The sequence below is a fragment of the Chloroflexota bacterium genome (genome assembly GCA_020161265.1).
GTDB lineage: Bacteria > Chloroflexota > Chloroflexia > Chloroflexales > Herpetosiphonaceae > Herpetosiphon.
The window spans coordinates 1-57,671 of record JAIUOC010000009.1; the positions used below are offsets into that span (position 1 = coordinate 1).

Annotated in this window: 24 protein-coding genes (1 of these 24 running past the window's edge); 5 read left to right on the forward strand and 19 right to left on the reverse strand. The window is 59.4% G+C overall.

Annotation, left to right across the window (positions count from 1 at the left end):
* From LCH85_19560 to LCH85_19620, 13 genes are all read right to left on the reverse strand, one after another.
* Nucleotides 1-5,509 (reverse strand): SDR family oxidoreductase (locus LCH85_19560; GenBank protein MCA0354197.1); only part of this gene is annotated, 5,509 nt, incomplete at its 3' end.
* Entirely contained in the window at nucleotides 5,506-10,254 is a 4,749-nt protein-coding gene (locus tag LCH85_19565) for an SDR family NAD(P)-dependent oxidoreductase (GenBank protein MCA0354198.1), read from the reverse strand. The genes LCH85_19565 and LCH85_19560, both read right to left, overlap by 4 nt.
* A gap of 12 nt (nucleotides 10,255-10,266) precedes the next feature.
* Nucleotides 10,267-19,650 (reverse strand): SDR family oxidoreductase, encoded by a 9,384-nt coding sequence (locus tag LCH85_19570; GenBank protein ID MCA0354199.1) that lies wholly within the window; start codon nucleotides 19,648-19,650, stop codon nucleotides 10,267-10,269.
* Nucleotides 19,643-26,446, reverse strand: coding sequence for a type I polyketide synthase (locus tag LCH85_19575; protein MCA0354200.1), 6,804 nt, complete (start codon nucleotides 26,444-26,446; stop codon nucleotides 19,643-19,645). Before LCH85_19575 ends, LCH85_19570 begins: the two co-directional genes overlap by 8 nt.
* Entirely contained in the window at nucleotides 26,397-33,089 is a 6,693-nt protein-coding gene (locus tag LCH85_19580; GenBank protein MCA0354201.1) for a type I polyketide synthase, read from the reverse strand. The genes LCH85_19575 and LCH85_19580 overlap by 50 nt, the downstream gene beginning before the upstream one ends.
* A gap of 94 nt (nucleotides 33,090-33,183) precedes the next feature.
* Entirely contained in the window at nucleotides 33,184-35,307 is a 2,124-nt protein-coding gene (locus LCH85_19585) for an AMP-binding protein (GenBank protein ID MCA0354202.1), read from the reverse strand.
* Nucleotides 35,308-35,387: 80 nt separating this feature from the next.
* Complete coding sequence (locus LCH85_19590) at nucleotides 35,388-35,924, reverse strand: chorismate pyruvate-lyase family protein (GenBank protein MCA0354203.1); 537 nt, start codon at nucleotides 35,922-35,924, stop codon at nucleotides 35,388-35,390.
* Between the two features lie 1,452 nt (nucleotides 35,925-37,376).
* Nucleotides 37,377-39,221, reverse strand: coding sequence for a glutamine--fructose-6-phosphate transaminase (isomerizing) (glmS, locus tag LCH85_19595; GenBank protein ID MCA0354204.1), 1,845 nt, complete (start codon nucleotides 39,219-39,221; stop codon nucleotides 37,377-37,379).
* Between the two features lie 564 nt (nucleotides 39,222-39,785).
* Complete coding sequence (locus LCH85_19600) at nucleotides 39,786-42,338, reverse strand: response regulator (protein ID MCA0354205.1); 2,553 nt, start codon at nucleotides 42,336-42,338, stop codon at nucleotides 39,786-39,788.
* 57 nt (nucleotides 42,339-42,395) lie between these two features.
* On the reverse strand, nucleotides 42,396-44,447 hold the full coding sequence (locus LCH85_19605) for a hypothetical protein (GenBank protein MCA0354206.1): 2,052 nt from the start codon (nucleotides 44,445-44,447) through the stop codon (nucleotides 42,396-42,398).
* 130 nt (nucleotides 44,448-44,577) lie between these two features.
* Nucleotides 44,578-44,820, reverse strand: coding sequence for a hypothetical protein (locus LCH85_19610; protein MCA0354207.1), 243 nt, complete (start codon nucleotides 44,818-44,820; stop codon nucleotides 44,578-44,580).
* Nucleotides 44,821-44,854: 34 nt separating this feature from the next.
* Nucleotides 44,855-45,721, reverse strand: coding sequence for a hypothetical protein (locus LCH85_19615; GenBank protein MCA0354208.1), 867 nt, complete (start codon nucleotides 45,719-45,721; stop codon nucleotides 44,855-44,857).
* Nucleotides 45,722-45,741: 20 nt separating this feature from the next.
* Nucleotides 45,742-46,332, reverse strand: coding sequence for a hypothetical protein (locus LCH85_19620; protein ID MCA0354209.1), 591 nt, complete (start codon nucleotides 46,330-46,332; stop codon nucleotides 45,742-45,744).
* Between the two features lie 459 nt (nucleotides 46,333-46,791).
* Between LCH85_19620 and LCH85_19625 the strand changes: the two genes are divergently transcribed.
* Genes LCH85_19625 through LCH85_19635 form a run of 3 tightly spaced genes read left to right on the forward strand, consistent with a single transcriptional unit; the run spans nucleotide 46,792 to nucleotide 49,467 of the window.
* On the forward strand, nucleotides 46,792-47,775 hold the full coding sequence (locus LCH85_19625) for a zinc-dependent alcohol dehydrogenase family protein (GenBank protein ID MCA0354210.1): 984 nt from the start codon (nucleotides 46,792-46,794) through the stop codon (nucleotides 47,773-47,775).
* 10 nt (nucleotides 47,776-47,785) lie between these two features.
* Nucleotides 47,786-48,949, forward strand: coding sequence for an aminotransferase class I/II-fold pyridoxal phosphate-dependent enzyme (locus tag LCH85_19630; protein ID MCA0354211.1), 1,164 nt, complete (start codon nucleotides 47,786-47,788; stop codon nucleotides 48,947-48,949).
* Nucleotides 48,949-49,467, forward strand: a complete 519-nt coding sequence (locus LCH85_19635) for a hypothetical protein (protein MCA0354212.1) — start codon at nucleotides 48,949-48,951, stop codon at nucleotides 49,465-49,467. Before LCH85_19630 ends, LCH85_19635 begins: the two co-directional genes overlap by 1 nt.
* A 159-nt stretch (nucleotides 49,468-49,626) precedes the next feature.
* On the opposite strand, the gene malZ is transcribed toward LCH85_19635, so the two are convergent.
* A complete protein-coding gene (malZ, locus tag LCH85_19640) occupies nucleotides 49,627-51,480 on the reverse strand; it encodes a maltodextrin glucosidase (protein MCA0354213.1) in 1,854 nt (617 codons plus the stop codon).
* A gap of 131 nt (nucleotides 51,481-51,611) precedes the next feature.
* Nucleotides 51,612-52,217 (reverse strand): MBL fold metallo-hydrolase, encoded by a 606-nt coding sequence (locus tag LCH85_19645; GenBank protein MCA0354214.1) that lies wholly within the window; start codon nucleotides 52,215-52,217, stop codon nucleotides 51,612-51,614.
* 122 nt (nucleotides 52,218-52,339) lie between these two features.
* Here LCH85_19645 and LCH85_19650 point away from each other — a divergent pair, with 122 nt between their 5' ends.
* Both LCH85_19650 and LCH85_19655 read left to right on the forward strand, forming a co-directional pair.
* Entirely contained in the window at nucleotides 52,340-52,540 is a 201-nt protein-coding gene (locus tag LCH85_19650) for a hypothetical protein (GenBank protein MCA0354215.1), read from the forward strand.
* A gap of 90 nt (nucleotides 52,541-52,630) precedes the next feature.
* The gene (locus LCH85_19655; GenBank protein MCA0354216.1) at nucleotides 52,631-53,896 is read left to right on the forward strand and encodes a hypothetical protein; all 1,266 of its coding nucleotides are present in this window, start codon (nucleotides 52,631-52,633) and stop codon (nucleotides 53,894-53,896) included.
* Between the two features lie 56 nt (nucleotides 53,897-53,952).
* Here LCH85_19655 and LCH85_19660 read toward each other — a convergent pair whose 3' ends face one another.
* The 4 genes from LCH85_19660 to LCH85_19675 form a co-directional block, all read right to left on the reverse strand.
* On the reverse strand, nucleotides 53,953-55,284 hold the full coding sequence (locus LCH85_19660) for a heme o synthase (protein MCA0354217.1): 1,332 nt from the start codon (nucleotides 55,282-55,284) through the stop codon (nucleotides 53,953-53,955).
* 381 nt (nucleotides 55,285-55,665) lie between these two features.
* Nucleotides 55,666-56,043: a zinc ribbon domain-containing protein gene (locus LCH85_19665; GenBank protein MCA0354218.1), complete on the reverse strand. Its 378-nt coding sequence runs from the start codon at nucleotides 56,041-56,043 to the stop codon at nucleotides 55,666-55,668.
* Nucleotides 56,044-56,056: 13 nt separating this feature from the next.
* Nucleotides 56,057-57,607, reverse strand: a complete 1,551-nt coding sequence (locus LCH85_19670) for a restriction endonuclease-like protein (protein MCA0354219.1) — start codon at nucleotides 57,605-57,607, stop codon at nucleotides 56,057-56,059.
* Nucleotides 57,595-57,671, reverse strand: the 3' portion of a protein-coding gene (locus LCH85_19675; protein MCA0354220.1) for a hypothetical protein. 778 nt of this gene lie beyond the right edge of the window; the window shows 77 of its 855 coding nt (coding positions 779-855); its start codon lies off the right edge, out of view — the gene reads right to left on this strand; it ends in the stop codon at nucleotides 57,595-57,597. Before LCH85_19675 ends, LCH85_19670 begins: the two co-directional genes overlap by 13 nt.

The following is a 57,671-nucleotide window of genomic DNA, read 5'->3' on the forward strand; positions in this document are numbered from 1 at the left end:
TGGTGGCGGTGCCGTGGGCCTCGACATACGAGATGGCATCGGCTGCCAGATTGGCGTCGGCCAGCGCGGCCTGCACCACCGCCGCCTGCCCGACCACGCTGGGTGCCGTGTAGCCGACCTTCAGCCCCCCGTCGTTATTGATCGCCGACCCGCGGATGACCGCGTGGATAGTGTCGCCGTCGGCCAGCGCATCCGCTAGCCGCTTCAGCACCACGATCGCCACCCCGTCGCCGAAGGTCGCGCCGCCCGCGTTGGCGTCGAACGTCCGGCAGTGGCCGTCCGGTGACACCTGATCGCCTTCCTGAAATAGATAGCCGGTGTTGACCGGAACGCGGATAGACACGCCGCCCGCCAAGGCGATATCGCAGTCGCCGTGGCGCAGGCTGCGGCAGGCCAGGTGGGTGGCGACCAGCGAGGTCGAGCAGTAGGTCTGGATGCTGAAACTCGGCCCGCGCAGGTCAAGTTTATAGGAGACATATGTCGCCAAGGCGTCCTTGTCGTTTTGCAACATGATCGCTTCGCTCATGTGTTCGCGGAGCGCATGGTCGTCCATCAAATGATGGAAGTAGTAATTCATGTTGGTGCCACCGAAGACGCCGACCAGGCCGGGGTAGCGCTGGGTATCGTAGCCAGCCTGCTCCAGGGCCTCCCAGGCGCATTCTTGGAACAAGCGCTGCTGCGGGTCGAGAAACTCCGCCTCGCGCGGCGTGTAGCCGAAAAACGCCGCATCGAACAAGCTGACATCATTCGCCAGGAGCGGTCGCGATTTGACGTAGTCGGGGTGCTGCACCAGCAGCGGATCAACACCGGCCGCCAGCAACTCTGCGTCGGTGAAGTGGGTCGTCGACTCCACGCCATTCCGTATATTCTGCCAGAGGGCATCGACGGTGGATGCGCCGGGGAAGCGCCCGACCATGCCGATGATCGCGATGCCATCCTGCTCGGCGGTCTGGCGCACGCGCTGGCGCCGCTCGGCCAACAGCGCATCGGCGGGCGCGACGGCGGAAGCGTCTGGCAACAGGTACTGAACCAGCGCGCTAATAGTGGGTGCTTCAAAGATCGCCACCGCCGGTACTTGGGTCTTGAACTCCTTCTTGAGCCGGGCGATCAGCTGAAGCGCGATCAGCGAATTGCCGCCCAGATCGAAGAAGTTGTCGTGGATGCCAATCTCATCGATACCAAGGACATGTTTCCAGATCTCTGTGATCCGCCGCTCATAGTCGCTGCTGGTTTGCCCAACCGGACTGAACGAAGCCGGAGCCGCCATGGTATCATCCGCCGCAGCATCAGCGCGCAGGGATTCGAGGCGGACCCACTGGCGAATGCGGGCATCCAGGTCGCCGGTCGAGTTGATGATCACCGGCTCATTGCGCGTTGCGACCGCCCGCTCAAAGGCGTCGGCGCCCTCCGCCGGGTTCATCTCGTACTGGGCCACGGTCGTGCCAATAGCATCGTGTCCGGCCCTGAGCTGCCAGGTGTCCCAATTAACGCAGACCCAAGGCACCGCGTGCGTGCGGTTGTGGCGCTGGGTGAAGGCGTTCATAAAGCTGTTCGCCGCCGCATAGCCGCCAAAGCTCAGCCCGCCCAGCACCGCCGAGATCGAGGAAAACAGCACGCAGAAGTCGAGCGGGCGGTCGCCCAATGCCGTTTCCAGCGCGTACAGGCCGTAGGCCTTCGGCTGGAAATGCCATTCGCATTCCTTCGGTCCGAGTGTAGGGATAGGTTGATACGATTGCGGGTCGGAGATACCGGCGGCGTGGAGCACCCCGTGGAGCGTGCCAAACCGCGCTTCAGCAGTCGCGAGCACGCGTTGAAGGTCGGCCACCTGCGCCACATCGGCGGCCATAACCTCAACCGTGCCGCCAGCGGCTTCGATCATCCGCACACGCTGGATACGCTGGCTGGTGGCGTCGTCCGCGCCGTGTTCGCTCAGCCACGCGTCCCAGGCCGCCCGCTCCGGCAAGCCCTGCCGGCCAACCAGCACCAGTTTCGCCTGTGCCGTCCGCGCCAGATGCTCGGCCAGTACCAGCCCGACCCCGCCGAACCCACCCGTGATCACATACACCCCACCCGACCGCACCACCCGCGATCCCGGCGCCTCCAGCCGAATCGGTTGGTAGGTTTCTTCCAGGCGCTGACCATCGCGGTAGGCTACGCGCAGCGCGTCACTGGTCGCCAGACACTCCGCCGCCAGCAACCCGACTGCGGCGGCATCGGCCATCGCAAGGTCGACGCTGCGCACACGGATGGTCAGGTTCTCCTGACCGATCACCGTCGCCAGCCCCAGCAGCGTGGCGTGTTCGGCCACGGGGATCGCGTGCGTACCGACCGCCTGCATCCCGGCGGTCACCACCAAGAGCTGCACCGCTTCGTCGATCACCTGCGCGCTCACCGCCTGCGCCAGTTGGAGCAGGTCGTAGTAGCCGATTGCCTGAGCCGCCTGAAAGCGGGCCGGGCCGGTCAGGGCTGAGTCGAGCGGCGCCAAGCCGCCCAGCCACAGGATGTGGCTGGGTAGGCCGCCGTCGGCGCGCAGCGCGTCAAGCAGCGAACCGTAGGCCGCAGCGTCAGCCGGCCCGGCGGCCAGGGTGACGGTGTGGCCGGCCGCACGAAGGGACGCAGCCACCGCCGTGCCCAGCCCGTGGGCATCGGGCAGGATCAGCCAGCGACCGGGGGCAGCCGGGGCGCCGAGCGCGGTGGGCGCCCAGTCGGGCCGGTAGAACCAGTCGGCCACATCCGCATGCCGGCCCAGCGACGGGGCGAGAGGCGCGGCGACCGGCCGGTTTGCGGCATCGACCCAGAAGCGTTTGCGCTCAAAGGGATACGTCGGCAAGGGCAGCCGACGCCGCTGTGTCGGCGCAAAGCCGACCCAATCGATGGTAATACCCAGCGACCAGAGCCGACCAATCGATTGGAGTACATGAGCCAGCTCAGATTGGCGTTCGTGAGCCGCCGGCAACAACGCCAGCACATGCTTCATCCGTTCGCGGCCACAGGCCGGATGCTGGCGGATAAACGACCCCAGCGCCTGCCCCGGTCCCACTTCCAGCACCACCAGCTGGGCATCGGCCAGCAAGGTGCCAACGCCATCGGCAAATTGCACCGTCTCGACCATATGCCGCGCCCAGTAGCCCGGGTCGGTCGCCTGGGCATCGGTGATCCAGGTGCCCGTCACATTCGAGATATAGGGAATCTGCGGGGCCTGGAGCCGCAGCGTGCCCACCAGTGCGGTCAGTTCAGCCGCCACCGGCACCAGCATCGGCGAGTGGAAGGCGTGGCTCGTCTCCAGCCAGCGACTAGCCACCTCGTTTGCGTCCAGCCGCACCTTGACCGCTTCCAATGCGGCGTGCGGGCCGGCCAGGACGCAGGTCATCGGGCTGTTGACCACCGCCAGCACTACCTCGGTATTCAGGTAGGGCTGGATGGCCTCGACGCCCAGCGAGACGGCCAGCATCGCGCCATGCGGCTGGGCCTGGATCCATTGCGCGCGTTTGGCGACCAGGGTCAAGGCATCCTCGAGGTTCAGCACGCCGGCGACCGTCGCCGCGACGTACTCGCCCACGCTGTAGCCGAGCAGCGCTTGCGGCTGGATACCCCAGCTCGCCAGCAGTTGGACCAGCGCATACTCCACCACAAACACCGCCGGCTGGGCCAGCGCCGTCTGATGCAGCGTCCCCGCCGCTATCCCACTGCCTTCCGGCAGGGCTGACAGGAGCGCTGAGGCTGACGCAGGAACGACCTGGTCAGCGGGATACAAGGCGGCGCGCAGATCCTGGCCAAGGCGCGAGGCCAGTAACCCAGCGCACCGGTCGACCGCCTCGCGGAACACCGTCTCAGTCGCGTACAGCGTCCCGGCCATGCCGGCGTAGTGGTCGCCCACACCGGGGAACACAAACGCCAGCGATTGATCGCGGGTAACTTGCTGAAAACTCAGTAGGCGGCGGGGATCACGGGCTTTGAGGGCAGCCGCAGCATCGCGGGAGTCGCTGGCCACGAGCACGCGCCGATAGCTGAAAGGCGCCCGGCCGACGCGCAGGGTGTGGGCCACATCGGCCATATCAACGGTCTGCGCTTCGAGGTAGGCGGCCAAGTTATCGGTCGCCGTTTCCAATGCCGTTTCAGTTTTGGCCGACAGCACCAACAGCTCGGCCGGGCGGGCAGGGCTGATGGTCGCGGGCATCGGCACCGGTGCTTCTTCCAGCACGACGTGGGCGTTGGTGCCGCCCAGGCCAAACGAACTGACGCCAGCCCGACGCGGCGCACCGCCATCCGCGGGCCAGTCACGCAGCTGGGTGTTGACGTAGAACGGACTGTTAGCCAGGTCGATATCGGGACTGGGCGTCTCGAAATCAAGATGCGGCGGCAGCTGGCGGTGGTGCAGGGCCAGGGCCGCCTTGATCAGACCGGTGACGCCCGAGGCCCGGTCGAGGTGGCCGATGTTGGGCTTGACCGACCCCAGCGCACAGAATTGTTTGCGCTCGGCGCCACGCTCGAAGACCTTGATCAACGCCGAAAGCTCCACTGAGTCGCCGAGCGGTGTGGCCGTGCCGTGGGTCTCGATGTAGCCGATCGTTTCCGGTTTGACGCCGGCGCGGCGCAGCGCGCGGGTAACCACCGCAGATTGGCCGGTGAGACCCGGGGCGGTGTAGCCGACCTTGCGAATACCGTCGTTGTTGATCGCCGACCCGCGGATGACGGCATAGATATGGTCGCCATCTTTGATGGCGTCTTTCATACGTTTGAGGGCGACGATGCCGACGCCATTGCCCACCACGCTGCCCTGGGCCTTGGCATCGAAGGTGCGGCAATGCCCGTCGGGCGACAGGATGCCGCCCTCCTGGTACAGATAGCCGGTGCCATGGGGAATGCTGATGGCCGTGCCGCCGGCCAAGGCGATGCCGCACTCATAGGTAAGCAGGCTCTGGCAGGCCATGTGGACCGCGACCAGCGAGGTGGAACAGTAGGTTTGTACCGCCACGCTCGGCCCGCGCAGATTGAATTTATATGAGACGGTCGAGGCTAGCGCGTCAACCGAGTTGCCAATGTCGATCTGCAAGCCGCCCGCCAGCTCCACTACCTCCGGATTGGTGAAGAGGTTGTGGATCATATACAGCGAGATGCTCGACCCGGCGAAGACGCCGATGGAGCCGGCGTAGGCGCCAGGATCGCAGGCGGCCTGCTCCAAGGCTTCCCAGGCGCACTCCAGAAACAGACGGTGCTGCGGGTCCATCACCTCAGCTTCGCGCGGCGTGTAGCCGAAGAAGCTGGCATCGAAGTGGTCGTAGCTATCCAGAAACGTCCCCGCCTTCACATAGTTCGGCAGTTTGAGCACTTCGGGATCGACGCCAGCCGCCAGCAGTTCCGCATCCGAGTAGCTGCGGATCGAACGCACGCCGGCAGTGATGTTCCGCCACAGCTCATCGACGTTCTGGGCGCCGGGGAAGCGCCCGGCCATGCCGATGATCGCCACCGCAGTGTCGTAATTAGCATCGTGCGACGTTGGCCCGCTCATAGATCCCCCATTTCATCCAAATCCACAAAGTAGTTCAATTGCATCCTGCGCTGCTCGTCCTCGTGCTCGTCGCCGTCGTCGTGGGCGATGGCCGGCTGTTGGAGGTTGGTGATGTGGGCCGCTTGCAACTCAACCGTGGGCGACTCATACAACACATATGCGGGGAAGTTGTCGAGCTTCAGGGCTTTGCGCATGCGCCCAAACAGGTCGAGGCCTAGCAGCGAATTGCCGCCGAGGTCGAAAAAGTTATCGTCGATCCCGATCAGGTCGATGCCCAGCACATCGCTCCATATGGCGGCGATGCGCGTTTCGAGGTCGTTGCGCGGTGCGGCATAGGCCACAGCCAGGGCTGGCCGCGGGTAGCGCGACTGCTCGCGGTCTTCGCGCATCTTGAGGAACGCGGCGAACGAGCGCTGGCTAGCCTCGACTAGAAACGTCAGGTCACGCGGGCTGACAAAGATCTGCGGTAGATCGTAAGCCAAGATGCGGCGCAATGCTTCCATGCCGTCGGCGAAGTCGATGCCGAAGGTTCGGCGCGAGGCTATGAAGAACGCCCGTACTTCTTCGGTGAAGCCTTGTAGGCCTTCGCTCCAAGCGTCCCAGTGCCATTCGCCCCATCCGATCGAGATCGTCACTCCGTGGTCGCGGTGATGCAGCTGGGCATAGCTGTCCAGGAAGATGTTCGCCGCGCAGTAGTCGGCCTGGCCCTGGCCGCCGCCGGCCGCCGCGGCAACCGACGAGAACAGCACCAAGAAGTCAAGCGGCAAGGAGCGCACGGCCTGGGCGATCGCCAGGGTTCCCTGGACCTTTGGCGCAAGCACGCTGGCCGCCGCTTCGGCGGTCTTGAGCTGCATTAGGCCCACCCCTGGCACGCCGGCGGCATGGAACACCCCGTTGATGGCACCGAAGCGGGCGACAGCCTGGTCGATGGCTGCGGCGATCTGGCCGGCGTCGGCGACATCGGCCTGGAGCACCAGCACTTCGGCACCGCCAGCCTCAAGCTGTCGGAGGCAATGGACGCGATGCCCGGTGCCGCTCTCGGTGCCTTCGGCAGCGATGATGTCATCCCAGCGTTCGCGCGACGGTAGGGCAGTCCGCCCGATCAAGACCACTTTGGCCCGCACACTCGCCACCAGGTACTCGGCCAGGGCCAGGCCAATACCGCCCAAGCCGCCAGTTATGACATACACGCCCTGATCGCGCAAACGGGCGTGGGGATGGCTGAACTCAGGCAGGTGGATTTGCTCATATGCCTGGACCCAACGGTGCTGCCCACGCAGCGCAATCACGGCGCCGGTCGGGGTGCTGGCCAGTTCCACCACCAGGCGATCCACCAACTCCTCGCAGCCCTGCCGATCGGGTGCCCAGATCACATCGATGGAGCGCGCCGTCAGGTTGGGGTGCTCCTGAGGAATGATCTTGCACGGACCGATCACTGTCGATTTCGTTGCGTTCACCGCCTCCTGGCCGACAACCGCGTGAACGCCGGTGGTGACGACGTTGACCTCGCAGCGCTCCACGCCCTGGTTGCCCAGCGCCTGGGTCAGCGCCAACAGGCTGTAAAAGCCGCGCTCCAATATGCTGTCCACCTCGGTCGGCGACTCGTCGGCCAACTCAGCGGGCGAGGCCAGCCACAGGTGTAGCACGCGGCTGGGTTCAATGCCTTCGCGGGCGAGCTTCTTAATCACGCTGATGTAGTCTTCGCGTTCGGCGGGACGTACCGTGTAGCTTGCCGGGTCGGTGGCGGCGAATGCCGCACCCGGCGCGATCGTCACCACAGTCTGGCCGTGCTGTTTCAAGCGCTCGGCGAGCACAAGGCCCAGGCCGGAGTCATCAACCAGAAGCAGCCAGGTGTGTTGGTCGGCGAAAAGTGGGGCGCCTAGGATCGGCGACGGCGGGCTGGTCCGTTTCCAGGAAGGCACAAAGAACCAGTCGCCAACGTCGGCGATGCGGTCGGCACTGTTGAGGAACTCGTCGTTGGCTAGCGAACTGCCCGACTTGCCGTGCGCATCGGCGTCCACCCAGTAGCGCTGGCGCTCAAACGGATAGGTCGGCAGCGAAAGCCGCCGCCGTTGTTCGCCCGCGGAGAACGCGGCCCAGTCAATGTTCACCCCGGCAAGCCACAGCCGGCCCAAGGTTTCCAGCACGTGGGCCAACTCGGCCTGGCGACCGTGGGACGTCGGCAGCACGCTCAGGATCTGGCCCATACGCTCGCGAGAGCAAGCTGAATGTTGCTTGACAAACGACGCCAGCGCCTGGCCGGGGCCGACTTCCAGGATCAACGCCGGCTCTCCCTCCAGCAGCGCGCCAGCTCCGGCGGCAAACCGCACGGTCTGGCACATGTGCCGCGCCCAGTAGTCCGGGTCGGTGGCCTCTTCGACGGTGATCCAAGTGCCGGTGACGTTGGAGACATACGGTATGGCCGGCGGGTTGAGGGTCAGCGAGCAGGTCAGATCGGTCAGGGCCGCGCGGGCCGGCTCCAGCATCGCCGAATGGAAGGCATGGCTGGTCTCCAGCCAGCGGCAGGCAACTTCATCGGCGGCGCATTGCCTGGCCACGGCCTCAAGAGCCGCCGCCGGTCCGGCCAAGATGGAGGCGCTCGGACTGTTAACCGCTGCCAAGGCGACATCGCCCCGGACGTAGCGCCGCGCATCGTCCTCGCCCAGGCTGACCGCCAGCATGGAGCCGGCAGGCAGATTCTGGATCAGCCTGGCGCGGAGGGCCACCAGACGCAGCGCGTCCTCCAGGCTCAGCACGCCGGCGACCGTTGCCGCGACGTATTCGCCCAGGCTGTAGCCCAGCAGCGCCTGCGGACGGATGCCCCAGCTCGCCAGCAATTGCACCAGCGCGTACTCGACTACAAACACCGCCGGCTGGGCCAGCGCCGTCTGGTGCAGCGTCCCGGCAGGCGTTCCGGCAGGCAGGCCTGCCAGCAACTGGCGGAAATCCAGGCCGGCCGCCGGTGCCCCATTGCCGCGCCCGGACTCTGGATACAGCACCGCCAGCAAATCCTGGTCCAGCAGCGGATTCAGCAGCGTGCAGCACTCGTCAACCACCACGCGAAAGCGCGCTTCGTGAGTGTACAGGTCCGCGGCCATCCCTGCATAGTGGTCGCCGACGCCCGGGAACAGGAAGGCCACCGACCGATCACGGTCGGTCTGGTTGGCGGTCAGCCCGCGGACACCAGCCGCCTCCAACTGCGCGATGGCATCGTCACGGTCGCGGGCCACGAGGGCACGCCGGTGGTTGAAGGCGGTGCGACCGACCTGGAGGGTATGGGCGACGTCGGCCAAGTCCACCTCGGGATAGGCTCGCAAGAAGCTGGCCAGGTTGGCGGCCATTGTTTGCAGGGCGGAGTCGGTTTTGGCCGACAGCAGCAGCAGCTGCTGCGGGTATGATTGACCGGACGGCGCCTCGAGCGGCGTTTCCTGGAGCACGACATGGGCATTGGTGCCGCCTAGGCCGAACGAGCTGACGCCGGCGCGGCGCGGCGTCCGACCGTCGGTCTCCCAGGGCCGCAACGCCGTATTGACAAAAAACGGGCTATTGGATAAATCAATCTCGGGGCTGGCCTGCTCGAAATTAAGACTCGGCGGAATCTCTCGGTGCTTCAGCGCCAGCACGGTTTTGATCAAGCCGGTCACGCCTGCGGCGCGGTCGAGATGACCAACGTTGGGCTTGACCGAACCGAGCGCACAGTACTGGGTCTGGTCGGTCTGCTGCTTGTAGGCCTTGATCGTCGCCGCGAGCTCGATCGAGTCGCCCAGCGCCGTGGCCGTGCCGTGGGCCTCAAGGTAGCCCACCGTCGCGGGGTCGACGCCAGCGTGGGCCAACGCTTCGGCGATCACCGACGACTGCCCTTCCAGGCCGGGGGCGGTGTAGCCGACTTTGCGGATGCCGTCGTTGTTGACCGCCGAGCCGCGGATGACGGCGTACACGTGATCTCCATCTGCGACCGCCTGATCAAGGCGCTTGAGCGCGACGACGCCGGCGCCGTTGCTCATCACGCTGCCCTGGCCGTCGGCGTCAAAGGTGCGGCACTGGCCGTCGGGCGAAACAATGCCGCCCTCCTGGTACACATAGCCAGTCCCATGGGGTACCGAGATCGCGACACCGCCAGCCAGCGCCATATCGCACTCGTAGTTGAGCAGGCTCTGGCAGGCCATGTGGACTGCCACCAGCGAGGTCGAGCAAAAAGTTTGTACGACCACGCTCGGCCCGCGGAAGTTAAGCTTGTAGGAGACCCAGGTCGAAAGCGAGTCCGACGAGTTCAGGACGCCGACCTGGAGCATGCCCGCTTTGCGGAACACCTCGGCGTTGTTGAAGATATTATTCAACATATAGGTCGAGATGGCCGATCCGGCGAACACCCCAACCAGACCTTGGTAGGTTTCCGGGCTATAAGCGGCGTCCTCGAACGCCTCCCAAGAGCATTCTAGAAACAAGCGCAGCTGCGGGTCCATCAACTCGGCCTCGCGCGGCGTAAAGCCAAAGAACGCGGAGTCAAAGGAATCGATATTGTCGATGACCGTCCCGGCTTTCACATACTCGGGTTGGCTCATCAGATCCGGGTCTACCCCGGCGGCCAGCAGTTCTTCATCGGAAAAAAACCGGATCGATTGCACGCCCTGGGTCATGTTGCGCCAGAACTGATCCAGCGTGTTGGCGCCAGGGAAACGCCCTGCCATGCCGATGATGGCAACAGCGGTATCGAATTCGAAATCCTGTGATTCGCGATCTATCATGGAAATACCTCGCTACGACCTGAGTTTGAGTTGAGCCTGCCGATCCCTTCGCTTTGCACCGCGATCGTGACGTTCTTGAATCGCTGCGTTGGTGTCCTGGCCAGGTTCAAGGAATTTCGCCATTGCTCCGACCGTCGGTGCTTCGTACAGCACATAGGCCGGGATCTGGCTGATCTGAAGGCGCTTGCGCAGCCGGTTCAGCAGATCGACGCCGATCAGCGAGTTGCCGCCAAGCTCGAAAAAGTTGTCGTTGAGGCCGATTTCGGCGATGCCAAGTCGTTCGCTCCACACCGCAGCGATCGCCTGCTCCAGCTTGCTCTGCGGCTTGACGTATGATGTGCCAAGGCTCGGTCGCGCGTGACGCGCGCCCTGGGCTTCGGGCTGCTCAAGCACATCGATCTTGGCGTTTTCCATCATGCGCACGATCGCGCGCAGGTCTTGGGTGGAGACGAAGACGTTCGGGAAGCGATGAGAAAGCACCCGGTCAAGAGCTTGGCTGCCTTCATCGAAGCGCAGGCCGAAGCGTTCGCGGTAGTCGCGGAAGAACTCCTGGGTAGCGCTGTCATAGCTGCTCATGGCTTCATCCCAAGCATTCCAGAGCCACTCGCACCAGCCAATCGAGACCACCAGACTCGGCTGCCCGGCTCGGCTGTGGGCAAAGGCGTCCAGGTAGGCGTTAGCCGCACAATAATCGACCTGCCCTGCGCCGCCGCCGGTCGCCGAAGCGACCGAGGAAAACAGCGCCAGGAAATCCAGCTGTATGTTGTCCAGCGCCTGCGCAAGGGCGCGCGTGCCCTGGACCTTGGGCGCCAGGACGCTGGCAGCCGCCTCCCTGGTCTTCAGCGAGATTAGGCCGACGCCCGGCACGCCGGCGGCGTGGAGCACCCCGTGCAGGCTGCCGAAGTGCTCGATGGTTTGAGCCACCGCCGCTTCGATCTCGCCTGTGTCGGTGACATCGGCCCTGAGCACCAGCACCTCGCCGCCCAGCGCCTCGATCGCCTGGATCTGCCGGATCTTGCCGGCGTGGGCGTGTTCCGGCTGGCGCGCCAGCAGGGCAGGCCATTCGCTGCGTTCGGGCAGCCCAGAGCGGCCTACCAGCGCCAAGCGGGCCTGCTGCGTCCGCGCCAGGTGCTCGGCCAGTGCCAGGCCGATACCGCCCAGACCGCCGGTGATCAGGTACACACCGTGTTTGCGCAGCCGTGGCGCGCTTGACTCCTGCGCTGCCAGCTTCAGCCTATCAAGCGACTGTACCCAGCGGCGGTTGCCGCGCAAGGCGACCTGCGTGTCGGCGGTCGCGGCGGTCAACTCGCCGAGCAGGTGGCTGATCAACGCTTCTTCTTCCCAGCTGCCGCGCTCGGGCAGCACAATATCGACGCTGCGGCAGCCCAGCGCTGCATATTCGAACTGCAGCAGCTTGCAGGGGCCGATAAGCGTGGCTTTCTCCGGGCACTGGCGCTCGGAGCCGATGACCGATTGCATATCGCTGGAAACCACGGTGATGGTGCAGGCTTCGAGGTCAAGGTCGCCCAGCGCCTGGCCAAGGTGGATCAGACTGTAGAAGCTGGCATCAAGCACGGGGCCGAGCAAGGGATCGGGCAGCGGATGCGGTAGCGGCGGTGTCACCGTCCAAAGGTGGACAATGTTGGTCGGCCGCCGGTTTTGCCGATACAGGTCGTTGAATAGCTCATCATAATCAGAGCGCTGCCCCGCATTGATCGTGTAGGAGTCGCCGTTTTTGGCGAAGGCTGCGCCGGCGTGGACGCTCACGACGTGCTGGCCCTGCTGGCGTAGCCAGGCGCCGATCTGCTGGCCGACCGCGCACGCGTCCTCGAAGATCACCCAGCACCGCGGGCTGTCATCCGAGGACGCGGCTAGTGCCGGCAGGTACGGCGCCGATTGCTTCCATGCAGGCAGGTAGAACCACTCGTTGGCCGGATCGCGCGGCAGGCCCATAAGGTCGAGCTTGTCGCTTTGTTCCGCCAGGCCGCCGACTTTGCGGCTGGGTTCCAGCCAATAGCGCTGCCGCTCAAACGGATAGGTTGGTAGCGGGACGCGCCGGCGCTGCTCACCCACGGCGAACGCCTGCCAATCGATCGGCACGTCAATCAGCCACAGGCGGCCCAACGCGGTCAGGAGCGCAGTCGAGTCGCTCAGGCCCTCATGCTGGGACGGCAGGGTCGACAGCACAAGATCCAGGCGGTCGCGGCCCCAGGCGGGGCTTTGCTTGACAAAGGAGCCAAGCGCCTGACCCGGCCCGATCTCCACCATGACGCGGTTAGCATCCTGCGCCAGGACTGCCACGCTGGCGGCGAACTGCACGGTCTGGCACATATGCGCCGCCCAATAGGCCGGGTCGGTGGCCTGTTCGGCGGTAATCCAGGTACCGGTGACGTTGGACAGATAAGGGATGGCCGGTAGGTGAAAGGTCAGGGTGGCGGCGAACGCAGTGAGCTCCGCCTGCACCGATGCCAGCATCGTCGAGTGGAATGCGTGGCTGGTTTCCAACCAGCGGCTGCTGATATCGAGGGCCTCAAGCTGGTCTGCGACGGCCGCGAGGGCCGGCTGGGGGCCGGCGAGCACGCAGGTGCTCGGACTGTTGACTACCGCCAGGCACACCTCGCCGCCCAGATACGGGCGGACCGCATCCGCGCCCGCCGCCACTGCCAGCATCGCGCCGCTCGGCAGCGACTGGATCAGCTGGGCACGCCGGGCGACCAGCGCCAGGGCGTCTTCCAAGCTCAACACTCCGGCCACGGCGGCCGCCACGTATTCGCCCAGGCTATAGCCGAGCAGTGCGTGCGGTCGGATGCCCCAGGTCATCAGGAGCTGGGCAAGGGCGTACTCCACCACAAACACTGCTGGCTGCGCCAGCGCCGTCTGGTGCAGCGGCCCGGCCGCCCCGCCTACCGCGCGATCACGCCCAAGCAGCGCCCGCAGATCGACGCCGGAGCCATTGCCGTTGCGCCGTGCCTGGCCCTCCGGGTACAAAGCCTGCTTGAGGTCGGCGCCCAGCAGTGGCGACAGGATGCGGAAGCACTCGTCGACCGTGGCGCGGAAAACACTCTCGGTTTCATACAGGCCCTGGGCCATGCCGGCATAGTGGTCGCCGACGCCGGCGAACACAAAGGCCAGGTTGCGGCTGGTCGGCTTCTGCTGGCGGCTGAGGGCGCGCTGGGTGTCGCCTTTGGTCAGCAGCGAACGCGCGTCGGTGGCATCCTCGCAGACCATCACGCGCCGGTGCTCGAAGACGCGGCGGCCGACTTGCAGGGTGTAGGCGACATCGGCCAGATTCACATCTTGGCCGCCAAGATGATCGGACAGCCGCGCCGTGGCCGCTTCGAGAGCCGTGGGAGTCTTGGCCGACAGCAACAGCAGCTGAGTCGGTCGCGACGGGTTGGCAGCCGGAGCCGGCGGCGCCTCCTCGACCACGACGTGGGCGTTGGTGCCGCCCACGCCCAGCGAGTTCACGACCGCGCGGCGGGGCGTGCCATTGCGCGTCCAAGGGGTCGGCTCGGTCAGCACATAAAACGGGCTGGCAGCGAAATCGATCTCGGGATTGGGCGCATGGAAGTGCAACGTCGGCGGGATCAGGCTGTGCTTGAGGGCCAGCACCGTTTTGATCAAGCCGGTGACGCCGGCCGCCCGGTCGAGGTGGCCGATGTTGGGCTTGACCGAACTAATCCCGCAGAAGCCGACTTTATCGGTGCTGGCACGAAACGCCTTGGTCAGCGAGGCGATCTCGATCGGGTCACCCAACTTGGTGGCAGTGCCGTGGGCCTCGACATACGAGATCGAGTCGGCGGTCACGCCGGCGTCGTCAAGCGCGGCGGCGATGGCCTTGGCCTGGCCGACCACGCTGGGGGCGGTGTAGCCGACCTTGAGGCCGCCGTCATTGTTGATCGCCGAGCCACGAATGACGGCGTGGATGGTGTCGCCGTCGGCCAGTGCGTCGGCCAGCCGCTTTAGCACCACGATCGCCACCCCGTCGCCAAAGTTAGCCCCGCCAGCCTCCGCGTCAAAGGTGCGGCAGCGCCCGTCGGGCGAGACCTGATCGCCGTCGCGATACAGATAGCCTGTTTTGACCGGGACGCGGACCGACACGCCGCCGGCGAGGGCAATATCGCACTCGCCGCCGCGCAGGCTGCGGCAGGCCATGTGGGTGGCCACCAGCGAGGTCGAACAATAGGTCTGCACCGCCACGCTTGGCCCGTGCAGGTTCAACTTGTAGGACACGTTGGTCGTCAGGCCATCTTTGTCATTGGAGAAATAGGCAGACGGATCGGAGCCGAAGTCATTGAAGACCGGCAGCGCCGCCAGCTGAAGCATATAGGTGCTGACGCTGGCGCCGGCGAACACGCCGACCAGCCCATCGTAGCGCTGGGAGTCGTACCCCGCTGTTTCCAGGGCCTCCCAGGCGCACTCGTGGAACAGGCGCTGTTGCGGGTCCATAAACTCGGCTTCGCGGGGCGAATAGCCAAAGAAGGCCGCATCGAACAGACCGATATCGTCGCCGAGAATCGGGCGCCGTTTGACGTAGTTGGGGTCGCGAACCAGCGCGGGAGCGACACCGGCGGCCAGCAATTCCTCGTCGCTGAAGATCGAAAACGCTTCGTGGGACTGGCTGATGTTGCTCCACAGCTCATCGACCGAACCGGCACCCGGGAAGCGTCCGGCCATACCGATGATAGCGATATCGCCTTGGGCGGCCTGGCGCTGCTGGCGTCTGGCCGGCTGCGGCTGACTGGACGCGCCAGCGACCTGCGGCAGCCGCTCCATCAGATACGTCGCCAGGGCGCTGATCGTGGGGGCTTCAAACAGCACCACGGTCGAAAGCTGCACCTTGAACTCTTTTTGCAATCGGGCGATCACCTGGATGCCTACCAGCGAGTTGCCGCCCAGGTCGAAGAAATTATCCTGAATGCCGACCTGATCGAGGCCAAGTGCCTCCTGCCAGATCGCGGCGATGCGTTGTTCGTATTCGCCGCGCGGCGGAACATAGGCGGTGTTAAGCTCGGGCCGGGCGTGGGCCATTTTCGCCGCCGGGGTTGGAGCGTTGGCGCCGACCGCAAGGGCTTCCATGCGAACCCACTGGGCGATACGCGTATCAAGGTCGCCGGTGGAGTTGACGATCTGGCTGGCATCCCGGACGGAGAGGACCCGCTCGAATGCCGCAATCCCTTCGGCAGGCGTCATACCGTATTCGGTCAGGCTAGCGCCCAGGCCGCCGGACATAGTTTTATCGACACTACCCAGCCAGAGATCCCAGTTCACGCTCAGCCAGCGCACCGGATGCGACTGGTTGTGGCGGTGGGCGAAGGCGTCCATAAAGGAGTTTGCCGCCACATACGCGCTGAAACCAAGCCCGCCCAGCACCGATGACAGCGAGGAAAAAAGCACGCAGAAGTCAAGCGACCGATCACCGAGCACGCGCTCCAGGGCATACAGGCCATGGACCTTGGGCTGGAAATGCTGCTCACAGATGGCCGGGTCGCTATCCTGGACCGAGCGGAACGCTGCGGTTGCCACAATCCCGGCCGCGTGGATCACGCCGTGGATGGCACCGAAGCGCTCAGTAGCGCGATCGATGGCCGCCCGCAAAGCGCTCTCGTCGGCGACATCGGCCGTGATCGTCAGGACTTCGGCGCCTAGCTCCTCCAAGCGCTGAACCGCGCGGATGCGCTGGCAGGTCCGGTCGTCCTCGGAGCGATCGCTCAGCCAGCGTGGCCACTCGCTGCGGTCGGGTAACTCGCTGCGGGCCAGCAAGACCAGCCTGGCCTGCACGGTTGCCGCAAGGTGCTCGGCCAGCATCAGGCCGATGTCACCCAGGCCGCCGGTGATCAAATAGGTGCCGTGCTCGCGTAGCGCAGTCCGGGCAGGGGCATCCAAGCGCACCGGCTTGTAGGCGGCGACCCAGCGCTGGTTATTGCGGTAGGCCACCAGCGGTTCGGCCGACTGGGTCAGCAACTCGCGGGCCAGCAGGTCGAGCAGTTCGCGCTCTTCCGTGCTGCCCCGCTGCGGCAGCCCGAGGTCGATGGTGCGGCAACCGATGCCTTGCAACTCCTGCGGGATAACTCGCGCCGGGCCAAGGATCGCCGCCAGATCGGGGTTGATTGTTTCGGTGCCGATAACACTGTGGACGGCGGCGCAAACCACGGCGATCTCAGGCGCGCTTGCGAGGCTCGCCGGCCCAAGGGCCTGCGCCAGGGCCAGCAGGCTGTAGAAGCTGACTCGCTGGGTCGCGGCGAACTGATCGCCGGTCGCGGAAGGCGTTGCATCAAGCGACCAGAGGTGCGCGACCATCAGGCGGGACTGCGCTTCGCTGCTCAGGGATTGCAATAGGCGCAGGTAATCCTCGGGGGCGTCCGGGCGCACGTCGAAGGTCTGGTGATCGATGCGGGCGAAGCCATCGCCGCGCCGAACGCGCACAACGCTGTCGCCGGCCTGTTCGAGCCGGACGCCAAGCTCGCGGCCGAGGCCTCGCTCGTCAACAAAAACCAGCCAGTGCTTGCCGCTGGTCGGGGCGGGTGCCAGCAAGGCGAGCGCATGCGGCTCCCAGACCGGCCGGTAAAACCAATCGGCGATATCGGCCTGCTTGCCGCGGGCCGGCCGCGCCGGAGCCAAGGTCGTCGGCACGCTGTCAAGATCGATCCAGAAGCGCTCGCGCTCAAAGGGATACGGCGGCAGCGCAACCGAGCGGCGCCGCTCGGCGCCAGCGAACGCGGCCCAATCAACCCGCGCCCCAGCGACCCAGAGGCGGCCCAGCGCCGACAGCGCCGCTGCCAGCTCGGACTGGGCCTCGTGCTTGGCCGGCAGGGTGGCTACTATATCGGCGAAGCGCTGGCGATCGCAGGCGGGATGCTGCCTAGCGAACGACCCCAGCGCCTGGCCCGGACCTATCTCCACGAGCATCATGGCCGGATCGGCGAGCAGCGAACCCAGGGCAGGGGCGAATTGGACGGTCTCGACCATGTGCCGTGCCCAGTAGGCAGGGTCGGTGGCCTGCTCAACAGTGATCCAGGTGCCGGTAACATTGGATAGGTACGGGAGGGAAGGCGAGTTGAAGGTCAAAGTGGTGGCGAACGCAGTCAGCGCTTCTTGCGCCGGCGCCAGCATCGTCGAGTGGAAGGCATGGCTGGTTTCCACCGGGCGGCAGGCGATCTCGGCCTGGCTGAGCCGCTCCGACAGGGCGTTCAGCGCGGCGTGCGGGCCGGCGAGGACGCAGGTACTTGGGCTGTTGACCGCCGCCAGGCACACCTCGCCACCCAAATACGACTGGATCGCATCCGCGCCTGCCGCTACCGCCAGCATCGCGCCTTTCGGCAGCGCCTGGATCAGCTGGGCGCGCCGGGCGACCAGCGCTAGGGCGTCCTCCAGGCTCAGCACGCCGGAGATCGTTGCGGCGACATACTCGCCCAAGCTGTAGCCCAGCAATGCCTGCGGTCGCACGCCCCAGGTCATCATCAATTGGGCCAGGGCATACTCGACCACAAACACCGCCGGCTGCGCCAGCGCCGTCTGGTGCAGCGGCCCGTCCGCAACTCCGTTGCGCCCTAGCAGTCCGTGTCCGGCCGCCGGAGCAGCCGGCAGGTTGGACGGATAGAGCGCCGCCCGCAGTTCCGCCGCATCCAGCGGCGGCAATAGGGCTAGCGCATGGTCGACCGCGGTGCGAAAAACCACTTCATTGGCGTAGAGGCCCTTGGCCATACCGGCGTAGTGGTCGCCGACGCCAGCGAACACAAAGGCCACCGGGCGTTCCTGGCCGACATGGCCGGTGTGAATGCGGCCATTCTGGCCGCTCAGGCCAGCGATCGCCTCTGCAACATCGCGGCAAATCACCGCCCGGCGATGGGCGAAGTGTTTTCTACGGCGTTGCAGCGTGTGGGCGACGTCAGCGAGATCACAGTCTGGGTTGCGGTGGAGATAGCCCAGCAGGTTTTCGGTCGCCTTTTCCAAGGCGGTCGGAGTCCTGGCAGATAAAAGCAACACATGGGTCGGGCGGGCGGCGCTCAGCGGCTCGGACGGCGGAGCCTCCTCCAAAATCACATGGGCGTTGGTTCCCGACCAGCCAAACGAGCTCACCCCGGCCAAGCGCGGCCCGTCGGCGACCGTCCAAGGGGTCAGGCTGGTTGGCACGACAAACGGCGCGCCGCCCTTGGGAATACCCGGATTCAGCGTCTTGAAATTCAGATGCGGCGGAATTTGCTTATGCTGCAAAGACAAGACGGTCTTGATCAGCCCGGCGACTCCCGAGCCGGCGGCCAGATGGCCGATATTCGTTTTAACCGCGCCGACGTAGAGCGGCTGATCAGGCGATCGGCCTTTGCCCAGCACAGCCCGCAGCGACTCCATCTCGATCGGATCGCCCAGCGAGGTGCCGGAACCGTGAGCCTCAACATAGCTAATCTGCTGGGGCTTCAGCCCGGCCACCGCCAGGGCTTTGCGGATCACCGCCTGCTGGGCCAGGCCGTTGGGGGCGGTGATGCTGCTGCTGCGGCCATCCTCGTTGACCGCCGAGCCGCGGATAATCGCCCGAACCTGATCGCCGTCCTTGATGGCGTCGGAAAGGCGCTTGAGTACCACGAAGCCGCAACCTTCGCCGATCACAAAGCCATCGGCGGCGGCGTCGAAGGTCTTACAGCGGCCATCGCTGGAGAACATGCGCATCTTGCACAGGCTGACAAACGAGTCGGGCAGGATTACCACGTTGGAGCCGCCGACCAGCGCCAGGTTGCTTTCCTTGCTTTGCAGGCTCTGCACGGCCAGGTGGGTCGCCACGAGCGTCGACGAGCAGGCGGTGTCCAAGGTCATCGTCGGCCCCTGGAGATCAAGCAGGTAGGCCAGGCGTCCGGCGGCCATGCTGGACGAACTGCCGGTGCTGAAGTATGGGTCGTTGAAACACTCGGCGCCGTCGGCGTAGAGCTGGCGCACGGGATAGTCGTTGTTGATCAGCCCGATGAACACGCCGGTCTGGCTGCCGGCCAGACTGTCAATCTGCTGGCCGGCATCTTCGAGGGCCTGCCAGGCGACCTCCAGCAGGAGGCGATGCTGCGGATCCATGCGCAGAGCTTCGCGCGGCGAAAGGCCAAAAAAACTGGCGTCAAACATCGGCGCGTCGGTCAGGAAGCTGCCCCAGCGGGTATACATTTTGCCCGGCGCATCCGGATTGGGATCGTAGTAGGCGTCGATATCCCAGCGGTCGGACGGCACCTCGATGATCGAGTCCTGGCCTTGCTTCAGGAATTCCCAGAAGGCATCCGGTGTCACCAAACCGCCGGGGAAGCGGCAGCCGATGCCAATCACGGCGACAGGCTCGGGCTTGGGCCGCAGGTACTCGGCCAGCAAGGCTTTCTTATCGGGCGTCAGGCTCTTGAGAAGTTGTTCCAAGGGATTACTCATCGATCTCACCTTGAGCCAATGGCTCGATATCGAGGGCATGCTGAAGCTCATCCATCGAAAGTTCGCCGATCGCCGACAGCAGCGCAGCCAGATCGTCGCTGTCTTCAAGCTCGGGCGCGGCAGCTAGGTCGGCGCTGGCGGGGTCGTCCGGCTCCTCCGTCGGCGCTAGCGAAATCTGCATGCGCTCGATCAGATGGGAGGACAGGGCGGCGATTGATTGATGGTTCCAGATCAGCGTGACAGGGAAGCTCAGACCCACGCTGTCTTCAAGGAGGTTCCTGAGTTCAAGCGCCATCAGTGAGTCAAGGCCCACACTGCCCAGCGGGGTCTGCGAGTCAAGTGCCGAGGTGGGAATGCGCAACACCTGCTGGACCAGCTTGGCGACATGGGTCTCCATGATCGCCAGGCGCTGCTCGGGAGGCGATTCCTCCAGCAGCGGGCGAAGCCGGGTCTGCGCTGGCTGCTCGCTGGCACTTTGGTCGAGTTCTTCGACTAGGCGCCGAAACAGTGATGAGGCGGCCGCCTTGGGATAGTATTGCAGCCACTGGCGCAGGTTGAAGGGCAGCACATTGGCCTGGACCGGGTTGGCACGGATCAGGCGCTCCAGCGCCGCCAAGCCCTCGGCGGGCGTCATGCTTTTCATGCCGCGGTAAGCGATGCGCTCGCCGCGATTGGCCTGGGCCGCCGCCAGGCCCACGTCGGCCCACGGCCCCCAGTTGATCGCTAGCGCCGGCAACCCTTGGGCGCGGCGGTAATGGGCCAGCCCGTCGAGGAAGGCATTGGCCGCAGCGTAGTTGCCCTGGCCGGGCGAGCCAAGCGTAGCCGCTGCCGACGAGAACAGGATAAAGTGGTCGAGCGCCCGATCGCGGGTCAGGATGTGAAGATTCCAAGATCCGGTGACCTTGGGGTCCATGACGGTTTTGAAACGCTCGGGGGTGAGCTGAAGCAGCACGCCGTCATCAAGCACGCCGGCGGCGTGGATGACTCCGCGCAACGGGGGCATCGTCGCATCGATATCGTCGAACAGGGCCGCTAGCGCGGCGGGCTGGGCGACATCGGCTTGGGACACTCGCACGGTCGCCCCGAGCGCTCGCAGATCCTCGACCGCCGCGCTGGCGGCCGCCCCCGGCCGGCTGCGCCCGAGAAGAACCAGATGGCGTACCCCGCGTTCGACCAGCCAGCGGGCGACAGCTATGCCCAGCCCCCCGAGGCCGCCAGTGATCAGGTAGGTGCCGGCATCCCAGGCCGCTGCGGCGGGCCGAGCCGCAACGATCGGAAGCTCTTCATCGTCGTCGATTCTGATAACGATCTTGCCGATGTGCCGGGCCTGAGCCATCATCCGGTAGGCATCGGCGACCTGTCCCATCGAAAAAACGCGGCAGTGGCGGGTGAGCAGAGAGTCGCCGGCAAACAAAGCCATCGCTTCGCGGAAGATCGCCCCGATCATCTCCGGCTCTTCGCGCAACGTATCAAGATCGACCAGCGAGAAGGTCAGGTTCTTCAAAAACGGCCGCATGCCGAGTTTGTTGTCCTCGTAGTAGTCGCGTTTGCCGATCTCAATAAAGCGGCCGCGGTGGCGCAGCAGGTTGAGGCTTTCCTTGATGTAATCGCCAGCCAGCGAATTCAGCACTACGTCGATGCCCTCACCGTTGGTGACTTCGCGCACCTCGTCGGCGAAGTCCAGCGAGCGCGAGTTCATCACGTGGGACACGCCAAGCTCGCGCAGCAAGGCCCGCTTTTCGGGCGAGCCGGCGGTGGCGAAGATTTCAGCGCCCACGTGCTGAGCGATCTGGATCGCCGCTAGGCCGACGCCGCCGGTCGCAGAGTGGATCAGGACGCGTTCGCCCTTGGAAAGCCGGCCTGTGACAACCAACGAGTAGTAAGCGGTCAGAATGGCGAAAGGCAGCGCCGCAGCTTGCTCAAGGGTCAGGTGGTCGGGTTTGGCGACGATCAGGTTCTGCGTGGAGATCGAGTGTGATACCGTCAGGCTCTTGAACCAGCCGACCACTTCCTGTCCGACCGTGAAGCCGGTTACGTTGGCGCCAAGGGCCACGATCGTGCCCGCGCATTCGCGCAATGAAGACACGCCCTCGATCTCGCTGCTATTGCCCGGAATAGCGCCGAGGGCGGTCAGCACGTCGCGGAAGTTCAAGCCCCAAGCGCGGACTTTAATCTCAATATCATCTGGGCCGATCGGTTGCCGCGCCATGGCGCGGATCGCCAGCCGATCCAGCGAGCCTGGCGGCGAGGCATCCAGGCCGAATGGCTGGTCGCCGGCCCGCGCGAGGGTCCGTGGTTGCTCCGCCGAGCCGTCGACGCCAAGCCCACGGCTGAGCCGAGCCACGAAACGCTGGTCGGGGCGGAGGGCGACCCGATCGTCCTTACCGCAGCAGATTTCATTGAAGAGTTCCGAGGCTTCGTCCAGACCCGGTGCGGCGCTCAGGTCGATTCGCACGCACTCCAACTGGGCAAACTCGTGGCTGATAACGTTGGACAGCCCGGTCAGCGGAGTTTGCGCCACGGCCACCGCCTCATTTGGGCTGGCAGCATCGGCGCCGCGGGTGATGATCCAAAGCCGGGGGTAATCGCGCCAGCCGGCATAGCCGATGGCTTGCAGGAGAAACAGCGGCGCAGTGGCGGTGAAATCCTGCGCGGACAGCAAGGCATCGAGGCTCGCCTCGGCGTCGCGGCCGGACTTGCCTCCCCACAGGTAGACAATGCCGCGGCACGGCGCATTGGCGCCTCCAAAGGCTTCCTTGAGAAGCTGCTTGTAAGCTTTGTGATCGTGCGGGTTGATCTCATAGCGCCGCCCGCCGAGCGCCTGAAAACGCTCACCCGGCGCGACCAGCACAGGATGCTGGCCATGCGCTTCCAGCGCAGCCGCCAAGTCGCGGGCGACCGGAGTTTGGTCGCTGAAGATCAGCCAGCCGCCGGCAGCGCCGTTCGACCACGGAGCGAGCGCCGCGTCAAAGGCCGGCCTGACCTGCGCTTCCCATTGCAAGGTGTACATCCAGCTATCAATGTGATCGTCCCCGGCAGCCCGCGCCTCGAGCACCTTAACTTGCAGTCCTTCGACGCGCATCACCGGCTGCCCTGACTGATCGAGAAGCAGGAGGTCGCCTTCAAATGAAACATCGGCGGTGGGAGCCGCGGTGCTCAGGCGCGTGTGGACCCAGAGCGGCTCTGCGGCCTGCGGCTTGCGCAGGGCCTGGATGCGCCGAACGCCCACCGGCAAGGTTACAGCCGGTTCGGCGCCGTTGCGGTGGGGATCAAGCGCCACAAAGGATTGGAAGCATGCGTCAAGCAAGGCCGGATGCAGCTCGTAGGCGCCGTAGTCAGCTTGAATATCCGCCGGTGCCACGATACGCGCCAGTACCTCGCCATCACCCAGCCGTAGCTCGGTGATGCCTTGGAAGGCCGGCCCGTATTCCAATCCCTGCTCGGCAAGTTGCGCATAGTAGGTCGCGGCGGACATGGTTTTGTCGCAACGCGTCGCCACGGCGTCGAACGACTCCGGGACATCTAGCACCGGCAGGCCGCCGCGCACAACCTCGCCCGTGGCGTGCTCCTGCCACGACTCGTTCTCGGCACTGCGGCTGAAGATCTGGAACATCGCCGTGTCGCCAGACTCGCGCAGTGCCACCTGGACGACCCGGATTTCGTCCGGCCGCAGGCTGAGCATCTGCTTGAAACGGACATCGCCCAGGCGGTATCGCGTATCGGCCCACACGGCGCGCGCTGCCGCCAGGCCCATCTCCACGTAGGCGGCGCCTGGAACAACCACCATGCCTTCGACGCGGTGGTCGGACAGGTAGGGCAGCAGCTCGCTGTTGATAGTTTGCTCCCAATAATGGGTCGCCGGAGCCCCAGCAGCGCGCATGTGGCGACCCAGCAGCGGATGCCCGCCATGAGCCGGGACGCGGCCACGGGGGCGAACGGCGTCGCTTTCAACCCAATAGCGCTGGCGCTGCCAAGGGTAGCTGGGGAGCCGGACCGGCCGGCCGGCCATGGCATACACCCGCCGCCAATCGACAGCGTAGCCTTTAATATACAGGCTGGCAAGCGTCGTCTTCAGCGCCTGGACCTCGGCTTCGCTGCGGCGCAACGAGGCCAGCGCGCCACCGCGCAGCCCGCGCTCCCGCAGTTCGCCCTCGATCGCCGGCTGCAAAATCGGGTGAGGACTCAACTCTAGAAAGATTGTTGGCCCGTTGGCCGCCAGCTGGCCGATCGCGGCGCTGAAATGGACCGGCTCGCGCAAATTCCGCGCCCAGTAGGCCGCATCAAGCTCGCCGCCGCCGAGGAAGCGCCGCTCGACGGTCGAGAAAAAGGGCAACGCGCCGGGGGTCGGGCGTACAAGCGCCAGCAGTTGGCGCAACTCAGGCAGAAGCGGATCCATCTGCGGGCTATGCGAAGCGACATCAACCTTAACCCGCCGGCAGAACACCCCTTCGCCTTCCAGCCCTGCCAGGATCTCATCGAGCGCGCCGGGATCGCCGGCCAGCACGGTGGAGCGGGAACTGTTACTCACCGCGACCGCCACCCGGTCGCCATAGTTGCCAATCGCCGCCTGGGCGGCCTCCAGCGAGAGTTCCACCGAGGCCATCGCGCCCTGCCCGCTGAGTCTGCGCAGCAGGCGGCTGCGCGTGCAGATGATGCGAGCGGCATCGTCGAGCGAAAGCGCCCCGGCCACGGCGGCGGCGGCGATCTCGCCCATGCTATGGCCGACGACGGCGATCGGCTCGACGCCCCAGGAGCGCCACAGCGCCGCCAGGGCTATCTGAATCGCACACAACACCGGCTGGACGCAATCAATGCGTTCAAGCCAGGCGGTATCGTCGCTGGCGAGCAGATCGAGCAGCGACCAGTCCACATATGGCCGGAAAGCCGTTTCCGCCTGTTCGAGCGATTGGCGAAACACCGGAGCCTGGTTCAACAGCTGTCGCGCCATGCCATGCCACTGTGAGCCCTGGCCCGGAAAGACAAACACGACCTCGGGCTGAACGTCGTTGGCTAGCTGGCCCTGTAATAACCAGGGATCCACGTCGCCGGCGAGAAAGGCCCGCAGGCGCTCGGCCAACTCCGCGTTTGTGGCGCCGACCGCAGCCAGACGGTGAGCATGGTGACTGCGCAACGCTCCCGCCGTATAGGTCACATCGCGGACAGCCGGCGCGTCGGCACCGGTCAGCAAAGGCAGGTAGCGTTCGGCCACCGCCTTGAGTGTGCCGGGGGCGCGTGCCGATAGCGCCAGGACATACGGTGCTTCGGCATCGGCGGGTGGATTCACGACCGCCGGTTGCAGCGCTCGCGGCGCTTCTTCCAACACGACATGGACGTTCGTCCCAGACCAGCCGAAGGAATTAATTCCGGCGAAACGGCGGTTGGCCGCAGCAGGCCACGGCTGGAGCTTCGTCGGAACGACAAAGGGCGTATTGGATAGCGTGATGTGGGGGTTGAGCCTTTCGAAATGCAGGTTTGGCGGGACGGCCTCATAGCGCAGCGACAAGATCGCCTTGATCATCCCGGCGATGCCGGCGGCGGCTTCTAAGTGGCCGATATTGGTTTTCACCGCCCCTAGGAAGCAGCGCTGGTCCTGCGGCCGCGGCTGCCCGACGACCGTGGTCAGCGAAGCAACCTCGATCGGGTCGCCCAGCTCCGTGCCGGTTCCGTGGGTTTCAACATAGCCGATCTGATGTGGCTCGACCCCCGAGTTGGCCAGGGCCGCGCGCAGCAAGGCCTCCTGAGATGAGCCGTTGGGGGCCGTGAGTCCGGCGGATTTGCCATCCTGGTTCGCCGCCGAACCGCGGATCAGCGCCAGGATCGGGTCTTTGTCGGCCAGCGCGTCGGAAAAACGCTTTAGGACAACCACGCCGCAGCCCTCGCCGCGCACATAGCCGTTGGCCCGGCTGTCGAAGGTTTTGCAGCGTCCGTCCGGCGACATAATACGCATTTTAGAGGCCATAATATTGGTCTGGGGCGCCAGGATCACATTGACGCCGCCGGCCAGGGCCATCGAGCACTCGCCAACCCGCAGGCTCTGGCAGGCCAGGTGGACTGCCAGGAGCGAGGACGAACACGCGGTGTCGACTGCCACGCTCGGGCCGTGCAGATCGAGCAGGTATGACAAGCGGCCGGCGATGATGTTGGGAGCCTTGCCCGTGCCGGTATAGGGGTTGATCAAATCGTCGTGGGTGTCGGCGACGCTGCCGTACTCGCTGCCGCAAACACCGACAAACACCCCGGTCGACGATCCGGCCAGCTGATCGACGGCCTGACCGGCGTGCTCCAGGGCTTCCCAGGCAACCTCAAGGAAAATCCGCTGCTGCGGATCCATATTGTTGGCTTCGCGCGGTGAGATGCTAAAAAACGCCGGATCGAAGTGATCGATCTGATCGATAAAGCCGCCCCATTTGCTGATCATCTTGCCGGGCACGTCGGGGTTTGGATCGTAGAGGGACTGCAAATCCCAGCGGTCGGCGGGAATCTCGCTGATGGCATCGACGCCATCGCGCAGCAGCTCCCAGTAGGCCTCCGGCGAGTTGGCGTTGCCGGGGAAGCGGCAGCCGATCCCGATCACCGCGATCGGATCCGACATCAGTAATTGGGCCGGGCCGTTGGCCGCGCGCAGCTGTTTGGCAAGCAAGGCCCGCTTCTCGGCCGATAGCTCTGTGAGACGATTAAGCTTCTCATCCATACGCAATTCAGCGGACGCCGTGCGCAACGACAGCGGAGTCCACTCCTCCTTGTATCTATGTTCCGGAAAGCATACGCCGAACGTCGTCATCGGAAAGCTGGTCAAGGACATCCAACATGGTGAAATCAATCATCAGGTCGGCCTCGACCTGCTCGGCCTGGGCTGGGCTGTCTGAAGGCGCGCCCTGCAACGGTACTGCTTCTGGTTGGGTCGCCTGCAACGGCAGCCCCATCTTTTCCGCCAGGTGGGGCACCAGCGCGTTGATCGTCGGAAAGCCCCAGATCAGCGTCCCGGCGAGGGCGACCGACAGGCTGGCCTCAAGTCGGTTACGGAACTCTAGGGCAAGCAGTGAATCGAAGCCCAGGCTACCCAGTGGCGTTCGATTGCCGATTTTCTCAGGGGCCAGATGCAGCACCTTGGCGATTTGATCGCGCAGGTGTGCTTCCAACAAACCCTTGCGAAACGCCGGCTCAGCGGCGAAAAGCTCGGCGCGGACGGTATTGGCGTCGGCGCGCCAGGTGTCCGCGTAGGAACAGTTGTCGCGCAGCTCGGCGAACAGCGCCAGATCGACCGCGCCCGGATTGGCATGCTGCCAGCGCTGGAGGCTGAAGTCGATCACGCCGATCTGGGTCGCCCTGTAACGCAGCAGGGTGCCAAACGCATCGAGCGCATCGCCGGGGCTAAAGCTCTCGATGCCTTGCTGGGCCAGCCGCTCGCCGCGGTTGCTTTGCGCCGCCGCTAGGCCGACCTCGGCCCAGGCACCCCAGTTGATGCTCAGGGCGGGCAACCCCAGCGCTCGCCGGTAGTGGGCCAGGCCATCGAGGAAAGCGTTGGCTGCGGCGTAGTTGCCCTGTGCCGGCGAACCAATCAGTGAGGCGGCCGACGAAAACAGAACAAAGAAGTCCAGCGGAAGGCTGAGCGAAATTTCGTGGAGGTGCCAGCCGCCCGCGACCTTGGGGGCCAGGACTGTCTCGAAGCGTTGGCGGTCGAGACAGTCGAGCACCGCATCCTCAAGCACCGCAGCCGCGTGGATGACGCCGCGCACTTCCGGCATGGACGCCCTGATCTCGGCGAAGACATCGCCCAGGTCGGCGCGGACCGCGACGTCGGCGCGATGCACCACGATCTGCGCTCCGCGCTCCTCAAGCCCACGGATGGTTCTGGCGGCAGCCGCACTGGGTGCGCTGCGGCCGATCAACGCCACATGCCGCGCACCCTGATCGACCAGCCACTCGACAACGGTCAGGCCGACCCCGCCCAGCCCGCCGGTCACGACATACGTGGCGTTGGGAGAGATTGGTAGGGAGGTGGCCGACTTGAAAACAATCGGGGTGTGCGCACGCTCCGCGAAGGACACCGCGAATTTGCCGATGTGCTTACCCTGGGCCATAGCGTGCAACGCGTCGGCGATGCGGCGGGGCGGCACGACTTGATGCAGCCGCGTGTGGATTTTCTTTGCTTCCAGTAGGCCGAGCACTTCCGCCAGTAATCCCTTGATCAGGCCGGGCCGCTGCTCGACGATGCCGTGCAAGTCAAGCAGGGTGAACGAGAGATTCTTAAGGAAGGGCTTAAGGCCAAACTGGCGGTTCTGGTAGTAATCGCGCTTGCCTAGCTCAATAAAACGGCCGTGGTCGCGCAACAGGCCAAGGCTGGCCGGGATGAAATCGCCGGCCAGCGAGTTAAGGATGACGTCGACGCCTTCGCCGTGGGTTATGGCCCGGATCGACTCAACGAAGGCCAGCGAGCGCGAGTCAAAGACGTGCTGGATGCCGAGCGCGCGCAGGTGGGCCCGTTTCTCCAAGCTACCTGCGGTGGCGAAGATCTCAGCGCCGCGCAGCTGCGCGAGCTGGATAGCCGCCAGGCCAACCCCACCCGCCGCCGAATGGATCAGGACCCGCTCGCCGGGCGCGAGCCTGGCCAGATGATACAGTCCGTAATAGGCGGTCAAAAAAACCACCGGTATGGTCGCCGCCTCGGCAAAGCTGAGCCAGGCCGGCTTGGGAACCACCAACTCTTGTCGGGTGATGATATGGGTGCCCAGCTGGCCATTGGCCAGGGCGATAACTTCCTGCCCGACATACAGGTCGGTCACGTCGGAACCAACGGCGACGATCCGACCGGCGTGCTCGCTGCCGAGCCGCGGGATATCTTCGTCCTCCAAGTCGCGGATGACATCAAGCGCCAGCAGCACGTCGTGGAAATTCAGGCCGGCGGCTTCTACTTCGATCTCCACCTCGCTCGGACCGGGGGCCACTCGCTCAAGTGCCCGAAACTTGATCAGATCGAACACACCGGCTTTCGCCATTTCCAGTTCAAACGGCTGCTCACCGGCCAAGCTCTCGGGTTCGCTTTGCTCGGCGGACGCGGCCCAGCGGACCAGGCGGGCGACATAGCGCCTGTGGGAGCGCAGGGCGACTTGCTCCTCAAAGGCCGCCGCGGTCAGTTCAGCCAGCAGCATGTTGGCTTCGGCGGGCAGCACCTCTAGAGCCAGGTCGATGCGGCTACAGCGCAGTTCCGGATGCTCGTGGGCGATCGTCAGGCCAAGGCCCCACAGCGGCGTCTGCGCCACGCTGATCGGATCGTCGTAGCTACCCAAGGCCTGGCCGTTTCTGGTCACCAGCCACAGGCGGGGCCGCAGCCCGGTTTGGAGCAGGGCCTGGATAAGCAACAGGGAGCTGGCCCATCCACGCTCGGCTGGCGCCGTCAGCGGATCACCGCCGGGTTCCATGTCAAGGCTCCACAGGTGGATCACACCCCGGCACGGCGGGTTGCCAGGCTTATCGGCGCGGCGAAAGAGATCAATGTAGGCCTGGGGGTCGCTCGGATCGATGCGATGGGTGTTTGGCCGCACCACCGGCGCGGCCGCATCGACGACTAGAATCGGCGACTGCCCTTGCGCGATCAAGCGGTCGTACAATCCCGCGCCCAAGCCCTGCTGGTCGGCAAAAATAATCCATGTGCCAGCTTCCGTCAGCGGCTGAGGCTGGGGCTGGGGCTGGGATTTCCACTCAACGCCGTAGAACCACTGGCTGATTTTATCCAGCGGTATGGCCGTGCCAGTCGGCTCGATCCGTTGCAAGCGTAGGTTATCCAGCCGCAGGATCGGCTGTCCTTGGAGATCAAGCAGCTCGATATAACCGTAAAGCGAGTTCAGGCCCGCATCGTCGCCATTGCCAATCTGGGTGTGTACCCAGATCGGACCCTTGGGAAGCGGCTGAAACTGCCGGATCTGGTGGACCCCAACCGGAAGGTGTGGCATAGCATCGGCCGTCTCGGCGCCTTGGTAAAGAATGGCGCTCAGCGTTTGCAAGCATGAGTCGAGCAGCCCAGGGTGGAAGCCGTAGGCGGCAGTGGAGCCAAGCACTTCGTCGGCAATCTCAACCTGGGCCAGCGCCTCGCGCGGACTGAGCCAAATTTGGCTCAGTCCGCGGAATCGCGGACCATAAACCAGGCCGTGCGCCGCCATGGCCCGATAGTGTGCCTCGCCGCTGATCGTCTCCGGAAGACGAGCTTTGATGGCGTGAAGCGCGAGCGCGGCCGTCGGGCCGGCTTCCTGCTCCTCAACTGCCCGTTTGATCAGCGCCGCCGCGTGGAGCTTCCACTCGCCGTCGCCTTCTTCGTCGGCCCTAGAATGGCTGAAGATGCGAACCGTTCCCGCCGTCGGGCCGTCAACCGTCAGCACCACCTGGGTTCTCACCGGTTCGTCTTCGCTGAGCACCAGCATATGCAGCAGCCGCATGTCACCAATCATATGGTTGCCCGCGTCGAACACGGCCCGCGCAGCCGCAAACGCAATCTCGATATACGCCGACGCCGGCAGCACCACGATATCCTGCACCTGATGCTCAGCCAGATAGGGCATCTGCTTCAGATCCAGTACGTTCTCCCATGCCCAAGTATCCGGAGTCGTCGCCACCTGAACCCGCGTGCCTAGCAGGACGTGGCTCTTGGCGCTGCTTTGGTTCCACCCAACGCGCCCCCCGCCTGGAGTCGCGCTGAGCGGCATGTCGATCCAGAAGCGCTCGCGTTGCCAGGGATACGTCGGCAGGGCCACTTCGGAGCGAGGTTCTGGCAGAAGGGCGTCCCATGCAAGCGGGAAGCCGAGCACATGCAGCTTGGCCAGGGTCTCGAAAAGCGCCTGCCGCTCCGGCGTGTCACGCTGGAGGGAAGCGAGGGCCTTGCCGATTCCACCCCGCTCCTGGAGGCCTTGGGTGATGCTTGGCAGCAGGATCGGGTGCGGGCTGATCTCCAAGAACACGCTATGGTTTGCATCAACAAGCCGCTGGATGGTGGGGCCGAACATCACCGGCTCCCGCAGGTTACGCACCCAATACGCGGCGCCAAGCTCCGGACCCGCACAGACTGTCTCGCTGACCGTTGAGTAAAAGGGCGTGTGCGCCGCCCCAGGCGCCAGCGGCGCCAACTCGGCGGCCAGGTCGTCGAGCAGCGAGTCGACCTGCGGGCTGTGCGAGGCAACGTCAACTTTCACCCAGCGGCAGAACACCTGCTGGCTGTCAAGATCGGCGCGGATATATTCCAGGGCATCGGTGTCGCCAGCCAGCACGATCGAGCGCGAGCTATTGTTGACGGCGATCGAAACTGCGCCGCCATGCGGTTCAATCGCCTCACGCGCCTGATCCAGGGTGATCTCGGCCATAAGCATCGCGCCTTTGCCACGGATGCGCCGCAGCAGCCAGCTGCGCCGGCAGATGATCCTGGCGGCGTCGGACAGGCTCAGTATACCGGCGACATAGGCCGCCGCGACCTCGCCCATACTGTGGCCCACAACCGCCTTTGGCTTGACACCCCACGACTCCCACAGGGCCGCGATGCCGATCTGGATGGCGCACAAGGTCGGCTGCAACACGTCGATTTCCTCGATCCTGGCATCGGGATTGGTCAGGACATCGATCAGCGACCAGTCGGCGTAGTCGCGGAAGGCGCTGTCGCAGGCAGCAATGGCGGTGCGAAACGCCGGTTCGTGTTCCCACAGCTCGCGGCCCATGCCGATCCATTGGGAGCCCTGCCCAGGAAACACAAACACCAGGCGATCATGGACATCAGGCTCGATCTCACCGACCGCTACCTGAACGCAGATCTGATTGGCCAGAAAGGCGGCCAGCTGGTCGGCGATTTCGCGCTTGTCCCGGCCAAAGACCGCCAGGCGGTGCGTGTGGTGGTCGCGCCGGGTTGCCGCAGTATAGGCGATTCCGGGCAAAGCCGGCCCGGCCTGGGCGTCCAGCAGGCGTCGATAGCGCTCGGCCAGTTCGCTTAGCGCGCGCTGGCTCCGACCCGAAAGCGGCAGCAGGTACAGCGCATCCTCGGCGGCCGCCGGTTTCTGCGGCGCTTGCGTCGGCCTGGGTGCTTCTTCAAGGATCAGATGGGCGTTGGTGCCGCTCAGCCCGAAGGCGCTGACTCCGGCGTAGCGGGGCTGGTCGCCGGCCGGCCATTGTGCGCCCTCGGTCGCCAGCACAAGCCGCGTCCCGGCGAGGGAGATGCGCGGGTTGAGGGCTTCGAAATGCAGGTTCGCCGGAATCCGCTCGTTGCGCAGGGCCAGGATGGTCTTGATCAGTCCGGCCATGCCCGCCGCCGTTTCTAGGTGCCCGATGTTGGTCTTGACCGCTCCGAGGATGCACGGGCTGCCGTCGGGGCGTGGCCGCCCAATCACCGAAGCCAGCGCTTCAACCTCGATCGGGTCGCCGAGGGCCGTCCCCGAGCCGTGCGTCTCGACATAGCTGATGGCATCGGGCGAGATGCCCGCGTTCTGGAGGGCCTGGCGGATCAGGGCCTTTTGTGCCTGTCCATTGGGCGCGGTCATGCCGGCCGAGTGGCCGTCCTGGTTGACCGCAGAGCCGCGAATAACCGCCAGGATTGGATCGCCCGCCGCTTGCGCATCGGAAAGGCGTTTGAGGGCAACGATACCGCAGCCTTCGCTGCGCACAAAGCCGTTGGCCCGCGAGTCAAAGGTTTTGCAGCGCCCGTCGGCGGCCATCATGCCCCAGCGTGAGGCCATCATCGTCACCAGCGGCGACAGGACAAGGTTGACCGCGCCGGCCAGGGCCAGCGTGCAATCGCCGGTGCGCAGGCTTTGGCAGGCCATGTGCACGGCCACCAGCGATGACGAGCAGACGGTGTCAATTGACAGGGCCGGGCCGCGAAAATCCAGCAGGTAGGCCAGCCGACCGGCCGCAAAGCTATTGCGGTTGCCGGTCTCAAGGTAGGCGTCCGATATCGGGGCGCCATCGAGTTGCATGTGAAAGTAATCGTTGTTGGAGATGCCCACAAAGATGCCCGACCGGCTACCGGCCAGTTTGTGCACCGGCTGGTTGGCCCGTTCGAGCGCTTCCCAGGCGACTTCAAGCAAAAGCCGCTGCTGAGGATCCATCTTCAGCGCTTCACGCGGCGAGATGCCAAAAAAGGCGGCGTCAAAGCTGTCGACCTGATCGAGGAAACCGCCCCAGCGGCTGGCGGCCTTGTTCGGCGTTTCGGGGTTGGGATCATACAGCGCATCGGCGTCCCAGCGGCTGGCTGGGATCTCGCTAATCGCATCGGTGCCGGAAACAAGCAACTCCCAGAATGCCTCGGGATCATTCGCGCCGCTCGGAAAGCGACATCCCATCCCGATGATCGCGATCGGTTCGTTTTTCGCTTCTTCCAGGGCATCGATGCGTGCCTGCATCTGGCGCAGCGCAAGCAGCGAACGTTTTTCAATCGAGAGGCTATCAAGTGGTTGCTGGTCATCGACCATCGCGTTATCCCCTTTGTTGCGTCATTAGTTACACCCCGAAACACAACGGATCCCCAGGCACGCCCACATCGTCGCTCGGGGGCGACCCCGCTGGCTATGCTTCAGGTTGGTCGGTTCGGCTTAGTCGTGCGAATTCCTTGAGCAGCAGATCGGTGACGTCCTCGTCGGAAAGTTGGGCAAGCCGGTCTATACCCGCCGAGTCGCCATCATTCAAACCGGAGATGGTATGGGCGTTTGTGGTGTCCTGCGGCTGGAGGATGCCATCGACCTGTGAACGCAAAAGCGCCTCAATGGCATCATCTGAAAGGTCGTCGATCACCTGGATCGCGTAGTGGCGAGCGGTCGGCGGCCCGGCCGCCCGATCCGGCGCAGCTGCGGGAACGGCGCCCGCCGTCTGTGCGTCAACAATGTCCAACAGATACCAGCTCAACGAGTCCAGATTGGGATATTGCCACACCATCGTGGCCGATAACCTCGCACCCAGCAGATTCTCCAGGGACATCTGCAATTCAACCGCCCGCGCCGAATCAAGTCCGAAGTCGCTGAGGGCGTTCGAAAGGCCGATCTGGACGACATCAAGGCCCAGGATGCGGGCAATCTGCTGGCGCACGCATTGTTTGACCAGCGAAAGGCGCTTTTCCCTAGACGAGGTAGAGCGCATGTGCTGGATCAGGGTTGATCCAAGGGCTTCAACCTCCGCCATGGCTGAGTCATCAACCAGGTTTTTGCGTAAAATTTTGCCGAGGGGGCTTTTTGGAATCTCGCTGAGGAATTCGATCATGCGCGGGACTTTGAAGTCGGCCAGGCGGTCCTTACAATACTGGAGGAGCTCCGTCTGGGTGCATTCGCCGTCCAGCACTGCCACAGCCTTCGCGAACTCGCCGCCATAGGGCGCCTTGATGCCGACGACGACCGCTTCCTTGACCCGGGGATGCGTCAGCAGGACATCCTCGATCTCCAGGGGATCGACCTTCCTGCCGCCGACATCGATAAAAATTTTTTTGCGACCGGTAATGGTCAAGCGCCCGGCCTCATCAAGCCTGCCGAGATCCCCGGTGAAGAAAAAACCATCGCGAAACATGTCCCGGTTGATGTCTTCCAGGCCGACATAGCCGCTGGTCAGCATGGGGCTTTTGAAAGCTATTTCGCCGATGGCCTCGGGCGCGAGCCGGTTTTTTTGCTCATCGCAGATATGGAGTTCAACATTGCGCATCGGCAGCCCCACGCTGGCGGCGAGGCTCGGATCATCCTCAAGGTTGATGGTGACCGATCCCGCCTCGGTGCAGCCGTAGAGTTGCTTGATGGCAATGCCAAAGCGGGTCAGGAAGGCGTCGAACACATCCCGGGGCAAGAAGTTGCCGGCGGAAAAACATAAACGCAGCGATCCCAGCGCAGGCTCGAAGCCCACCTGTGCACTGCTGAGCGCGCTAAACACATAGGGGACGCCGGGCAAAACGCTGACCCGCTCGGTTTCGATCAGCTCGAAGACCCTGGCGCAACGGGCGATAAAGGGCATGTCGACGACAGCATTCCCGCCCATCGGCTGCTCCAAAATCACTAGGGTTGCTCCGACCATGGTGGCAGCCAGCAAGCAATTGCCCAGCCCGTGGGCATGAAAAAGCGGAACCAGGCACAAAATCACATCGTCGTGGGTCATACCGACAGTGGCGGTAAAATTATCACCCTCGGCGCACAGATTGCCATAGGTGCGCATCACTTTTTTCGGGCGCCCAGTCGAACCAGAGGAATACTGAAACAACGCTGGCCGATGAGGGTCGGCAGCCGCGGGCGCGGCGCGTTCAGATGCGGCAGCGCGGGAGTCCTCCAGCACACCATCCAGGGCAATGATTTCGATTGAGCGGCCAGCTGCAGCGAGGATCTCGCGGCACAGGCCCATGTACGGCTCGGTAGTGAGAATAACCCTGGCCTGGGCATCGGCAAGATAGTAGTTGATCTCGTTGTGCTTCAACAGAGGATTGAGTGCCAAAACAACCGCACCGATGTGCAGGGTGGAGTAAAAGCCGATGACAAACTCCGCGCAATTTGGTAGCACCAAGGCGATGCTTTCGCCTTCAGTAACCCCGGCCGCAGTCAGTTCATTGGCGAATGACCCGATGGAAGCGGCAAGTTGCTCGTAGGTTATCCGTCTGGGTCCATCAATAACTGCGGTTTTCTGGGGATATTTCGCCGATGTCGTTTGGATAAAAGCCTCAGACATACATATTCCTTGCGCACAGACAGCGTCGTAGAACGCGTCTTCAACAACGCGAAGCGATTAAGCCGATAGAAGGCCGCTGGTTAGTCCAGGTAGTTCAGCGGGAACATCTCCGTGATAAGCATAATTTTTTTCTTCCGTGAGAAAACGCGGTATGTGCGCAACACAACGTGATGATCATTGGGGATATCAAAGATCGAGCAAAGGTTGTGAGCTTTTTCCTGGCGTTGGGAAACCATTTCTTTGAACGTTTCTAGCCGATGATCCAACCAGAGGCGGCCAAGCGGCAGATTTGAGTTCAGTAATGTATCGCGCATGCTCGCTCGCAGCTCATCGTCGAACTTTTCGATCGCAATGAGCGACTCCGCATAGATATACGTCCTGCCGCTGTCGCGTCCTTGCAACAGGATCTGGCGCTCCAAGACTTCCTCGCCAACCCGAACATCTAAAAGATCGATCTCGCGGTTCGTGGATATCTTCTCGGAAAGCTTAATCAAGTTGATGGGTTCGCGGTAGTAAGCTTGCAAAATTTCAGTAACCGTACCGTCGGTGATGAGAAGGATGCGTTCAAGAGGGTTCAGTACGGCCATGTCGATTGATTGTTGTAACCCGTTTTCCATGAAAAATCTCTACTACTAAGATTCTAAATCAGCATATCGTCGTTGATTATCTCGTAGAGGTGTTGAGTAAAAGCGTTGAATACCCAAACGAGTAAAACAAATATTCACTTAAGTTGTAGATTATCGTTATGGTATTCTGGGTTTATGACATATCAATTAAGATTTGATTAAGGATACCGTTGGAGTCAAAATAGAGGCTGCAAAATATTACTCAAAGATAAAATCACCAATTAAATCAAAATCTCACATCACTTGAGTGAAGTAGCAGGCACATCAATGCTTACTATCAATCGCAAAGGTAGAGTGGTGAGGAGATGAAATACGTACCAAATAGTGGAGTAGTGGTGATCTAGGTAATAGAACCAACTAGTTTTGACCTGCGCTATCCTACCATAGGTGATAGTACGTGTCAACATAGTATTGATTGGGGCAAAAACTCAAAAATAAGTAGGCGTTCAGACCCCTTGCCAGGGATGATACGATAGCCGCATGAACGAACCACCGCCGCTTGGAATCCCGCCCGAGGAGCACGAATCCTGCGCATGGATGCACAGTATGTCATAACCCACCTCAACGAATAGTTAGAGTTGCTAACTAGCGGAGAATACGCGACTTTCGGCAATGGTAGGGGTATGGAGGCTAGGAAGACATCCTTCATACCCCTACCGTTGTACTATCTGATGTGGTCACGATTTAATTGATAAGCTTTTTTATGGATTCCACAAGGTTATGATCATTGTAAGTATTTCATAGTTTAATGAGCAGACATTAGAGTCGCTTTTAGCTAAAGAATTGTAATAGTCAAAGAGCGGTTGCACTGTTACTTAATCTGCTGGGCCCAGCAAAAGGTGGTAATAACAAGCGCCGATCGGGATCAGACCGCCTCATCGTGAATCACGCAGAGTGTGCAAAGGGCGTTTGACCATGACACTTTTATCTAAGAATGTCACAGCTAATTAGCTCTGCTGAGTGTTTTAATGAATTATCGATTTTTATAGTATTGGTTTTGCAATAGAGTGCTTCTTCGAAGAGTTGATCGATTTTGTACGTGATTTGTATATTGACTATCAAAGACATATCAGCGAAAGATTGGCCGAGGATGAGCTGGAATTGTTTGATATTCTAAAAAAGAGAATGTTACTTAGGTGAGGGGAAGAACGTTAATCTACCAGTGCAGTCATTGCTTCGCCGACACTAAGAAAAGCAAATCTGTTCAGGTCCATACAGGATCGTCGTTTAACTAGCAACAGTGGTTAGATAGCCAGCGAAGGTCGGCTAAAAGTTCAATCCTTGATCATAAACCATCCTGACCATGACTGATCATGGTCAGGATGTTTGTGGTTGGAACACTGGAATAGTTGGATCAATGAGGTATACGAGTATCCAACTTTATTTTCGAGTTTCCAACTTTATTTTCATTCCACAACATTCCACACTTGACATGCCAAGAATCTACTCAACCGTAACCGATTTGGCGAGGTTGCGGGGCTGGTCAACATCAGCACCACGCCGCACGGCCATAGCATATGAGAAGAGTTGCATTGGAATAACGTTCAAAACGGCTGCCAATAATGGCGTGGTTTCAGGCACTTCGATCACATGATCAGCCTTAGAGCGCACAAGTTTATCGCTTGGATTAATCAAGGCAATCACTTTGCCGCCGCGAGCCATCACTTGCTCAACATTCGAGAGCATCTTTTCATAGACATGATCTTTGGTTGCAATACAGATCACTGGCATGCGCTCGTCGATCAAGGCAATTGGGCCGTGCTTCATCTCGCCTGCGGGGTAGCCCTCAGCGTGAATATAGCTAATTTCTTTCATCTTGAGTGCGCCTTCAAGCGCAATCGGGGCATTGACCCAGCGCCCAAGGTAGAGCATATCGGTCGAGTGATGATAGAGATCAGCGAGTTGATCATACACCGTCGTATCTTTGAGCATGGTGTCGATCTTGGCGGGAATTTCAATCAGCGCTTGAATATGTTCGCGAATTTCGGCGCTGGTGAGTGTGCCACGAGCTTGCGCCAAGCGCAGCGCAAACAGGTAGCCCGCCATCAACATGCCAGTGAACACTTTGGTCGAGGCCACCGAAATTTCTGGGCCTGAGTGAATGTAGATTGCGCCACCATCAGCCAAGCGGCCTGCTTGCGAGCCAATTGCATTCAAAATTGCGACGCTTTTCACGCCTTGTTCGCGAGCTTCGGCCATCGCTGCTAAAGTATCAACGGTTTCGCCCGATTGGGTCAAGGCTAGCAATAAGGTTCGTTCGTTCATCACAGGATTGCGATAGCGAAATTCGGAGCCATAATCGACTTCCACTCGCACCCGTGCCAAGGTTTCGATAAAATATTTATTGATCAAACAGGCATGCCAAGCAGTACCACAAGCTACTGCATAGATGCAATCGAGCTGTTGCATTTCGGCATCGCTCAACGTCAGTCCATCAAGATCGATTCGCCCAGTTTCGAGATCAACCCGTCCGCGTAGCGTATCAGTCGTGGTGCGTGGCTGCTCGAAAATCTCTTTATGCATGAAGTGTTTGTAGCCACCTTTGGCCGCCGATACGGGGTCCCAAGCAACGGTCGTGGTTGTTTTGCTGATTGGCGTGCCATCGAGCTTAACATATTCCACGCCAGTTGAGCGCACTAAAGCCATCTCGCCATCTTCGAGGAAAACCATGTGCTGGGTGTAATCGACGATTGCTGGCAAATCTGAAGCGACGAAATTTTCTTGATCGCCATGGCCAATCACCACAGCGCCAGCGTTGCCAATCCGTGCCGCCAAAATCAAATCGGGCTGGGTTTGATCCATTGCCACAACCGCGTTGCCACCACGCAGCTCGCTCATTACTTGACCAAATGCGCGTTGAAAATCGCCATATTCGGCAGTGTACAAGCCAAGCATTTGGGCAATCACTTCGGTGTCGGTTTGCGAGTGGAAGGTAATGCCTTGTTCAATCAAACGGCCTTTGAGTTCGAGGTAGTTCTCAACAATCCCATTTTGAATCACCACCACACGGCCACTGCTATCACGGTGGGGGTGGGCATTGGCTTCGGTCACTGCGCCGTGAGTGGCCCAGCGGGTATGGCCGATGCCTTGATGGCCAGCGGTTGGCTCGGCATGCAAGCGGCGACGCAAATTGACCAACTTGCCAACCGAGCGGCGCATTTGAAATTCGGCATCTTCTAAAATGGCGATCCCTGCCGAATCGTAGCCGCGATATTCCAACAATTCCAAGCCCCGCACAATCACATCGGTTGCTTCGCGTGGGCCAACATATCCAACAATTCCGCACATAAAATCTATACTCCACAATTAAAAGCTCGCTAAAACACAACATAGCACCACACCGCACCAACCCGTATCGTCACTGAACGGGGGCGGGGCATGCTGCTATGTAACTGGCCACAAGGTGCTGATTGTGCCTGCTGTTGCCAACAAGTTTTGCAACACCCTTTTGGGCTGTGGTGTACCCAAGAGGCATCCGCTGATTATTCGCTTTTCCCTACGAACTGAGCCAAGCCTGTTTCCGTGGACAGCAGCGGGAAGGCTATTCGAGCCGCCAGTCGCACGCACCAACTTGGAGTTTGTAGGTTAGCACTCGCCCTGCGGCGAGGAACCTCTACCTCGTTTTCTGAATCATTGCGATTCAGACCGTTGCGCTTAAGTTGAATAGCTGTTGTTGCTCCTTGCACTAGTCCATGGCCTTTTGCCACGATTGGGGCATTATACTGCATATTGTCAATTTGGGAAGTCGGTTTGATTCGCGAACATTACATCAAGCGGAGCTAGCGGCTTTTGGCGGTAGCATTATTCAATCGAATGCCAGGCATTTTCTGCCAACCAAAAGCCGCTTGTAGCTTAGGCAATCACCCGCGGAGTCAGATCAAGTGTGCCTGCCAATAAATGCGCCACCGTTGTGCGCAAAATCGCTTGATCAAACGGTTTGGCAACCACGACATCAGCACCGCGCAATTTAGCTTCAGCCGGATCGATCTGGCGTGCCCAGCCGGAGAGCATCATCGTGCGGATGCCATGCTCACGTTCGCGAATCAGCCGCAACACATCCCAGCCCATCATATCGGGCATGCCAAGGTCGGTGATCACCAAATCGAACATGCCAGGCCGGAATTTAGCAAGGGCATCGCGGCCACTTTCGGCGCTAACAACCTCATGGCCCCACGCTGCCAACATCCGACTAAGCGCGATCCGCACTAATTCTTCGTCTTCGACGATCAAGATGCTGCCACGCACGCTGGGCGCATCGTCATCAGTGGCCTCGACTTGAGCAAAATCGACTTCGAGCATTGGCAGCCAAATTGCGAAGTTAGTGCCCCGACCTTCAATGCTTTGCACTTCGATCCGCCCGCTATGGCGTGAAACGATCGCCGCAGAAACCGCCAGCCCCAAGCCATTGCCCCGCTCGCCCTTGGTGGTAAAGAAGGGATCGAAGATCCGTGCTTTAACTTCTTCGCTCATGCCGATGCCGCTATCGGCGACCGACACAAACACTTCCGAGCCACGTTGACCAGTCGCTACCCGCAACATCCCACCATTGGGCATGGCATCGACAGCGTTGATGATCAGGTTGGTCAAGACTTCGCGCAATTCAGCAGCATGGCCGCGAATCGTCGGCACATTCAGAATTTCGCGCTGGAGTTCGATATTGACCCCTTGTTCTTGGGCGGCGTTACGCCAACGCACCCGCGTGAGGTCGAGCGCATCTTCGGCCAATTCGTGTAGCTCAACTGGCGCATCAATTTCGCCATCGTCCTTGCGGGCAAAGCGTTGAATCCGTTTGACGGTTTCTGCTCCATCTTTGGCAGCGCGTTCGATCACCCGCAAGGTTTCGCGTTGCTCAGGGTTTTGCAATTCGCCCATCAAGACTTGCACATTGCCCAAAATGCCTGCAAGCAAATTATTGAAATCGTGGGTAACGCCGCTGGCCAATTCGCCGAGTGCCCGTAATTTCTCAACAAACAGCAGGTGATCTTGGGTTTGCTCAAGTTGTTGTAAGGCTTGAGCACGTTGGTTATACAAACGCCCGTTGACCAAAGCAGTGGTCAAAAAGTGCGATAAACCACCCAATAAACTGACTTGTTGTTCATCAAAAGCGTTGGGGCGGCGACTAGTCAAATTCAACGTGCCCAAGCGCACATCGGCGGTGGTCAACGGCTGAATCAACAGCGATTGAGCTTCATCGGCGAAGGGTAATTGCAACGGCTGGCCGGTATGATGCTCGACTTCAGCGATATAAACCGGATGACCCGCTTCGTAGGCGGTGCGCAACGGGCCATTGCCCTCGGTTTCTTGGCCAGCACTCAACATGCCATAATCAGCATCGTTGGCCGCCAGCACCTGAAACATATTGCTGCCAACATCATAGGTGGTAACGCTGGCTTGATCGTAGGGAATGAGCTGGCGAATTTGCTGCAGGGCGGTATCCAAAATGCGCTTGAGATCGAGCGAGGTGCTGATTGCTCGCGCCAAGTCGTTGATGGCAGTCAAATTGGTGGCACGTTCGCGGGCATTGGCAAATAGTTGGGCATTACTCAGCGATGAAGCCAGCAATTCAGCAATATCACGCAGATGATTAAGCGTTTCTTCATCGAGTTTTTGGCTGCTTTGGCTCAGCATTACACCGATAATATGGCCGCTATTCATCAACGGATGGGCGACTTGCGTGCCAACCGTGCTGGGAGAGGGCAACGCAGTATCAAAGGGCGGCTGGCGCTTGATGATAATCTGGCTTTCGGCAGCAGCTTCGGCGGCAATCCCTGCGCTGAGCGCGAGCCACAGAGTTGAGGTCGATTCGATTTGCTCCGCTTTGCGGGTAACACCATGGCGCACCACAATGCTGCTATTTTCAATCAAGCCCACCCCAACAAACGAAAGATCAAATTTCTTGACCAACGAACGGACAAAATCGTTGAGCAAGGTTTCGATCTCAAGGGTGCTGTTGAGCAAGCGGGCTAGTTTGAAAACCGCTTCGTGGCGAGCTTGCACCGTTTGGAATTGGCTGGTTTGTTGGGTCAAGCTGGTTTGGCGAGCCAACAGATTTTTGCGCAAGGCTTCAACTTTTTGTAACGTGTTATCGATCAACGGATCGCCCGAATTGCCCGATTCAATTACTTGATCAGGGTCGAAGTCGCTTGGCAGCTGTTCAAACGGTTTGCGAGTTTGACGCACACTGCGCATGGTCATAATCAGGGTGGTTAATGCCCCAACCACCGCCGCCGCGCCAATTACGCTATAAATAATCAGTTGTTCGTTGGGACTGATCGCACGGGCTTGACGCTGTGCTTGATCAAATGTCCACCAGAACCATGCCAAACCGCCTGCAATCAGCAATAACGAAATCGTCAAACCAATCAGCAGGGCATTGCGAATCCGAGCAAGTGGCGAACGTCGCATACACACTTCTCAATAGTTGCTGCCAAAAACAACAACGTGAGCCAATCCAAAAAAGAGCTAGCCAAATTGCTTGATTGAGGGTTGTGAACCAAGCGCTTGGCTTTGATGCTCAGGGCTAGATTTGAGCCAACCCATCGCTTGCCATTCGGTATAGGCTGCATTGTACTTAAAAAGCCATGGTTTAGGCAAGCGACCAACCAACCAACTTGGCAATTGTTGACCAAACCGGGCAATGAATGCTGCGCGGCTAAATCGTAGCCAATCGCCAATCCAGCGCAGCCAATCGCGCCAACCGAGCACTTGCCAAGCAACTTGCATAATCCGTGGGTAATAGGCCAGCGTGCCTAAGACGACCCGATTATAATCGTGCCAAGTCATTTGATCTTGGAAAAAGCGTCGCGCAAGGTCGTAGCCCAAGCGATTGAGCACATGAGCAAAGACATTTTGCAGCTCATTGACATCTTGCGGGCGACCCCATGGAGTCATAAAACGGCTAAATACCCAATTCATGCTGACATTGCTTTGGTAGGCGCTGATCAGGCTCAGCTGCTGAGGCGCAAGTAACGCTTGTTCAAGCGCTTGTTCGAGCAAATCGGTGGTGCGGCTTAAGTTGCGCACAAACGAGCCGAAGCCACAAAATGTCAAGGGCGATTGTTGAGCCGAGGCATCACCCAAAGCCAAAACGCCAGCCAAAGGTTTGGGTTTACTCAAGGCATGGCGTGCTGGAATATAGCCAAAAACCGGACGGAGATGCTGGGCATTCGGTTGAAGCTGCTTATAACTTGGCAAGAGTTCAAAGTAATCTTCAAATAAATCGAGCAGCGAATGGCGATATTTGGCTTTGGCTCCAACCTGATCATAGTAAAACACATAGACCGTCAGTTCATGCTCACGGCCTGGAAAGCCTTCCCAAATCAGTTGGCGATCAGCTTGGGTATCGGCAATGCTGATCAAAATATCGCCCAAGCTTTGGTCATGCTCCGCGCCGCTAAGTACCGTGCCAACGGTTGGGCAGATGCCAGCAAATGGTTGAGTCGCCAAGGTTAATGGCGAGGTTGCACCCATAGCATCGATCAGCAAACGGGCAGCTATAAGTTGGGTTTGATCTTCCTTGCGCACGGCTACGACAGTTTGTTGCTGCCGTGGATCGTGATAGACATGCTCAAAACTGGTGTTATCCCAAATAATGCCGCCAGCAGCGAGAAACTGTTGGCGGGCATAATCGAGTAACGCACCAGCATCGAGTGCAATATCTAATACTTCGGGCAAGTGCAATTCGGCAGGAGCTACGGCAGAGCCAGCGGCGTGAAAGCGCACAATCCCATCGTGGTAACGCGCCATAATAATCTGGCGTTCGAGGGTTTCCCACGAAATAAAGCCAGTTGCCACCAAGCGTTCAAGCTCAGCCTGCGAAATATTCCATTCGCGATGAGCACAACCAACCTGATGGCGATCGAACACCAGGACATTTAGCCCTTTGCGAGCCATCAGCGTGGCATGAATCAAGCCCAAGCCGCCGCCAGCATAGACCAAATCGACCGCCAGATCAGCATTGGGCAATTGATCGGTCTGGCTATATGGCAAGTTAGGCAGTTGGCCATGCTCAAAGTGCTGCCAACGTTGATCGAGCGCTTGAATCCGTTGAAGTTGATCGAGCGCATTCATGGCGTGGAAAGCTTGCCATGTGCGTGGATGGCTTTGGGCAAGTTGGTCGCTTGGCGTGGATTGGGTTGTCCAAGCGTCGCGCCAATGTTGCAAAACGTTGGTTAATTCGTGCTGCAACCAGTGGCGGCGTTGCCAATAGCGCCATAATTTAAACGCGGTTTTGGGCCATTCAACATGCAAGGTGGCCCGAACGTGGGTACTAGAAACACTATCCAGCAATTCGAGCACCAAATCGGCTTTGAGGCTTGGTTGCGTGCTGCTCTGCGCCTGCCAATGCAAGCGTTGCGAACTATGGTTTGGCCTAATCTGCCAAGCCTGATCAGCCCAAAGCCAGCGATCAGCGATGACAGCCCCCAACAACCAACCTTGCCGAGCAGCGAGGGTGGCATAAATGAGGGCTGGTGCTGCCGACCATTCAATATCGATACGAGCGTAAACGTGCATAATCCCCACAATCGTGATAAAGCATTTGCTGGATTCTACGCAAGTGTGGGCCAGAATGCTTTAGGGGCAAAAGCACAAACGCCGCTTTCGCAATGAAAAGCGGCGTTGATCATTCAGCTTGGGTTTGGGTCTAACCAAACTCCATCTGCATGCCTTCTTGGAAGAGATCCCAAATCAACCAACAAATTGCATCCTGATCTTCGGGATGCAAATCGTCGATATACGATTTGGTGAGCTGGATAATATCAGGGCGACTGAGCAAATAGACCCGATGCCCCATTGTGGCATAGAGCCGAATCGACAACTCGTCGGCTAGTTCAGTCAAGTCATCATCGATTAAACGTTCATCAGTCGAGTGTAAGCGACCACGCATCGGCCACCTCCAAGGGTTTGTAGTGAGTTAAAACCTAGCGTGAGTAACCGCCAGGTCGATCCATGGGTGAGCGATCCATCGAAGTGGTATTGGTTGGTTTTGTGCCAGGGTTCATGGAGGTATCCATCAAACTATCGGCCACATAATCCAAGTACCCTTTGATGTCCTCGTTATCTTCTAACGCGGCGAAGGGTGTTACGGTTCCGCTAACGGCCTTAACACTCTGAGCTAGCTCCTTCATGGTCGTGTCGATGCCGCGCACCAAGCCACGCATAACCGAAGCTAGTTCCTCTTTTTCTTGGACGGTCAAATTAGCAAAACCGATCAACGCCTTCTCTTGGGCGCGGAGCAATGTATTGCGTAAAATAGCGATATCGGCTTGGGTTTGCAATTCGTAGCGGCGCACCAAGTGAGCTTGGCGAATCTGTTCGACCAACTCTTCACTGCTGACAGGTGTCCACAACAATGCAGGAATAAAGATAAAGCCGATTAACCCGACCAAGACCTGCAACAAAGTAATGTTGCTATCCTGTACGACTGCTTGGGTTTCCCACCATTGATATTGCAAGGTGAACGAGTAGTAGACCAAGATCAAGGCACAAACCACGACCACAACATAGCCGAGCGTCCGAGCATTAATCTTTTGCAACAGCATGCCTGCTGGCGACCAAGGGATCAAGAAGCTAACCAAGCTGGGCGGTGCTAAAACCAAAATTAATGTAAAGGAGCCAGCAATCATTTTGTTGGGTGTGAGAACGCTCTGAATGCCCCACCAATACACAGCCGATCCAACCATGGCGCATACGGCCAGCACAACCAAGAGCGTTTTCGCCGTAAACTGAAAACCCCCTCCTCGGTTGCGACGTTGACCGCGAACCATTTCTAAATACCGACTGCTCATATGTACAGTCTCCTTCTGCCCTATTGTGGCGTAATGTCGGGCGCAAGATAGACAAATGTTTCAATAACATCGCCGCCATAGCCAGCACGTCGAATCCGTTGAATGACGCTTGGTTCCAAAGTCAGGCCATAATCGACGTTAATCGTATAGGGAATAGCTAAAGCAGCTAAAGCACTCCAGCGCAATCGGAACTCGCCGCTTGCGATGAGTGGTGAACGAACCCAGCCAAGGCCAACATACTGACCAGAGGTTGAGTCATACCACCAAAGCATGACCGTTCCAGGGGCATCATAGGCGATTGGCTCGGCAAATTGCTGAACATCAACTTTTTGAGCCTCCCATGCGGCGTTTCCGCTTGGTGGTGGGGTTAGCACAACGGTTGGCACAACCGAGCTTGGCTCGATTGGAACACTCGTTGAATCAACTTGACTGGTCGGGCCTGTTTCAACGGCGGTTGGCACTTGAATTTGGGTTGGCTGACCAGCAATGGTGGTTTGTGATGGTACGGTTGGTTGAATGTTTGGGTTCGACCCGTTATTAATTGTTGGATTGGCAGCAGTTTGGGTCAACGACTGAAGATTTAACCCACCCGGTTGGGTACAGCCTGCCATCCCTAGTGCAACGACAAAAAACCACAGCCACCGATGAACCGATGCTCGTTTAATGCGCTCTGTTGCGTACCGCCAAGCTCTGTGGAAGGTTGTCAATTGCTACCGCCATCACTATCCAAATGTGGGCTGATATTGTGCCCTGCTCATGATGTACACACACATTAATTGAGGTGTCGCGAGCATGTGCAGATGAACATAATTATCAATGCCGCGCATTGAAATTATACTACAAGTTGGCTTAGCTTTTGTCAATGTTTTATTAGTCCTCTATTAGCATATCCCTATGGGGGGAATTGGCCATTCCAATGGGCTATTTTACTAGCTTGCGGGCCTTGATCGCGCTTTAGTGCAGCATGCTCCAACGGCCTGCAACTCCTAGATATTGATTGACATGTCACCCCATGGGGGAGTACGATATGCTTTAGCACGCCGATGTGTGTTTTATGCCAAAGGGATGCCATGAAAGCGATTGAGTTTCATGAATTTGGAGCCTTGGCAGATGTGTTGCAGTTGGTCGAACAGCCAACCCCAACCGCTGGCGCTGGCGAGGTCTTAGTCCGCCTAACTGCTCGGTCAATCAATCCATCCGATGTCTACACCATTCAAGGGACGTATGGAGTGCGCCCAAGCTTGCCATCTGTCCCAGGTAATGAGGCCGCTGGGGTGATCGAGGCGCTCGGTGAGGGCGTTACTGGTTGGTCTATTGGCGATCGGGTTATCCTAATGCTCGGCGCTGTTGGGACTGCTGGCACATGGCGCGAATATGCCGTGGTCAAGCCGCAGTTTTTAGTGCCAACTCCGGCTGCCCTCACTGATGCCCAAGCTGCTTGTACCTGGGTCAACTATTTGACCGCGTGGATTATGAGCGATGAGTTGCAGTTGCAGCCCGATGAGCCTGTGCTGGTAACTGCTGGTGCTTCGCACTTGGGCCGTGCAATGTTGCAATTGGCAGCAGTCCGTGGCTTCAAAGTGGTTGCGACGGTGCGCAAACCTGAGCAAGCCCAAGCCTTGCTTGATGCTGGTGCGCTCGGTGTAATTACATTGCCTGGCGACGATTTGGCCAAACGCTGGAAGGAAATTACCGGTCAAAAAGGCATTGGCAAGGCCATCGATGCGGTGGCTGGCGAAACTGGTACAGCCGTCGTCAATGCCCTAGCGGCTTATGGCCAACTGATTATTTATGGTTTGTTGAGCGGCGAGCCAATTCAAGTTGATGGCCGAATTGTGTTTAGCGAGGCGACAATTCGCGGTTTTTGGCTGGGCCGCTGGCTGAATCGCCAAACCCCGCAAGCAATTGGCAAATTGATCGCTGAAGTCAGCGCAATGTTTGCCGATGGCCGTTTAGCGCCGCATGTTGATACCACCGTTGCGCTTGATGATCTCGCTGGAATTGTGCGCGTGGCCACCGAAGGCGGCGCTGGTAAAGTTGTGATTACAGGCTAGGAGGCTCGTTGTGCATCCCAAATCCGCCAATCGCTTAGCTGGCTTTGGTACATCAATTTTTAGTGAAATAAGTGCTCTGGCTGCGCGTTATCAAGCGATTAATCTCGGCCAAGGCTTTCCTGATTTTGCTGGCCCAGCATTTTTAAAAGATGCTGCTTGTAGCGCTATCAACGCTGATCTCAATCAATATGCGCCAAGCACTGGCTTGCCAACCTTGCGAGCGGCGATTGCGCGGACATGGGAACGTCATAGCAAGGCCTCGGTTGACCCCGATGCGGAAATTACCGTAACTAGCGGGGCAACCGAAGCTATGTTTGCCACAATTATGGCTTTGATCAACCCCGGCGATGAGGTTTTGATTTTCGAGCCGTTCTACGATTCGTATCCGCCGAATGTGCTGATGGCGGGCGGCATACCACGCTATATTCGCTTGCACGAGCCACGTTGGGATGTGGATTTTGCCCAAGTTCGCGCCGCAATTACGCCCCAAACTAAAGCGATTATCTTGAACACGCCGCATAATCCCACGGGCAAGGTTTGGTCACGCGCCGAGCTCAGCCAACTAGCAGCAATCGCAATCGAGCATGATCTTTTGGTCATCAGCGATGAGGTCTATGATCGTTTGGTGTTTGAGGATTATCAGCATTGCTCGATTGCCACCTTGCCTGGTATGTGGGAGCGTACAATCACCATCAGTAGCACCGGCAAAACGTTTAGCGTCACGGGCTGGAAAATTGGCTATGCAATTGCCCCCAATTCACTGACTGAGGCAATTCGGCGAGTGCATCAATTTGTGACCTTTGCCAGCGCCACGCCCTTGCAAGCAGCAGCGGTGGTTGGTTTAAACGCTGGCGAGCCGTATGAACGCCAACTATTGCAATTTTATAATGCCCGCCGCGAGCAATTGGTCAAGGTCTTGCGCGATGCTGGATTATATGTGTTGCCGCCGCAAGGAACTTATTTTGTGATGGCCGATATTCGTGATTTGGGTTGGGAGAATGATGCAGAATTTTGCCGCTATCTGATTAGCGAAATTGGCGTGGCGGCAATTCCACCCTCAGCGTTTTACCACGATGGATATCAATCAGGGATGGTACGCTTTTGCTTTGCCAAAAAGCCCGAAACAATTGCTGCTGCCGCTGAAAAACTCAAGCAACTAGGGAGTCGAAGCTGATGCGTTTTCCCAAATCGCAAGCGTTGCAATTACACTCGTGCTTCGAAGAATTGATTCCAGGTCGCATGCATACGAGTGGACAACGCTTTTTGCCCTTGATTGTGCTAGGCTTCAAGCAAGTTCGCTTGGGCGTAGTTGATCGGCATAATCATGTAAATCAGGCCCACGCTGGGCGTTACGGAACGGCGCGGTTGGTGTTTCAACTGAGCCGCGTCGCCTTGCAGCCCGCCGATACCCAACGTATGGGAATTGAGCCAGAGGTTGGCAACGGGCTGAGCACCATGCCCTTAGCCTATGGTTGTATCCAAGATTTGATCACTTGGGAGCGGCGCGACGATTTGGGCTATGCAGTCAGTTATGTCGAGGCGATTATTGCGGTTGGGGTGGGCAGTATTGGCCTGCGCACAACCTTGACTGGCCCAAATGTGGCTAAATTGCCCAACGAGCAACTGCAAACTGGCGATTGGGTTGTGCTGAGTAATTCGCGGATCGATATTTTGGGTTTTGAGCCTGATTAGCAATCATTTTTAACCGCGAAGGCCACGAAGAGCACGAAGGGAGCTATGGCTATAGACTCTGGGCTATCGGAACAACTATTGGTATTTCCAGCCAATTTCCGATAGCCAAAAACCTACAGCCATCATGATCCCCAATCCCCACCAACCGATCCCCAAATTCTACTGCATTCGCCAGATGCTGGCACTGATGCCAGTTTGCGGTAAATTCAATACCCCAGCCTGAATCGCAATTTCAGTTGTGCCAGCAACGTGGACAAAGCTTGTACCATCAGCCAGTCCGGTTGCGAGCATCGGAATGGCTGGAATATTGGTGGCAGCTCGTTGGGCGACAACCAACAAACATTGATCAGCACTGCGCCGCATAAAGGCCACAGTATCGCCTTCGGCCAGCAATAATTGAAATCCACCAACGCTCAAAGCGCTCGAACTACGGCGGAATGCAATTAGCGAACGATAAAAAGCTAGCAGATCGTGATTCCAATCCGCTGAATCCCATGGCATACAGCCACGACACTCGGGATCGCCGCCGCCTTGCATACCCACTTCATCACCATAATAGATGCAGGGCACACCAGGAAAGGTCATTTGCAAGGTTACTGCCACTTGATGCAACGCCAGATCGCCACCAACAATCGTCAACAAACGTGGCGTATCGTGCGAATCGAGCAGATTGAATTGTTGCAAGGCGACTTGCCATGGAATCACGGCCAAAAAGGCTAGCCATTGTTCGCCCAAGGCTTCAGTGGGCAATAACGCTCTATCTTCCCAAACTAGGTTCCACACCGAAGCCATATCGAAGCCAACCAACCATTGCAAGGTCGGGAAGGTAAAACCACGATAGTTCATACTGGCATCAAGTTCATCGCCTTGAAGGTGATTCGTGCCATCATAGAAGTGCTCACCGAGCAAATAGGCTTCAGGCGATTCGGCTTTAACGGCGCGGCGCAGGGCGCGGCCAATTTTATGCCCCAACTGACTCGAACCTTGGCGGGCCAACATGTTCGCCACGTCAATCCGCCAGCCATCGATCGCATACGGTTGATGCAACCAATGGCGCACAATCGCCTGTTCGCTGCCATAAATTGCTTGACGCAAGCCATGGCTGATGTAATTGAGTTTGGGCAATGAGCGATGACCTAACCACGATTCATACTCGTTGGGATGTTGCTTCCACGAAAAATAATCAGCGGTAGGCGCGTTGGCATCGGCTTGAGCCGCCGTAAACCAATGATGGGTGTACCCACAGTGATTGAGCACAATATCCAGCATCAATTTCATCTGGTAGCGTTGGGTTGCCTGGCGCAATTCAGCCAAAGCCGCCTCACCGCCAAAATGCTGGTCGATTTGCAGATAATCGGCAGTATCGTATTTGTGGTTTGAGGGAGCAGTAAAAATCGGCGTGAGATACAGCGCATTAATCCCTAGCTGCTCAAGATAATCAAGCTTTTGGCTAATACCCTGTAAATCGCCACCGAAAAACTCGATGCCACCTGTGGTTTTTTGGGGAGCCTCGCCCCATTGGCGGGCAATCGTCGGCTTGCCATAAACCGTATATTCGCCATCAACCACATTATTGCTTGGCTCACCATCACAAAACCGATCAGGGAAAATTTGATAGAACACTGCTGAATGCACCCATGTTGGGGCATGATAATCAGCCAACAACTTAAAATCGGTCGCATCGGTGGGGGTTGAGCGTTGCATGCCTGCTGCCGAAAGCCACCAGCCGCCTTGCTCGGTCATCAGCCAAAAGCGATAACCAGTGCGCGGCATTGAGAGCGTGATTTGGCCTTGCCACCATTGAATCGTTTCAGTCCGTTCGGCTGGTTGCATGGCCACAAACGTTTGCTCGCCATCGGGGCAGATACGAATAAAGGCTTGGGTAATTGGCGCAGCTAACGGAGTTCGCAAGCGTACAATTACTTGTTGACCAAGGTGATAGGGCTGGCTTGGTTGAAGGTAGAGCGCCGAACCATCGTGGTGCACAGCGCCTGTCCAAGTTGGGTAGTGCATTGGTGTTTCTCGTTGTTACTACATGGGGATTGGTTGCTGGGGGCTGGGGGTCGGTTTTTAGTTCTAGGAGCTAACAGGGATAGATGATCGTCGTAGCCCGATCCCCAATAACCGATCCCCGACCGCCAACATTACCACTCCGCGTCGCCGAAGAACTCGCCATGATCGCGGGCTAGAAAGGCTTCGATCTTGGGGCGAATTGAGCCTAAGCTAAATTCTACACCATGGCCAGCATAACAAACTCGTTGATCATCCCAAGTTAAAATGGTGTTGCGCAAGGTTTGCAGGCTGGTTTGAAAATCGGCTGCCGACCAAGTGCGGCCTGGCCCACCAGCAAACAAGGTATCGCCAACAATCGCAATCGGGCTAGCATCGACCAAAAAACTAACCATATCGCCAGTGTGGCCAGGCGTGTAGATTGCCTTGACCGTATGTTCACCAATCGTCAAAATCTGGCCATCGCTGATAGCCGCATCAAGTGGCACAGGCCGCGTTTGTGGCCCAGGATGGCCGAGCACTGGCACATTCAGGCGTTGGCGCATGCTGGCAACCTCGCCAATATGATCATTATGGGTGTGGGTTAGCCAAATCGCAATTGGGGTGGTGTTATTGAGCATAGCCTGCAACCGCGCAGGGTCGGCTCCAGGGTCAATCAACACACTTTGGTTGGTCTGCGGGCAAACCAAGGCATAACTGTTCATGGGCCATGGCCCAACGGCACGCTGTCGAATTTCCATTGATTCATTCCTCCTCACTGCATTATAAATTCAATTTGCCCAAAAGCCGCTAGACTGGCCAAAATTTGCTGCCATGCGCTATCATAAGCCATCGTATTAATCATTATTTAAGGAGTAGTTCGATGGTATTTTTGATTGGGCGCATGCTCTTAGTGCTTGGTTTACTGGCTGGCGTATGGCCCAAACCCAGCCAAGCCAGCGCGATCTTGGTCGATTGCAATGCGACAGCAGTCAGCGCGGCAATTAGCGCTGGCGGCGTGGTTAACATCAATTGCAGCAGCCCCACCGTATTGACTTTTGGCAGCGAATTGGTGATGAACTAGGCTACCGAAATCAATGGCAATAGCAATGCAATTTTCGATGGTCAGAATACGCGGCGGTTACTGCGCAGCGCCAATAATCTCAAAATCACCTTGCGCAACCTCACGATTCGCAATGGACGCACGAGCGATCAAGGCGCAGGCATCAAGGTTGGCTTTTGGAATACGCTCAGTATTAGCAATGTGCGCTTTGAAAACAACCAAGCAACCAAAGATACGGCTGCTTGCGATGGTGGTGGGGCAATTTTTATCGGCGGTGGCAGCAGCGCTACAATTGATCGCAGCACCTTCATCAACAATCGCGCCAATAATGGCGGGGCAATTAACAGTTTGCGCACCAATTTGATGGTGAGCAATAGCAGCTTCGAGCAAAATAGCGCAATGCATACAGCAGCAATCAATCAACATGGCGATTGTGGTGGCGGCGGGGCAATCTACATCGACGGCACACGCATGCCCAACGATGGCGGCCCCGATGGCATTGTGCTGCTCAATAATAGCTATACCAGCAACACCAGCAACAACCATGGCGGGGCGATCTTCATTGGCTTGTATAGCAACGAAACCGCCACAATCGAGCGCTCAAGTTTTACCAACAACAGCGTAACCTATGCCGATTCGGCCAGCTGGTCGGGCACGGGCGGGGCCATTTGGTATGGCTTTGCCGCTGGCGGCGTGACTAATGAAAGGCTTTTTATCAACAACTCAACCCTCGAAGGCAATAAAGCTATCGGCCAAGGCGGCGGTTTGTGGGTTGATGCGCCTGCCACAATTCGCAACACCACCTTTTACGCCAACGATGCCACCGATCCGCGCAGCTATCCCGATGATCAAGAATGGCGCAAAGGTAACGGCGGGGCGTTGGCGGTCAATAATAATGCAGCCGTTGATATTACCAATGCAACCTTTATGAATAATCATGCTGGCTTTAATGGCGGAGCGATTGCAGGCCAAACCATCACAATCCGCAACACACTGTTCTACAATAACACCACCGATTGGTCGATTAAGATTATGCAGCATTGCACCAATGCGCTGACCGATGGCGGCAATAATCTGCAATATCCGCCCAAAAATCCCAACCCTAATTATTGGAACGAAACCAACTGTACCAGCAATATGCGCACCCCAGAGCTAACGCTGAGCAATATTGCCAATAACGGCGGCCCCACTCGTACTGCCGCTTTGCCTGCTGGCAGTCCCGCGATCAATCTGGGCAATCCTGCCAGCTGTAGTGCGCTTGATCAGCGCGGCTATACGCGGGCTGGAGCTTGTGATGTTGGAGCGTTTGAATACAACGGCACGGCATTTAGCCCCAGCCATAGCATTTACATTCCGTTAGCCCGCAAACCCAATTAAACCCAAAACCCCGCTTGGCAGCCTGAACGCCAAGCGGGGTTTGTTTACTGCTTGATTTAGCCAAGCAAAGCGCGGTCGATGCCCATAGCCACAAAGAGCAGCGCCAGATAGAGCAACGAATAGCGATAGAGCTTCCAAGCCGCAGCATGCGAATGGTCGCGCATCATATTGGCGGCGTAATACAAGAAAATTGCCCCAAGCACCATGGCCAAGCCAAGGTAGAGCAAACCAACCACCTGCAACGACACCAACATAAACGAAAGCGCAATCATAATGAAGGTGTAGAGCACAATTTGGCGGCGGGTTTCAGCTTCGCCCTTGACCACAGGCAACATTGGCACGCCAGCTTTGGCATAATCTTCGCGGCGAATAATTGCCAAGGCCCAAAAATGCGGTGGTGTCCAATAGAACACAATCGCAAATAGAAACACAGCGGGCAGCCACTTAATTGGGCTATCCACAAATAAATTAATATCAGTGCCAGCCGCCCAACCAACCATTGGCGGAATTGCCCCTGCTGCGCCGCCGATCACGATATTTTGTACCGTCGTGCGCTTCAACCACATGGTATAAATCACCACATAGTAGAAAATACCACTAACTGCCAAAATTGCCGTTAACAAATTAACCGGCAAGAGCACCAAAAACGACAACACGCTGAGGGTCAGGCCAAAGCCCAAGACTTCCCATTGAGTTAGACGATTATTGGGCAATGGGCGCTTTTTGGTGCGGCTCATCACCGCATCGATATCACGATCGTAGAACATGTTGATCGCGTTAGCCCCACCAGCTGCCAATGTGCCACCAAGCAAGGTCAAAACGACAATATAGAATTTGGGCCACTCGCCGCCATTAGCCAAATACATGGGAATCAAGGTGGTCAGCAATAGCAACGAGATAATCCGAAACTTCATCAACACCCGAAAATCGGCCAATTTGCTGTTGGTTTGGGCTTTGGGCGTGCTGATATCGCTGTTGTAGGCCATGTAGGCGACTAAGCCAGTAACGATGGTTGTAGCAACCGAACAGGCCAAATTGGCCCAACCAACCCAATCGGCATAGGTTGTATTGACCAAAGCAATCACGGCGATGCCCAGCGGTTGGGCTAGCCAAGTGAGCCATTGAATGGGCCGATGAGCGGCGCGCGATGAGCCAACCAACGAGACCAAGCCCAGCAAGGCCGTTAGCAACAACCACGCAAACAAGACCGGAGCCAACGTATGCTGTGGACTCAAAACCCACCACAGGCTATTGATGGTTGTTAAAGCACTAAAAACCGCCGTCAACGCCGCCGTTGGGCGGAACGAATCGCGAGGTTTGGCGGGCAAGCGTTCGCTGATGGCTGCGCTAACCTCATTTTGTTGTTCAGGGGTGGCAAGAGCCGGCATAGGCCTCGGTTCCTTTGTACGCACTAACAAACAGGCCGTTCAGGTTGAACGGCTGATTGCTATGATACCATTGTTCGATTATGTTCTCTCAAAGATATAGCATAGCCAATTGGCAGTGTCAAACGCCAAAGGCAGTTTAGAGATCAGCGGTCAATTATCAGGGGGCAGAACGAGCATAATTGCAAAGAACACACATTTTTTGCCCCAGATTAGCCCAGACTTATTTTATTATCCTGCTATGCCTGATCCCTAGACCCTGCCCCCTGATCCCAACATTGTCGAATTTGAAGATAATCCTGATGATTTAATTATATGCCTGATCCCTAGCCCCTGCCCCCTGATCCCAACCCTTATGTTCTTTGCTCTATGCTCTACGTTCTTCTAGCCCCAGCCCAAATCGTTGCTGGCAGCCCCGCCAGTTTGGCTATCGCCCTCGCCGCCCATTTCTTCATCGATCATCTGATCGACCATTTCATTCCAATCGCCACCGAGATCGTCGCCTAGTTCGCGGCCCATTTTCTTGGCCCAACGAGCAACTGAACGTGGGTCGTTTTCATCAAGATCGTTGAACATCGACGAATCGGCCATTGCATCCAAACGGGCATCTTCGCTGCGCACCACCGCAACCCGTGAGATCGCCCGCCGCACCGCTTGGCTCGAACAGCGTGGGCAATGCAAATCGCTGGGGTCGCTAAAACCACGCACCAAGCGGGCAAAGCGCCCTTGGCATTCCGAACAAACATATTCATAGACTGGCATGAATTCGTTTCCTTTATTGATCACGCTGGTTGAGCCAACGCTCTAACCAGGTTTTTAGCTGATTAAGCTGATTGGGAATGAGGCCAATTGCCGCAATCGAGCCAAATTCCTCAAGCGTGTTTGCTTGCGGATACAGAATTGCAGCGGCTAGCACACATGGCTGACCATTGTAGCCCAAACTGCCACGATAGGCATAGACATCATCAAGCGCACTTTGCGGAACCCGCTGGTCAGGTGCTCGGCGATATTTGGCATCAAGCACCAATACATGCTTGGCATTGGCTGTGGTGGTTTGTAAGACCAAATCGGGGATGCGCAAATACCGATCAAGGCTATAAAAACCATCAGAATCAGGCTGGGCGCTAAATCGTGCTTGGTAGCGCAAATGCCAAAGCTGTGAGCCGATCCGCACGCTCAACAACGGTGTTGCTGAATTCAAATCAAGCACCCAACGTTCACGCTGAGGGTTATCAATCAGCAGATTTTGGGCTTCAATGTGGCCTAATTCGGCTAAAACCTGGGCGACAGCTAGCGCACACCATTGCTCATAGAGGGTTGGCACATCAGCCAAGGGCAGGGCTAAACTGCCCACTTCCAAGGTAAGCAACGGTTGTTCATGCAAACTTCGCGCCAACTGACGAATCGGTCGGTAACGCGCATCACGGTTAATCAACTGGCTTTGAACTGGCTGCTGGCGAGCTTTCAAGCCAGCCAAGGGCGCTGCTTGACGCAATTGGCGCAAAGCCGTCAGTTGTTGCTCAATCGTTGCCTGAATACTGGTTAAATCAAGCTGGCGTTGTTCGCTAGCGAGGCGACGTAGATTGCGCAAACGCCGCTCAATTTGTTGAATCAAGCCAACCAACCAGCGATGCTCTGGCAGATCGAATGAAGCTTGGGCATGCTCAGCCTGCACCTGCTCTGGCACGAGGCCATAAGGTTCAACCATGTGATAACGCTCGCTGGACTGGGCCAATTGATCAAGCTTAAATTGCTGAGCTGCGCCCAAGTCAGTTGTTCGCGGTTGGCGTTCAAGCGTCGTTTTGGCCTGACGCTGCAAGCTGCGTACAATCTGGCTCACTTGCTGGCTACTTTGGTTAATCAAGCTCAGCGCTTCTAAAAATGGGCTAGGATCATCGGGGAGCAATGGCACTAACACCGCTTGGGCAAAGCTGGGGCTGGCGATCCGCAAGGCGAGCGAACGAGCTAATGAGCTGAGATCGTTCAGCAAGGCTCGCCACAATTCAACGTCGAGCAAATGCGGCTGAAGCTCAAATTGAAATTGTTGCTGCTGAATTTCGCCATCAGCCCATTCAATCTGCAACCTGCCATAAACCGTACCAGCCTGGCCACGCGGCAACCACGACCAACGCCAAGTTGGATCAAATGGGCTGACTTGGGGCACACCCAAATTATCAGTACCAATCGAAAGCTGAGCATGACGCACGTTAGGTTGAGCAGGGCAAGCCACGTTGACCACGGCCCACTCATTCCAAGCACTCGCAGTGAATTGCACCAGCGTTTGGCAATCGATACCATTAATTGTCAGTGGAATTAACTCTGCCACCGCCCAATTGCTCCTGCTAAGCCCGCCAAATCTTGAGGATCAAGCATTTGGGCCACACGCCCGA

Excerpts from the sequence above, each read along its gene's own strand:
- LCH85_19565 (MCA0354198.1), bottom strand. The coding sequence starts at position 10,254 with ATGATAGATCGCGAATCACAGGATTTCGAATTCGATACCGCTGTTGCC.
- LCH85_19570 (MCA0354199.1), bottom strand. The coding sequence starts at position 19,650 with ATGAGTAATCCCTTGGAACAACTTCTCAAGAGCCTGACGCCCGATAAG.
- LCH85_19580 (MCA0354201.1), bottom strand. The coding sequence starts at position 33,089 with ATGGTCGATGACCAGCAACCACTTGATAGCCTCTCGATTGAAAAACGT.
- LCH85_19585 (MCA0354202.1), bottom strand. The coding sequence starts at position 35,307 with ATGTCTGAGGCTTTTATCCAAACGACATCGGCGAAATATCCCCAGAAA.
- LCH85_19590 (MCA0354203.1), bottom strand. The coding sequence starts at position 35,924 with ATGGAAAACGGGTTACAACAATCAATCGACATGGCCGTACTGAACCCT.
- glmS (MCA0354204.1), bottom strand. The coding sequence starts at position 39,221 with ATGTGCGGAATTGTTGGATATGTTGGCCCACGCGAAGCAACCGATGTG.
- LCH85_19600 (MCA0354205.1), bottom strand. The coding sequence starts at position 42,338 with ATGCGACGTTCGCCACTTGCTCGGATTCGCAATGCCCTGCTGATTGGT.
- LCH85_19605 (MCA0354206.1), bottom strand. The coding sequence starts at position 44,447 with ATGCACGTTTACGCTCGTATCGATATTGAATGGTCGGCAGCACCAGCC.
- LCH85_19610 (MCA0354207.1), bottom strand. The coding sequence starts at position 44,820 with ATGCGTGGTCGCTTACACTCGACTGATGAACGTTTAATCGATGATGAC.
- LCH85_19615 (MCA0354208.1), bottom strand. The coding sequence starts at position 45,721 with ATGAGCAGTCGGTATTTAGAAATGGTTCGCGGTCAACGTCGCAACCGA.
- LCH85_19620 (MCA0354209.1), bottom strand. The coding sequence starts at position 46,332 with ATGGCAGGCTGTACCCAACCGGGTGGGTTAAATCTTCAGTCGTTGACC.
- LCH85_19625 (MCA0354210.1), top strand. The coding sequence starts at position 46,792 with ATGAAAGCGATTGAGTTTCATGAATTTGGAGCCTTGGCAGATGTGTTG.
- LCH85_19635 (MCA0354212.1), top strand. The coding sequence starts at position 48,949 with ATGCGTTTTCCCAAATCGCAAGCGTTGCAATTACACTCGTGCTTCGAA.
- malZ (MCA0354213.1), bottom strand. The coding sequence starts at position 51,480 with ATGCACTACCCAACTTGGACAGGCGCTGTGCACCACGATGGTTCGGCG.
- LCH85_19645 (MCA0354214.1), bottom strand. The coding sequence starts at position 52,217 with ATGGAAATTCGACAGCGTGCCGTTGGGCCATGGCCCATGAACAGTTAT.
- LCH85_19650 (MCA0354215.1), top strand. The coding sequence starts at position 52,340 with ATGGTATTTTTGATTGGGCGCATGCTCTTAGTGCTTGGTTTACTGGCT.
- LCH85_19660 (MCA0354217.1), bottom strand. The coding sequence starts at position 55,284 with ATGCCGGCTCTTGCCACCCCTGAACAACAAAATGAGGTTAGCGCAGCC.
- LCH85_19665 (MCA0354218.1), bottom strand. The coding sequence starts at position 56,043 with ATGCCAGTCTATGAATATGTTTGTTCGGAATGCCAAGGGCGCTTTGCC.